Origin of the sequence: Formosa sp. S-31 (genome assembly GCF_051172795.1) — a bacterium.
In the GTDB taxonomy this organism is placed as follows: domain Bacteria; phylum Bacteroidota; class Bacteroidia; order Flavobacteriales; family Flavobacteriaceae; genus Formosa.
Map to the genome: position 1 here is coordinate 57,672 of NZ_JAENDK010000009.1, position 55,133 is coordinate 112,804.

Sequence of the window (55,133 nt, forward strand, 5' to 3'; positions counted from 1 at the left end):
CAGCGGAGCTTCCAGACTAGCCTCATAAATCCAATTCGGATTCCCGAAAGTATTCATGTATTTTACATGGGGACTTCTCAGCCAGACTCCTGAAGGTGGCCCTTCCAGTTCCATGATATCCGGCCAGATATCTTCATCTCCAAAATTATTCCACATTTGTCCAATTTGCCAGTGTTCAGTTTCAACATAAGCTTTTCTCAACCTGAACTTACCGTCTCCTCCCCAGAAATCAGATTCTACAACCGCCTTGATTTTTTTACCATTTTTTGTAACTATAAAAGTGCTCCACCTAATCTGAGTCTGATACAAATCGGCATTAAGACTTTTATCGTCATCCGTCCCGAAGACATTAATTAATCCTACATTAAAAGTTTCGTTATCGTTTAACCCTCCAAAAAGATCTAAATAACCATTTAATTTCATATTAACCCCCAGGCTTGATTTTAAGCGGGGTTGGTCATCAATAGAATCTTGAGATGTGATGGTTAAGAAGGGATCCTGGGCAAAAATCTGTACACTGACGAGCACAAAAAGTGCAGTAAAATAATGTTTCATAAAGGCCGGATTAGAGCATATTAAATTACTTATATTTAACAAGATAACAAAACAATCATATTAAAACACAACCTGTTATCATTCGTAATTTATAATTATACTAACGCCTTACCATATGATTTTTAGATGTATTAATCTCTAATTGTCAAATGAGAGCGCTTTATAATTAAAAAAACACTAATCTTAAAACACCAGAAACTCCTTTCCTAGGGATAAACTTAAATGAATATCCTCTTAAAATAAAAAAAGCGACCATTATAGGGTCGCTTTTTCTTATGCTTCTAGATAAATTAAACATTGATCTAATTCCGGGTTCTGCTGTACAAGAGATTCTATAAAAACCTTTAGCTCTTCTATTTCATACGGCAGTAATCTTTGAAGGGCCTTTTGTACTTCTTTGCAAAACAACGCAGTATCAAAACTAACTTTACTAAGTACAGTTTTGGTATACTCCAACATTGCTCTTGCCATAGTTAATTCGTTTAGTTTTAGTTAATAATTCCGATTTGGGTAAAATTATAAATAGGCAAAAATGGTTCCTTATATTCTCTAAAAATATTAAAAAATATCTAAATATTAACTTAAAACTAAAAATAATCTGTTAAAATCTATTATCACCATCAAGTAAATCTCCTAATCCTCCCAGAATACTACCTTCTCCTTTTTTATTGTTTCCTCGAGGTAAAGCTGCCAAAACACGACCAGCTAAACGGCTAAACGGTAGGGATTGTATATACACCGTTCCCGGCCCCTGTAATCTCGCAAAAAACAAACCTTCTCCGCCAAAAACAGTATTACGAATACCTCCTATAAATTCGATATCGTAATCTATATCCTGAGTAAACCCTACTATACATCCGGTATCTACTCTTAAAGTTTCGCCGGCACGAAGTTCTTTTTTTGCCAGAGTACCTCCGGCATGAACAAAGGCCATACCGTCACCTTCCAGCTTTTGCATTATAAATCCTTCTCCGCCAAATAAACCTCGCCCTAAACGTTTAGAAAACTCTATACCTACACTAACCCCTTTTGCTGCACATAAAAAGGCATCTTTCTGGCATATTACCTTTCCTCCAAATCGAGATAGATCTACAGCTAAAATCTTTCCAGGATACGGCGACGCAAAAGACACTTTTCGTTTCTCCAGATGTGTATTATAGAACGCAGTCATAAACAAACTTTCTCCTGTTAAAATGCGTTTACCTGCTCCTAAAATAGATCCTAAAAAGCCCTGATCTTTCTGGGATCCATCTCCAAACAAGGTCTCCATCTTAATGTCATTTTCCATCATCATAAAGCTACCCGCCTCTGCGATTACTCCCTCATTCTGGTCTAGTTCAATTTCAACATACTGCATTTCTTCACCGTAAATCTGATAATCTATTTCATGTGCTCTCATTGTATTTATTTTAAGGTTATATACATTGGTTGAAAAATTTTAGTTTTTGTTACAACATTCAGGATTTCAATTTAAGTGTCCATTGAAATCTGAAAGTAGACACGACAACACCTTCCCGATTTGTACCTACTGAAGTCATCCACACTGTTTGTCCTTCTCCTGTATCAATCGCCTTTTCAATCGTTGCGTTTAAAAGATTACCATCATCGCAAACAAAAGTTATCAGTCCGGTTGCTTTTTTAGAAAAATGAGCTTCGTTACTTAAAATGAGCATAGAAATTGACTTTCCGGTTGCTGCTATTTTTGACATTACCAAAGCCCCTGTAGTAAATTCAGCAGCCATACCCTGAACAGCCCAGAACATAGAACGAAACGGATTTTGGTTAATCCAACGATGCCTAACCGTTACCACACAATGTTGTTCCGAGATGGCTTTAGTACGAATCCCACAGAGATAAGCGGCAGGTAACTTAAACATAGTAAACCTGTTAAGTTTGGAAGGAGAAAGGGTCATTACTTTTATGTTTTTATAATCGAAAAATCGAAATGCACAGTTTTTTAAAACGAAATGCACATCATTTTCCTTTTTAAATTAATCTAAATGTACAAATAAATACCCTTTTAAAAAGGTATTAAAAGGGTATTAAAAACTACTTAAATAACATTATATCCGTATAGCTACTACTATAATTTACACTTGTATTTACTTCCTGTTTGGTTGCATGAGCAAACGGATTCGATGCTAGAGTTCTATTTCCAACCCACTCACAAAGCTCTATTATAGATGATTTATTAGATGTAAAGTAGAAGTATCTTTGCCCTTCCAACACACTCAAAACATCTAAATAGTCCGTTAAATTCCAATAATTTTTATAAGTCATCGATGTTGTTTGTAGATATGGCGGATCTATTAAGAACACTACATTAGGTGTATCTTTATACTGCTCAAACAATACTTTATAATCTAAGTTCACAATGTCTAAACCAGATAAATATCCTTCTGCATTATAATCACTCATCCTAACGCAATTATATAGCGTACTTTTCTCTAAATCGGTATAATTAAGCACATACTTCATACTAAATAACAGCGACGACGATATTGTAATATAATCTACATACCCGTTTTCATTTTCATGCTGTTTTATCGTTTTTAAGACACTTTCCCTAACCTCACCCGTGATACGCTTATCTTTAGGCCAATCGTTTACTAACGTCCTTATTTTTGCCAACAACACGTTAGTTTGTGGTATAGCGTTAATTCGTTCACGATAATTATCGTAATCGTTATACACTACTTTAGCATTCGGATAATGATGTTTTGCCGTATGAGCTAATAAACCACTGCCTCCAAATAAGTCTACATACACACCGTTGGAAGGATAATTATGCAATGCATCTTTAAAGGATTTAATAAATTTCCGTTTCTGACCCATAAACGGCAAAGGTGCAGTGTTGTACTGTTTTTTCTTCATTTCTGTTCGTTTTTTGATTGATGATTAATTGATGATTGATTGATAAACTCTATATTTGCGCCTCCTACACCTTATCACATAAAAAAAGCCAACGACACTAGAAGACTTATGTCCTCCAGTAGCCGTTGGCTCTGTGATTAAAAAGGTGTAGGAAGCTTTTTTTAATGCTGGGGGACTCTTATTTATCCCCCAATAATCGTTGATTAGTCGATTATCGTGTAATTTTTTTCGAGGGTTTTCCTCGTTCTGTCCATGTCGCGTTGGGCTTGGCCTTTGGTTTTTATAGCACCTTTTACCTCTGCTTTTGGTGTGTTAGAATTATCCAATATGGCCAGATAAAACACATACTCACTACCTACTTCTAAATTTTTAGCGGAGACATTGTAACTGTCATACTTACCTGCGCTTAATATAGCTCGGTCGCTAATAATATCGGTTACGGTAGCAACTTTCTTGTGTAAGGTTGATTTTTGAGCAAAACTGGCAACACTCACCAATAATGCCATAACTACTAATAGTTTCTTCATAATTTATAGGGGTTTTAAAATATTTAGATTATCAAATTGATGTGCTTTAGTTCTGGCCGCTAAAACCCCGTTATACATCGCATTATAACAATGGTTATTATCCAGCTTATCTAATAGCTTTACTAATAGCTTACCGTAATTATTTAAGCTGTTAAGCTCTGCATTCCAACCAAGGACTTCGCTTATGGTGTCGTCTTTATTTCCGAAAGCGTAACGGATATCCGTATCCTGCAAAAACAACCAGTTAAAAAAGCCGCCAAACACGGCGTTGCCTAGTTGATCGTAACTTGCAGCGATCTCTATAAAGAAACTGGATGTCCCTGCCATAATATCGCGCGCTTTGCGGTTTTCGTTAGTAACACTTACCACGACTTTCCAAATAAACGCTAGTGGCGTTACTAAAGCAAAAAGCACTAGGCTAATTGCTATTAATACAAGTCCTAAAAAGACTTTTCCTATATTGATTAAGGTTTCTTTCATAATTTTTTAAACTTCAAAAGGGTAATCGTGTTCGTCGTATAGTTCTATAATACCTGCGCGTAATTTTGCTTCTAATTGGTTGTACAAATCTGCACCTACATTTTCAGCTCCCAACTTTACCAACATCATGTAACACTTTGTCCATTTACCTTGGTTTATTGTGTCTCCAAGTGGCTCTAGCAACACTTCTATAGCATTGTATTGATCTAGAGCTAAACCAGAACCAACCTGAGCACGAAGCGCAGCCGTCATTAAACGAAACTCATCCTTACCTCGTTCTTCACGTAAAATCTGCAAATCTACCTGCTCCTGTATTAAACGTTGTTGCTCTTTTGCAGCATTAGCATCAAGTTCTTCCTGGGTTAACTCTATCAATTTATAAGTAAATTCATTGCTCCCTTCAACCTTATCTAATTCTCCTAATTTGTGGGTAGATTTATCATATGTTGGTGTTACAACAGGGTAAAGCCCCTCTACTTCGTGTAAATCAGACCTAAGGTTAAAACCTCCTAACCAACCATTGAATCTACTAGGTATCACTCTAAATAGATGTATTGGTTCGGTGAATGTTATATGTGGATTATTATCTATAATCTCTTGTGTTACTTGTATTGCTTTCATTATGATATATTGATTATTGATGGGTATTTTTGTTTAAAGAATTGGAATAGGGAATTCCTTTCTTTTTGAGTTAATATGCTATTAAAACTCATAAATTGATATATATACGCACTGCATCCCCATTGTCTATCCTGAGTAGCACCTCCTCTCGACCCCAAGAAAAGTGTCCCTCCGTTAATTGCTGACGAAGCATCCGAAACCTGAACAGATACTGCAAATATCTCATTCGTCGTACTACCTCCAGTTAACTCTAAACTAACACCCCCCGCGCTCGAAGATAATAGTCCAAAATCATTGTTAGCGTTTTTGCTTATTAAACTATTTGTCACAGTTGAACCTCCCGCTATGTAATCATAGGTAGATTGACTCCGCATTTGAGCAACTATAAAAAATTCTTTAGTATAACTAGTTAAATTCGCTACTGGCGAAACACTCCCTAACGAATTGTTATAACCTGAACCAACATTAACAAAATATCCCGCCTTATTGCCTAATGAATCGACACTATACCTCGGAGTACCTATACCAATGGCATATCTTAATCCCCAAAATTCATCAGACCTTCTATCCGTTAAACCTAATATATAGTCTTCGTATCCCGAATCTGTGGATAATGTTACCGTATCTTCATCAGAAAAGTCTAACCAATGTTGAACTACTTCTCGCCATGCCATTCCTGAGTTATTTCCCTGTCTCCTTTGCATATATGTGTATTATTAATTAGGTTGAGAAATTGTAATATCGATATTTAAAACGCCTGCGTATTTCGCGATTTTTAGAGAAACAGAATTACGTGCTCCACCAGTTTCAAAATCAGACCCATAAAAGTTCCATCCTGCCCCTCCATCACTAATGACTTCTGTTGTTGTTGCATATATTATTGCACTAATAACAACACTACTATCATCGGGTAATGCTGTTGTATCTACTGCTAAAGCGGTATCTCCGGTTAATGTCAATCTATAGTCTACAGCTGCACCTACAACAAATGTATAGGTGCCAGTTACAGCTGCATTCACTATTGCTGTACCTACAATTTCCTCCTCATTTGGAGCTTCAGTCAAATACCCCGCATCGGCATGGTTCCCCCAACCGTATGCGGTAACGCCCTGGTTAATTTTAGCTAATAAAGCTGCTGCTAGTTTAGACTCTGTAATGGCATTTGCTGCGATGGTCCAGATAAGCCCGGAACTGGTAACTACGATGTCTCCAAAAGTGCCGTCTACTACTCCGGTTCCTCCACCACCTGCAACCCAAACCGCATCGTCATCGTCCCACAGGTAACGCACCACATTACTGCCTACGCCGGCATCGACATTGGCATAGTTTCCAGGTGAAGCTGCGGGATGCGCAGCCTCTAAAGCATCTAACGATAAATAAGACCCTAAATACTTAGACGCGCCGGAAACATAGTCAGATATATTAACTTCTTTAATAATACCATTTGCGTCTACACCCAATACATAAGGCACTGTGTTATCTATAAAGTTTCCAACACCAAAACTGTACAATACTATCGCGTAGTTTGCCCCGCCAGACATATCGCCTAAAATAATCGCGTCGGTTACATCTATATAGCATTCACCCCCTCTTATACGTGTCATCCATTCCGGAGTTATCTGTATTTCGCCCTGAGATCCTATAGAAAACACACTTCCGTTACTACTCATATACAATGATGATAATGAGCTACTACCATTACCTAATCTAATAAATGTTGGGGCTCCATATCCACCAGATGACCCATTCATTCCTATATCTAAACTCCCCAAAGTAGAATGAATTTCCCATTCTGTTTTATCACCCTCTATATAAGGGGTAGGTACTTTAAATCTCAAAAACCGATTACTTTGAATATCAGCCGCACTAATAACTATACCACCTGCAATAGTATCAGTTCCTACTTTTAAATCGTGTCGCGATCCTGGAGTCTCATCAAATACCAAAGTTGATAAACCTTTTAAACCGCCTGCATCGTCTATAATAGGGATTTGTGTTTCATCGCCATCAATAGCAATAGAATCCCCCAACCCCTCAAGCTTTTGCTTTTCTTCGGTTGTAAAGTTGTTTTCGGTTAAACCGTAACCATCAACCTTATCTACTTTTTGACTTAGATAAGTTTCTAAATTTTCAACTGAGGCCGTTGGTATCTTTTCGTCTTTATGCCAAAAGCTATCCCATGTTGCCCAGAACTGCGCTTGTGTTGGGTAGAGATTAGTTTTAAACCAGTTTTTTATTGTGCTTAATGGAGTTGTTGCCATATTAGTTTCCTGTATAAATGATGTATGCTAATGTGTAGTATGGTGGTCTGTTTTCGTGTGCTTCGCCCTCTCCTTGGGATGCTATAGTATGACGGTGATCACCGCTCTGACTTGTCGTTGCTGTACCTCTTGCAACCTCTCCGGCATTACTATCAAAAGGTTTATCTGTACCCGATGTCACCGGTACATTAGGCACTGTATGACTGTGAGCTCCAGAATAGCCTGATAAACCACCATGATCGTGAGCAGGCATTTCAGCAATGCTTAGCGTATGTTTCTTTTCTCCTCCTGTTTTACCTATGGCATTATAATCGTCATCGTCTGGATTATAACCTACAATAAACTGACCTCTTAAATCTGGCGTATTATTGGTACCATCGCACAATTGCCAGCCTGTTGGTATATCTGCAATTACACCGCTGTATAGTTGTGGATTGGTGCCTGGAGGGAGTATGCGTCCGGCTAATGCCAGCAAACTGCCTGCTTTTTTAAAATCGCTCCAGTTCATGGCTCCGGTTCCAGAGGCAAACGTTACGTAACGCTTATATAAAACGGCTTTAGACTCTCCGTTTTCAAACAGCTTATTCGTGGTTTCCTCTATAATTCTAACCGTAGACTGAGCGACACCGCCTTTAAATTCAAAAACTTCACCGTTTACATATACCACACCATCAGTCACCGTGCCACCAACAACATCGCAACCTTTTATAATAGCCTTATCGCCTGCAATAGCGCCCAAAGCATTAAACAAACCGTAAGCCGTTTGCATGGCATCCAGTGTGTCGGTTTCTAACGGAAATCCTCCTGTTTGTAAAAAATTCTGTTTATTCATTTAGTTCTATAATTAAATAGCGTTTGCCGCCTAATCTGTAATAATCTATTAAAGCTCGAAGCTCATAACTTTGGTTTTGTGCGATACTTTGGGGCACATATACCAGAAAATCGGCTCCGGTATCCGCAAATTCCAAGGACTGAAACAAGGTTAAAGTTCCCAGGTATTTTGTTTGGTTTTCTACAGGTGTATAGATATATGTTTTTGCCGCTTCGCCCCCTGTACCATCTATATATATGCGTCTTAAATCGGGGTCGAAATAATCGTTCAGCACCTTCCTTAAATGGCACACCTGCCCGTTATGGTTTAGCTTATACATATTACGCTCCCGGTACTGCTTCCAATTGGTATGCGTTGTTACCAGAGGGGTAATAAAGGCGTAAATCCAAGCTATAAACTTTTGCTTTCGCAAGCCTATAAGCTGAAAGTTTAACGCCAGTTTATAAAAGTCTACACTATACCACATACGTTATACTATCATAGTTATCTACCTTAAAGTAACCGCTCTCAGGTATCTGTTTTACTGCTATTCCTACTGGTTGCCCGTAGTCGTTTACAAACGGATCTATCCAGGAGCTTTCCATGCTATTTACTACCGGAATTAAAACACCATCCACCTGCTGCAGCTTATCCACAAAGTGAGCCAGAACAAAAGCCCCGTCGAAAGGCAGCTCTCGCATATATTCTTCTATAGCATCTTTTACTGGATAAGTTCCCGGATATAAAATACTTCCCCCATTAGCGTCAAGCACTAAAGGATCTCTGTAAATGGTTAGGTTAGGAAATAACAGATCTGGCAAATAGTTAATAATGGTAAGCTTTACCCCGGCATAACGTATTTCATTAAAGTACGCTCCAAAAGATTCGCGCTGCTGGTCTGTTATCGGCGCCAATTCCTCATCGGTTTCTCCTGCTATCTTTATAATTACACGGCTTTCATCATCACTTTCGTTAACAGCTGCGTACTTAATTATTTTAGAAGTTTCAATTTGTTCATCTGTTGCCCCGTCATTATCAAACTCATCACTATCGGTCAATAAGTCAAACCCGTATTGAAACGCCAAGGCTTTAGATCTGTACCAGGGCAAACGTCCGGACTTTTGGTTGTAAAGGGCATTGTCTACTTCCTTCTTATGATTATCAAAGATTAACTCATGCAGAAAAACGGCATACGCCACGATTTCAAACAAGATGTTTTCTACACTTACTAAAGAAAACTCATCGTTAAAATTCGCCCCTAAAGCAAAACCATAAGCATTGGCTAAAGATGCATTCCCCATAAAACTGGAGGTCATTTCTGTTTTTATTTCTGTTCGTGTTCTGCCCATAATTAACTCACTACAAAATCTATTTCTATACCCATATAACCTATACCTCCCTGTGCCGGAGGTGCAACTGCTGCTTCTGCTCCAGCCGTTGCCGGAACCTGATAAGAAAACAGGCTTACTATACTTTTACGCGCTACGGTATGCGCCTCGAAATGCTCACCAATAACCACATCGTCCGTAACACTACGGCCATTATTAGCCAGAGCCATGGCGAAGGCTTCATCTATGCTGCCTGTTCCCTGGATTACCAGGTCGAAAAAAGACTGTCCTTGTTTAGCTATCATAATCGGCTATAATTTCAAAGGGTTTATTTTCATACAAAGACACCTTACTCACTCGTAAACCATCCTTGGCAAAGTGTTCTCTTATTTTATGTCTGTACTCCAGATAATCTTCATTCAATACCAAATCTTCAATCCCTACACCTAAATCCGGTCGCCATTTAATTTCTCCCTGGGTAGCCAAAAGCATTATTCCTTTATTTTGCTGAAGCGTGTGCCCTACCACAACACCACTAACTATTTTGTTTTGGGAGTCTCTAACCACATTTATCATTAGATCTAATACTTCCCCTGCAGAAGGATCGCCTATTAATTGTATGCCTGTGCCTTTTCCCATTATTCTAAATTGCCTTGAAAGCTTCCTGTTACTGCCCCGTTAGGTGCTGTTAATCCTGTGGTATATACTATTGTTGCTGTTTTTACATAAGTATCGACCGCTGTACTTAATCGCTCTGCAAACTCTTCAATCGAGTTTTCTTCCCGTTCCATCATATCCGTCATAATCTGGATGATGTTTGCCTTTAAACTGTCTTTATCCAATGCCATTTAAATCTATTTTAAAAGCGCTTTAAACTTGGTTTCAAAAGCTTCAATTGCCGTTATCGTATCCGGTAAAGGCAAACCACTTGGTCCTACTGGTGTATATACTTTTAATTGCTTTAACAGGGTTGCCAGATCCTGGAACACTTCATTTAATGAACAGGTTTCATTTTTAACCCCTACTTTACTATCTGTGCTATCCACTTCCACTTCCAGAGCGCCTTGGACCAGTACTATCTTTTCAAACTCATCAACCTTAATAATCGTTAGGTTATCCAGTTTCCCGGTATGGCTTAACATCACCACATTACTCCCTACTTTTGGGGTTAACAGCACATAATTAGTATCTCCGTTACTGGTAGCTTTTAGTTTTACATCGGTTAACTTTAAGCCACCTTTAACTTCTACTGTGCAAACATCTCCAGAGACACTTAACACCTTCGCCGGAATAGGTAAATTGGGAGTCGCTCCAACAATTTCCCGCAGTAAACGCTTTACTTCTTTTATATCCGACATTAGCTTAGTTTTATTCCTGGTGTAATAGTTCGCCTTCCTCCGGCTTCACTTAAACTGGTTGTTACCCCGGTAACAAAATACCACGCTGTTTTTTCTGGGTAATCTTCATCCTTTATCCTTGCGGAAAAGGTTGGTTTGCACATGGGGATTAACCAGGTATCGAAACTTCCTTCGTACCCCGCTGCACTTTGTCTTATCACTTCATTATTAGCTATGCGCTTCATGGAAGCTTCATCCATAGCACCTACTTTAAGCGTTACCCGGTTTCCTCCGGTTGTTCCTGCAGATACTTGCTTAACATTTCCTTTTACATCGGTGCTTTCCACGATAACTTCAACTTTAGCATCTAACTTGTTATTAAATTCTAAGCTTGAATTTTCAATGTTTTTTTGCATCGAATAAAAGACCTCTCCTCCCTTTTCTACATAAGGCGGGTGTATGTGCAGCACTTTATTTTCTGTATCAAAATAGATATCTGCCTTAGTCTCTTCCTGAAGCTTTTTAAGCACATCGTAACCCGTTGCCTGGTGTATGGTAAACTTCTCGTAGTTTACCTCGTAATTACAGTTTACTTTAAAGCTGCTATCAATGTTATCAACTATATATTGAGCTACCTTTGTTACTGTAGTAGGCTTCAACTCTACATCCGGAACACCTACACGAAACAAAAACAAGGCATCCTCGCACAGTATTTTTAAAGAACTATCGTTGTTTGTAATGTCCTGTATAAATCCGGTAAACTCCGTTTCCAGTTTATTATCGTAACCCATTTTAATTACTACCTCGGTACCTCGCGCTATTTTGTTTTCAAAGTTTAATGGGGCGTTCATTACCGCTTCAGGCAATACTATAGTGGCCGTATCTGCAAGATTATCCACACTGGAGATAATCTCGCACTCTGCCATAAGTGCCAGCTGAAAGCTTTTGCCTGCTTTATTTTTAAATTGTATGTACCAGTCTATGTTTAGCACGCGGTTGTCTTCTTTTTTTTTGATCGAGTGTTATATACTTTAGGAGCTTCTATATTAAAATACCGAAGACCTAAAATCGGGTCGTAATAAAAATTAATCACCTAATTCTAATAATAGTTTATAATCAAAATCGCTGTACGCCTTAATCTCATAAGCCTGTACATTTTCACCTTTGGTAAATGGAAAATTAAAGTCTTCTACGACTATCCTATCAATACCTAATAGGTGCAATGGCTCACATTTTACTTCTATACTTTGAGCCGCTATCAATACATCTCGTAATGCTGTAAAATCCTCTATAGGATAACAATCGGACACATCACCGGTAAGAATGGATCCCATTAAAACACCTGTAATGGTTATTTCGTAATCCCTCTGTGTCCAGCGTTCTTTTATGCTTCCCCCTAAAACCTGCCCTTTACTGGTTATTGCCTTAGCTACATTACGCCTAATTATACTATTGCCTCCTTTAATATTTAGCATTGGTTCATAAGGCAACAAATACCATGTATTTCTATTATCTAAGGAAAAGGACAATGGAAAAAACTGCTCAGAGGCTTCTACCGGCACATCGGATTTCCATAAATCTGCCTCTAAACCAAAAGCCTGTTCCTTTACAACACTTTGCCCTGTAGCCCCTAAAAATGGCACTGGAGGTAACACATGTTTACTCAACTCGTTTTGCACGATTTGAAACCTGTTTGTTTGCCCTGCCCCTATAAGGGATGAGAATATCAATCCTTTTTTATCAAATTCCATTAGCTTCCTGCTGTTGTGGCTAAAGCCAAAGTTCGTAACAGTGCATCTGTGGTATTATCCTGCATTTGCTTTGCACTGTCTTTAAAATCGTCTCCTTTTATGTTTAAAACACCTACAAGGCTTTCCAGACTTATAGTAATGTAATTGTGTTTACTGCCTCCTGTGGCAATAGCTTTGTTGGTTTTGCTTCCTGTTCCGGTTCCTCCAGACGGGGTTACACTGTTAAACGATGGCCCTGCACTTGATGTCATGGCTCCTGGAACTCCCGGCTTGGTAATTCCCGAAGTCGTGTAAGCATCAGAAGCCAGATCACCGCGTTTCATGGCGTCTGCCCAACCATCTTTAAATCTTCCTGCAGCCCTCTTTCCTGCAGCTACTCCAAGAAATTCAGAGGTTGCCTGTTTCCCGGTTTCCCATGCTTTTTTATAATCCCTGTTAAAAAAATGCGTTAGGGCTTTACCTATTCCGGTAATACCGGTTAGCAAACCTTTAATCCGGTCAATAACAAATTCCTTCATTACGGTACCGAAGAGCTTCATAGCTTCCCAACCTTTAAAAATCACCTGTCTAAAACCTTCAAACTTATTCCAAGCCCAAACCACACCAACGCCCAAAGCCACAACACCGGCAATAATTAACCCGATTGGGTTAGCGTTCATTGCTGCGTTTAAACCCCATTGAATACCTGTCCAGACTGCAGTAGCTCCACTGGTAATACTGGTCCAAAAGGCCTGCATTTTTGTTGCACTGGTAACAAAGCTTAAAGCCTTTCCTGCTCCGGTAAATAATGGAATAAGGTTACTTACATCAAAAGCCATACGACCAGCTTCCGAGGCAAAAGCTAATGCGCCTCCGGTAGCATTAAACAGGCTAATTTTTAAATCGTCATACCTAGCCTTTAATCTTGCTGCTTTTTCGGCTGGAGCTTCCATAACAACAGCCGCCTGCTCGTACGCGGTATTGGTATCGGTAATCTTGCCTTTTAATTCGTCCTGAGCTTCAATACCACTTATTAAAGCTAAAGCCGCATTATTGTTTTCTCTTCCAAATATTTTGGTCATTAAGGCCTGATCGCCCATTATTTTTCGTAATGGTTTTAAGCGCTCTGTAAAATCTTTAGAATTATCGGAAAGCGTAGTAATATCTACACCTGCAGCCTGAAGCTCCTTTTGTATGTCTTTAGGTAAAAACCGCCCGGTTGATAATATGGATAAGGTATTACGCAAAGCCACACCGCCTTCACTTCCTCGTTTACCTGCCTTATCTAATATCTGAATGGCTGCCGCATGCTCTTCAAAACGAAGCGATGCCGCCTTTGCAGCCATACCAGACTGTTCTAAAGCTGCTTTTTGTTGTGGGAGTTCCGCACTGCCTTCTTTGGCTGCAGCCGCCATGATGTTCATCATGCGGTTCATTTCTGCAGTCGCTTTCATGGGGTCGTTTAAAGATACCTGGTACTGGTTCATGGCTGTTGTCAATACCTCGGTTGCTGCGTTGGTATCGTTGCTCATGGTTTTACTCAAGGTACTTACTGCGGTTCCCATGCCTTGTAAAGCTTTAGGTGCCTTTCCAAGTTCCGGAGATAATTGAGATAATATAAGTTTATAAGACTCTACACTGGCTGCAGCGTCACCGCCAAAAGCTCTGGCATTACTACGGGCATAGCCTTCAATTTCTTTAAGCTTGTTCCCGGTTACATCGGTAATGGCCGATAAATCTGCTAAAGACGTACTTAATTTTAATCCTGGTGCAGCCATAGCATCTAAACCCTGAGAAGCTGCTCCAACATTCTGGATAAACGCATTTAACTGCATGCCCGAAAGCTTGCTGTTAATCTTATCCATAGTCTGGGAAAACTTATTCCCTAAACCCTGAACGCGCTTATCTACATTATTTAAACCCTTATCTAAACGCTCAACGGATGCAGCGACTTTGTCGGCATCCGATTTGAATTTTAGTATGTAGTTTAAAGTATTGTCCATGTTGGTTTGTTAGTCCTAGACTTGGGGGTTTTCCAGTTTTCTTATATACTCCAGTTCCTTAATACGTCGTGCCCATATTGTTAGCGGGAGGCTTGATGGGTCTTGAATGCCGAAGTAGTACCTGAGTTGCGCATCTCCAATGCGCATAAAATCGTTAGGATCTACTTCGGCAGCCTCTAGAGCTTTTCCACTTCTACTTCGTCAAAAGTGAGCAGCGCCATGATTTCTTCACCAATACCCATAAAAATATCGTCCTTGGTTTCAATCTCCTTATCACCATCCAGATAGCAGGCTTTTAATAAGGCGGCATTAAACTTTAAGCCGCTGGTTTGATTGCCAGAGCTTAAATACTCCATTTCGGTTCTGGTAGGCTTACGGTAATAAGCCGACTTGTCGTACTTCTTAGACTTTATCCGGATAACGTCTCCAAACTTGTCTTTCCACTCGGTAATCTGGTCTGTTGTTGCTGTAAACATGATTATGCTTGGTTTTTAAGTTTTACAAAAATGAATGGCAACTTAATCTCCTGGAACTTGTCGCCTTGTTTAATGTCTTTAGGGGCTTCTAAAAAGCGAATCCCCATAGCGCGATCGGTGGTCATCACATCGCCTAAACTTGGGTTTCCGTAAGCAAATAAGCCGTCTAAAGACAAGCTTAATACACTGCCTTTTCCTGCTCTTACCAAAGCTTCGTAGTCACTTTGCAATAATGCTATTTCACCTTCGTAGGCAATGTTCCCGCTTTGAATACCCTGCGGGTAACGCCCTTTAGCATATAAATGCTCACGCTCTATTTTTTCGGTGTACTTCACCGCTCTAATTCCGGTGATGTCCTGACCACCTAAAATCAGTGTTAGGTCGGCCCACTCGTATTGTCTTGAATCAAACATATTTCCTGTTAATTAAGTTCTACATCGTACCCCAACGCTATTTCTATCCAGCGCGCAATACCTTTCGGTCTTACTTTAAGCACCATTAGGATTTTGTTGGTTTGTGATACATTGGTTTCTAAATCAAACCCGGCCTGAACACCTAAATCGTTAGGGTTGGTTTTGTCTCTGGATAACTCCCCGGCATTGGTCATCTGGTTGAAAATGGCGCTTTCAATACGCCCTTCCACGTCCTTCGCATAAATAGGATCCACGGTACCTTCGTTGGTTAAATCGAAATCGTTTAAAACTTCGTTACTCGCAATATTATGCGCCACTTTAAAGGCTTTGTCTATGGTTCTGCGACGGCTTATGTAATGGTAATCGTCGGCTTCATCGGTAGCCAGACGCCCGTCTGTAATGTAGTACCCTGCTTTACCAACGTGAGTTCTAAACGTGATATAGCCTTTATCGTGCAGACTTTCCACATCGTAAGTCTCAACCGGCTCATCTACTATAAAAGCGGTTAGATTAGCCAGAGCACCTACTTTAACTTTACCAGGGCTTTCCTGTACCTGGGTTCTTGCTAAACGTCCAGCCAATAAACTGGTAGACGCGCCTTTGGTTGCAGTTGCACCGGTTCTGGTTTCTGTAGCACCTACAAACACCCCAACACGGTTATTGCTTTCGGTTAACAAACTTTCCAAATCGGTATGCGTACCGTTAAAGGCATAAGCCTCTAAAATGGTAAAGAATGGGGCAAAATAAGTGTTGGTGTAATTATCTGCCAAGGTTTGTGCTGCGGTTCTGGCTAAAGCAACATCAGCATCCAAGCCGTTTTCTATGGTTGGTACATAGGCCGCCTCCGGTGAGAATGCCGTAAATAAAGCGGTTAGTTTTCCGTTAGCTGCATCCAGTAACGCTTCTGCCGGAGCTTTCCCGGTTACACCGTCTGGAGTAAACCAGTCGCTTACTATATCGCCTTTATCAAAGCCCATCAACCAAAGCTCTGTGCCTTCTCCTGCTTCGGCGTAAAACTCAGACAACCATGTGTACAATACATAATTATCTACATCGGCAACAATGCCAAGGTTGGCCACATCGGTCATGCCTTTTAATACATATGGTGTGTTTAGGGCAAATTTATCTGCAATAGCTACTGCCGAGGCCAACAAACCAAAAACACCGTCGGCAGATGGTACCACTGTACCAATATTGCCATTGCTAAATTTTATACTTATTCCTGGTAACATATCTTATGCGTTTAAGATTACTCTTCCTCTTCGTTAGTAGTTGTATTCAAGGACGCGTCTACATCCTGAATTGCCTTAATTCTAAGTTCTCCGGCTTCAATAACTGTCTTGGCAGTTTCTCCTTCCAGAGCTGCTTTTACGGCCTCTACTGTATCAAGCTTTTTAATAGCTCTTATACGAAGCTTTGCCTTTTGCATCGGGGTTAGATCTTCTAAATTAGCTTCTGTTTTCTCTGAAGCTTTTTTAGAATCAGCTTCAACCTTGGCTACTGGTTTAACCACCTCTTCAACAGACTTATCTTTTAAGCCTCTGGCATGCGTTTTGGCATGTTCCTTTTTGTAGAATGGTGTACCGTCAGACGTTTTGAAATAGCGTCCTAAATTTGGGTTTCTCTTAAATACTTTGTCTGTGCTCATGATCTGTGAATTTTATGGTTTGTTGGATTTACCGTTGAATAATCGTTTAAAAAATCCCGTCTTTGGTTCAGGTTCCGGGATGCTGTCCTGTATACTGTTTTTAACCTCGATAGCACTATTGCTGTCTGGTTTAATAATGATGTTTATCGGATCGGCCTTATTAGACTTTATCTTACTAAACTCATTGGTCACGGTGTTATTAATAGCCGTGGTGTTCTTCTGGATCGCCTGCTCTATTAAAGCCTTCTGGTTGTCCAGCATTTTTTCGGCTGTAGTAACAGATACTTTGTAGCCTATTACTACTCCTATAAGAATCCCTAATAAGAGAATCAATACATTTTCGGCGGTGTTTTTCCAGTTCATTAAATCGGTTTTAAAAGCGTTTTAAACATGCATTTCAAAATGCGGAGTATCAATAAACCCGTCTTTGATATCGTTCTTATTCCAATCGCCTCCCCAACGGTTTGCCGGGTGTAGGGTTTCCCAAAAATCACCAAGGATTTTAATAGTGTTCCAGTCGTAGGTTAATTGGTTATTTACAAAAACATTAAAGTCTACTGCCAGTCGCTTTAAGTGATCGGAGTTCATGGTTTTACTCTTTCCAGACTGCACATAAATAAGCTGTTGCTCGTTGGTTCTGTATGCTTCCCCAAAGGTTAGCTCTAAACCGTTTTTATAAGCAAACTCAATAAGCTTTGCTATGTTACGCGTAAACAGGCGTTGGTATTCGCTTAACTTCATTACTCTTGTTTTTTAAAGGGTTTCCCTAACTTTTCTTTTATATAACCAAGGATGCCAGAGGCCTCTGGATAACCCAAGGCTTCTAAATTCTCTAACAGGCTAATAACTAACTGGATGATTACTCCAGACAGGAAAGCCCAATACAAAAGCACAAATGGATCCATTTCAAAGTCCATTATCTGAGGAAAATCCAAGCCAATCATAAAACTGTTCAGCATAAAGAGAACAACCATATAGACGCCTACCTTTAAAAACATACGTCCCATTTTACGAGACTCCACTTTTTCGCCTTTCTTTTGAGATGCCTTTATTCCTGTTTTGAACTCCATAACATTAAGAAGCGCAAAAGCAGAAAATACAATAAGTGGTATTCCAAAATAGCTTTTAAGCAACGTTTCGATAGCTCCTAAAAGAAAAGCTATACTTAAAGTCTTAGGACTATACAAGTGCCCAAAAGCACTATCTCGAAACTCATATAGACTATCAAATCCAAAGCCCTGTACAAAAAAGTTTAGTGTTTTCATGTGTTAAAAGAAAAGGCTACTACCTATGCAGTAGCCTTTTATTAATAGATTTGAGGTTTATCTTATGGCTCCGATTTTCTTAGCCTGGTAAGGCGTTGCGATGAAATAATGACGGTAGTTCAACTCGTTTGCCTGTGTTCTTGGATTACTCTTTGCAGGTGTAAAATACTGCTTGGTAATACCTGTTTTCTTGGCAATGGCATCTTCTGCAAACATCACAGAGGCTTCTGTATCTCCTGCCGCTGCCACCGCTCCAAAGGCTTTTTTAGCACCGGTATTGTCGTAAAGCGGATGCGTACCGTCCTCGAACTTGTAAATTTTAAAGCCTGCAATTACTGGTGCCGGTTGCCCCATTTTATAATCAACCAATAGGTTTCCAAAACGGTCACGATCTAAAAGTAAATCGTTCCAGTGATCGTTAGATAATACCAGTCTGGCGCCTTTGTACGGGAATGCTCTTTTGGCTTCCACCAAATCTTTATACACTAAACGTAAACGTCCGGTACCATCGTCTTCTCCTGAAGTTTGTATTACTGGAGTATCTGCAGTATGTCCTGCCGGCGCAATTGAGTGCAGAGCTTTATCATACTTATCACCGTTAATTGAACGGGTATGCGATTTAGTAACCGTATCAATCTTATCGTAAGATGCTCCAATGGTATCGTCATCAGATAAGGTAGTTACTTTAGTTTGATACTTATCTAAAGTAATCTCGATGGTACCATCATCGTAAACCTGTACATCAATCGGGTACGTAGTATTGTTAATCAATACATCTACGTCAAACTCGGTAGTAGGCACATATATTTTTTGTTTTTCGGAAAGCGTACCCTCATTTATGGTAATTGGATTTACTCCAATCTCCGCAATACCTTCCAACCAAGGAGCGACGTCACCTTTTCTAAGGTTGTCAATCACTCTACCTAGCCATATTTCTGGAAAATTTCCTGCCATGTCTTATTATTGTTTTGGGGTGAATAATTGTTTGTAAGCCTCGGTGTTTTCAGCTTTAAAAGCCAATTTCTGTTCAAGACTTAATTTCATGAAGTCCTCAACGGTCTTAACTTCGCCAGATCCGGCTTCGCCACCTTTAACCTGAGCTGCTAAACTTGCTTTTGCAGGAATAGCTGCAAGGGTTGTATCTAACAGGCTTTCGTTAGCAATACCAAGGTTTACAAACTCCTCGATTTTATCGGCGTTAATTTTGCCCGCCTTGTGTGCTAACTGCACTTTGTTTTTAATGCCCTCTAAAGCTTTTTGCTCTTCGGCTTCCTTTAAAGCATTGTACTTTAACTCAGCTGCTTGTTTTTCAGCCTGCAGCTTCACAACACGTTCGCTTACGGCGTCTGCATCGTGCTCTAATTGGGTTGCTGCATAGCCTAATGCTAAAGCCGCAGCAGATGTTAATGTAATTTTCATATTCTCGTTTTGTGGATTTTGAGTAGGGTTAAGTCCTGCCGGATCTGTCGGTGCCAAAGCCAGACATAAGTTTTGCACTTCCTGTTCTGTTAATGGTGTATTGCTGTCGTCTACATACAGCCTTATGGCATTGGCGTTACTTGGTACAGCAACAATAGACACTTCGTACAGTTCGCATTTTTCCAGTACTAATTCGCCGGCAACAAACTTTAAATCGTCACGGTTAAAGCGTACCCCCATAGAGCAGCTCTTTATAAAACCGCGATTAACTTTACCCTCAATTACAGCTGCGGATTCGTCGTCGCTATCAAATACCGGCAATCCTGATAAAATACCCTTATCGGCCTTAATATCTTCCCACGCTCCTATAACAGCTCTGGTGCTATTCACATGAGAATCCAGCATGATCGGGTTTTTGCTAAACCTCGTTAGGTCAACACCGTTTGTAGGGATAAAGAATCCGTAGCTGTTCTTTTGGGCTTCGTCATTAAAGACGAATCTTGTTTTTGGCATAAATGCGTAATTGTTATGACTAATTCAGGTGACAAATATTAGCCTTACACCATCCCTTTACAAATAGTTGCAAAGGCTCCGAACACTTGTGTTTACAAGGCTTACAAGGTTGAAAAGCTGCTTTACAGCTTTTTGATATGGGCAGTCAAAAAACCCACTTTTGTTACAAACAAAGGCAGATGGGATTAAAGAAAACAGAGGCGAAAGAGTACGCCAAAATGCTCTATATAGATACGTCTCAAAAACTTACTGTTAAGGAAATTGCAGAGCGTGTAAGTGTGCGCCCTGGTACCGTTAGCAAATGGATTAAAGAGGAAGAATGGGATAAACTAAGAAAGTCCTTAATGGTGACCAGGCAAAAAATGATTGCCGATCTGTACGATCAGTTGGAATGGCTTAACGATGATATTAAAAGCCGTGACATTAAAGTGGCTGAAGCCAAAGAAGCCAATACCATTGCTGTAATCACATCATCTATAAAACGTCTGGAAACCGAAACCTCCATTGCCGAGGTGTATGAGGTTGCTACATCTTTCCTTGACTTTGTAAAGCCTATGGACTTCGATTTATACAAAAAGCTTATCCCTGTTTTTGATGCCTTTATTAATGCCAAACTTAAATAATGAGTAAAGCCGAAGACAAAAAGTTTTTAAAGCTCTGGCAACAATACCGCGAGAATACCTCTAAGGCAACCCCTATTGACCTTACCGAAACCCCTGCGCAAAAAAAGAAGCGTATGGAGTATCTGGAGGCCAACCCTGAAGAGTGGAAAAAATACTACTTTCCTCACTATTGCACTTCGGAATCTGCCAAGTTCCACCGCGACTTTTTTAAACGTGTTTTAAAGAATGCTGAGTGGTACGAGGTCATTTCCTGGGCGCGGGAGTTAGCCAAATCCGTGAGTGTAATGTTAGCTGTGTTGTTCCTGGTCCTTACAGGTAAAAAACGCAACACCCTGTTAGTTTCCAACTCTTTTGAAAATGCTAAGCGTTTACTCCTGCCTTATAAGAGCGAGTTAGAATCTAACAACCGTATTATAAACGATTACGGCGATCAGGAAAGCCTTGGTAATTGGGAGGCACACGAGTTTATTACAAAAAAAGGCGCATCCTTTAGAGCGCTGGGAGCAGGACAAAGCCCCCGTGGAACCCGTAACGATGCTGTGCGTCCGGACGTAATATTGGTGGATGATATTGATACCGATGAAGAATGTAGAAATCCGCAGCGTATAAAAGATAAAATGAACTGGATTGAAGACGCACTCTATCCAACCCGTTCTACATCTAATCCGTTGCTTTGGATAGCTGCAGGTAACATCATTTCAAAATACTGTTGTATTACCGAAATGGCTAAAAAAGCCGATCACCATGATATTGTAAATATTCGTGATAAGGACGGTAAAAGTACATGGCCAGCCAAAAACACCGAAACCTTAATAGATCGTGTGTTATCTAAAATATCATGGCGCGCTTCACAAAAGGAATACTTTAACAACCCAATAAGTTTAGGAGACACCTTTAAAGAGATTACGTACGACAAGTGTCCGCCATTGAAATACTGCGATGAAGTTATTATTTACGCAGACCCTTCCACCTCCAACAAAGACCGAGGCACGAACAAACAGGCGTCTTATAAATCAGTCGGGGTTATTGGACGAAAAGGACGCAAATACTATTTATACAAAATATGGTTAAAGCAAACCAGTAATGCCAAGTTTGTAAACTGGCTTTATGAAGCCTACTTGTATTGTAAAGAAAAAGGCGTTGACACCCTTCGTGTCATGATCGAAAACAACAGCTTACAAAACCCGCATTACGAACAGGTATTACTGCCTTTAATTTATCAAAAGGCTGCTACTTATGGTTTCACTTTACCGGTACGTCCGGACACCAGAAAAAAGCCTGATAAATTCTTTAGGATAGAAGGAACTCTGGAACCGCTAAACGATCACGGCAACCTTATTTTCAATACTGCGGAAAAGAAAGATCCTAACATGCTTAAAATGGAGGACCAGATGTTAGGCGTAAGCGAAAAAGCCACTGTTATGGATGGTCCCGATATGCTCGAAGGCGGTGTATGGCAATTACAAAACAGACAATCTAAAAAACAAACATCCTACGCCTACGGGCAAAGGGAATCAAGACACTATTAATTATGTTTTTAACCGAAGCAGATTTAGAAAGCGGCATTTACGGCTACCAGATAGACCAGATTACAGAAGGAGACGATAACATTGTAAGCATGGCTATGGCTGCCGCCGAAGAGGAAGTACGCAGTTACCTAAGCGGTAATAACCGTATTGAAAACTTCGACGGACGTTTGCGCTACGATGTAGACGCCATTTTAAGCGCCCAGGACTCAGAACGCAACCCTTTAATCTTAAAGCACACGGTAACGATTGCCAAATGGTGGATTGTCGAGCTTTGTAATGCCGATGTTATTTACGAACAGGCCAAAGAACGTTACGACCGCAGTATAAAATGGCTTACTGATTTACGAGACGGCACCGTAAACCTTAGTACCCTGCCCCAATTAAGCCAGGAAGACTTAGACGCCGATACGCGTCAACCTTTCAGTTATGGATCACGCCCAAAATTTAACCACGAGTAATATGCACAACGCCCGTATAGGTAAAACCACACAAGTAGCTTTGGCCAATGTTAAAACCAATGCCAAAAAGCCAAATATAGCCACATCTATAGTTCCAAAAGCTGTGGCTCGTATCAGACAAGATATTAAGAGCTGGAACAAAGCCCTGCAACTTACCAAGCTTGAAGATAATCCTAAGTGGTTTTTATACCATCAACTATTGGATGAAATAGGACTGGACGCCTTATTAACCTCGCAGTATAAAAACCGTTTATTAAAAGCGCTTTCTGAAAACATCATTCTAAAGAAACCAAATGGCGACGTTGACCAGGAACAAACAGACCTGCTTAACAATGCCGTATTTACTAACGACATTAACGGGCATATACTGGACAGCATTTACAAAGGGCATTCCTTAATTGAGTTGTCGTTTAATGATGATGAAAGGCTTAAAGTTGATTTAATTCCGCGCGCGAATGTAGATCCAACCTTTGGGGCAGTGTACCCAGACTATACCGAAGACAAAAAGATACTGTATCGCGATACTGCCGAATATGGTACCTGGTTACTGGAATTTGGAAAACCCAAAGATTACGGCTTGTTTAACAATGCCGTACCTCATGTATTGTTTAAACGTTTTGCGCAAAGCTGTTGGTCTGAGCTGTGTGAGATTTACGGCATCCCTCCCCGCTTCATGAAAACCAACACGCAGGATCCAACTATGGTTAAACGTGCTGAAAACATGATGACTGATATGGGTGCTGCTGCCTGGTTTATTATTGATGAGTCTGAAAGCTTTGAATTTGCCAAAGGCGTGTCCACATCCGGAGACGTATACGGCAACTTAATTACGCTTTGTAATAACGAAATATCGATGCTTATAAGCGGGGCTGTAATTGGGCAAGACACCAAAAACGGCAACCGAAGCAAAGATGAAAGCTCACAGGAAATGCTCCAGACACTTATTGAAAGTGATTTATCGCTTTTAGAGGCCTACTGGAACACCAGTGTCATTCCTGCATTGGTTAACCTTGGCGTTTTAAAAGGGGAGCTTGTATATGCTTACGAGCAAACCGAAGATCTGGAACAACTGTGGAAAATGACCAGCGAAGCCCTGCCGTATTACGATGTGAATCCGGAATGGGTAAAGGAGAAATTTGGCATTGATGTTCTAGGCAAAAAAGAAGCGCCACAGCAAAACAACTTAAACTTAGGTTTCGATTTTTTCGACTAAGCCCCAAAGCGTATTTTGGGGCATTGCATCATAGATTAGATTTTCTGTACGATTGCCAGTGCGATACTTGTAAGCATGAGGCCGAAGTTTTAAACCTTGCTGCAGCCCCTTTTAAAAGACTTTTAAAAAGCGTTGAAAAGGCATATAAAGCCCTGCATAAAAAGGGCAGTTATCACCCAGACGATTTAAACACCGTTGAAGCTTACCAGGATCTTATTTTTGAAACAAACGGCGTACTCTCCAGAGCGTTTAAAGACAACGACATTTCTGCAGTTATGCTTAACCATCTGGAAAATGATGTATTTGTGTTTTCGGGGCTAAAAACCCATGCGCAACTGTTTGAAGCCTCCAGACTATTACTAACCGATGATAAAACCGTAAAAAGCTTTGCGGCCTTTAGTAAAGATGTAGCTGCAATAAAAAGTAATTACAACGAAAACTATCTGGAGGCTGAGTATGATTTTGCGGTTGGTTCTGTGCAAATGGCAGAGCGTTGGGAAGGGTTTAGTAAAGGCGATCGGTATGTGTTGCAGTATCGCACTGCAGCCGATGATAAAGTAAGAGCTACGCACCAGGTACTTCACAACATCACCTTACCAAAAGACGATCCGTTTTGGGATAAATATTTCCCGCCGAATGGTTGGCGGTGTCGTTGTACCACAGTTCAAGTCTTAAAAGCCTTAGCTGAGATATTCGACTCTGAAGAGGCTATAAAACGCGGGGAAAAAGCCACAACGCAAATTGGTAAAAACGGTAAAAACAAACTGGAGATTTTCAGGTTTAATGCAGGAAAACAAAAAATAGTATTCCCGCCAAAGCACCCATATAACAAAGTGGCTGGAGCTAAAAAAGCAAAAGCTGCAGTAGAACAATTAAATGTAAAGGAGCTAAAGACTACACAGGATGTAAGCGATCATTTTGAAGCCTTTTCTAAAGCACACCCGCATTACTTTGCCAAAGGCTTTAAGCATGTAAAAACAACCACTAAAAGAGGGGTTAACGGGTACACCTATATGGAAGGCGATGTGTATTTAACCAAGCCTATTCTAGACCGGGTTAGACAAGGTATAAACCATATTAAAAAGGGATTAAAAACCACCTTAGAGCAGGAAACAGCCTTATCTACCATGCACCACGAAATACTGCATAACAGTAACAAAGTAGGTAATGTTAGAATGACCAAACTTCAGGTAAGGTACATGGAACTGGCTAACGAGTTTATTAGTAGAAAACGCCTTCCGGACTTTTTAAAAAATCTAGGAGGAAACCTCGAAAATAAGGACCTAATGAATAATCGTAGTAATACTGGTTACAATACCATGGTTAGAAATTACGATGCTTTAATTGATTTTGTAAAGGGGGATAGAACACAAATTATTAATGCAGTTGAAAAGCACTTAATTAATGAGAACTACCAGATACAGGCCGAAGGATTAATAAATGCGATTGCAGACAATACGCCTTATAAGCTTAATAAAAACAATGTGAGGTCTTTAATTTCGTACGGATTAAGAAGCTCGGAAGAACATTATAAAACCTACTTAAATGCTAATAAAGAATTACTCAAAACCAAAGGCAGATAACTCTCCTTTGTATGCCTTCTGGATGGCGCTTTTAAGTTTAGTGTTTTCTGTTAGATCTGCGAAGTCTAGAAGATCTTTAATGCGGGTTTCGATACTGGCCATCTGGATGTATTCGGCTTTAGAAAATTCAATACCAAACTCATCACGAATGATTGAAACATCATCCGTAAGATCAAAAATAGTCGTGGTTCTTAAATCGCGTTGTAATACGTCCATAATCACAAATATACAAATTTTAAAACATGTTTAAGGATTTTGTAAATAATCTCACCGAGGACGTTCGTATACAGCTTTCTCAGGAGTTTGACCGCAACTTTGAGCGCAAGGGTTTCTTTAATAAAAAGTGGCCAGAAACCAAGCTTAAAAACTCGCGTGGTTCCTTAATGCTTCGTACCGGTCGCGGTCGGCGTAGTATTAAGAGTAAAGCTGCAAACGGGCAAATACACTGGAGTAGCAATTTACCCTATATGGGCATACATAACGAAGGCGGTGAAATAATGGTGACCGCTAAAATGAAACGCTTTTTCTGGGCCATGTATTACAAAGCCTCCGGGGGCGTATTATACAATGTAAAACGCAAAGCCCCTGCCCTAACCAAACGCAACGAAAAACTAAGCGATGAAGCCGCCAAGTGGAAAGCTCTGGCTTTAAAAAAAGTAGGCAGCACCATGACAATGCAACAACGCCAGTTTATTGGCTGGCATCCGCAAGTCGATGTGCATATACGCAAGGTTATAGATGTAAACCTGCAGGAACTAAACCAAAAGATAAACCAAAAACTTAAACCGTAATGGATACCGTAATTAAAAGCATACAAGATAAAATAACCAGTTTGCCAGAGGTTAAATATGTAGATGAGGATTGGGGACAATTAGACTATTACAGTCCAAACTTCCCGGTGCAATGGCCTTGTGTTTTAATAGATATTACAAACGCTCAATTTGAAAACATTGGTAAGGACCGCAGCGCAACCCCGGTTAACCGACAGACTGCAGATACTATTGTTAGCCTAACGATTGCGAATATGAAACTAACCAACAGTAGCGGACGTGCGCCACAACTGCAAAAAGACACCGCTTTTAATATCTGGGCGCTTCAGCAAAAAATACATGAAATTTTACAGGGTTGGAAACCTACAGAAAGCACCGGAGCATTAACCAGACGGGGCTTTACACGGGTAAAGCGCGACGATGGTGTCCAGGAATATACGGTAGTATACAGTTTAGGAATGACGAATGTATAACACCACTCACCCACGTTCAAGCATGACGTGTTGTTTAACAAACTATGAGAGGTGTTAAAACATACGCATCTGGCTATCTTCTATAGCCTGAATATCTTTAAGCTGTTTAACTACCGGAGTGCCTAATATTTCGTAAAGGGTTGTTCTGGAAATAGCAAAACGCGGATAAATGTAATTGCGCCAAATTACGGTTGTAGGAATGTCGGGGTTCTTAACCTCGTTGTAATAGTCAAGAACTTTCTGGTAACGTAGTAATTTGTTTTTCTGGATGCCGAGCTGTTGGGACTGACGCTTTGTCATATAACAAACATAACCAAAATATTAACATGAGGCAATAAAAAAAGGCTCTTAAAGAGCCTCTTAATGAATACACATTCTTGATGTTACTCGCGAACTTCGTCAAACAAATTTAACTAATTTATTACCAATAAAAAAACCACTCTGGATTTGAGTGGTTTTTTTCGCTGGTTATTCTTTAGGAAGTTCCTACACTATCTCTTTTAATTTTTCAATGAATTTAGGCACCTCAATTTTAAAATACCTTGGATTTGATAATTCACTCCATACAACAGACCTATCTAATCCTTTAGAGTCTACCCCTAAATATGAAATATAAGCTTCGCGATAAGTTTTAATCCACATTATAGCCAAATTCATACAACTTTGCACCTCTTGTGCTGCTTCAGCTTTACTTTTTTTATTACTAGCTTTTCTTAATTTGAGATCAGCCATTTGAAAGTCACTATATGTTCTTTCCAATTTATCTAGCAAATCCAACCAATCTTCATCTCTCATCATAGCGCTTAACCTTTACAAATTAAAAATTCGCCAAACCCCTCCTACCTTATCCAATCTTACATTTAAGTCTAAATTTCTGTTTTGAACTACCCTATACTTAAAACTGTCTTTTATTAGCTCTGGTGTAGCTGATGGTAAGAACTCTCTATTCCATGTTGGATATAAATCCAAAAACTTACCAACCACTTCCCGAAACACTAAACGTTGTTTTCCTTTTATTTCTAGATCCTTGTCTGCTCCATCGTAATACACATTAAAAATTACTCGCATACACTTATCGCAGCCCATTTGTTTTTGATCTAAAATCTCTTCTGGAGTAAGTTCAGAAGGAATGTAATAATAAACACTATTATTATCTATGGTTTTAACCGTAAGAAAGTCGTAATCTGTAGCTGCAGCTGAAGCAATACCATCCGCAAAAGCCCTTGCTGTAAGAGAGTCTAACTTGTTTACTTTATTTGAGACTTCCTTATACTTTAAGTCTGATAATTCGTAACCGTTTTGCGCAGAAATAAATAAACTGCTTAAAAATGCTATTGAGTAAAGTAGTTTTTTCATAAATTAAAATTTTATAACCTTGAGTTTTGAATCTTCATAAAACAAAGATATTGTTCTGTTTTCAATATCTACATTTGTCTTTATGGTGTATTCTTTATCAATTTTTTTAATCAGTTTTTTCCTTGATATATCTACAATATTAAATTGATAACTTCTACAAGTATCAAACACCGCAACTGTGCCGTTCTCATCAATTAAACAGGTATCTCCTATGTTTTGTCTTAAATCTTGTGCGAAAATCTCAGAACCACTTAAATCAAACACTCTAAAACTACTTTGTTCCTTTTCACAAGACATCCAATCATTACAGATCACAATTCCATTGTTAGAAACATTACATATATGTGGCCTATTTAATTTATTTACATAAAGCACTGTCTTTGTTTTTGTTTCTACCAAAGCTACGCTACCTTCCTTATTTTCATTATAACCGTCTATAAAAACGACACAATACGCTCCATTTTCCGAAAAGACTTTTACCCCATAAAAACCGATCACTTCTTGTTCACGAAAGTTAACCCGTTCACTCTTGTAAAAAAGCTGCCCATCTTCTCTAATAAAATCTATTTTTCGACTTCCCTCCCATATATTAAATTTTGGTTGAGAAACATCACTCAAATTTTCAGGTTGCAAATTCCTTCTCCTATTTTTAAGGGAGACTGATATCATAAAAACAAACAACACACCACTAATAACAAACAATATATTCATTAACAAAGTTTTATTAAAAATAACAAAGCCCACTATAAAATAGCAGGCTTTGTTAACATTTTAGTTGTAAGAAGTTTTTTTGATGGTGAACGACAGTTTTAACAGGGTTTTTATCAAGATTTAAAAAAGTGGATTTTGGTGGTTTTTGGTGTCCTTTTATGTAATACCCCTTTGTTTTACATTTAAAAATAACTTTAAAATTATTTTATCATGATCTACATTATTTTTATTCAAACAGACACAGAAAAAGAGCTATTTAGACGCCACCGTAACGCAGTCCCTAGATCTAAGGAATTTATAATTCATGAAGATTTACAATATATTGTGGATTTCGTATTTCATGGCCCTGGCAAAATGATAAGAGTACTTATAAGCCCTACTGAAACCTCATTTTTTAAAGAACAGCCCGCTAAAAATGACCCGCTTTCATATCCTCTTATTAGCATCTAAAACAACTTGAAATTTGGTTTTAAAGTGTATTATATTTTAGCAGAGAGGAAATACATTTAAACTAAGCATGGTAACGACAATAGGGGCGTTACCATGCTTTTAATAAATATATTTAATCATACCTACCTTTAATCGTTTAAAGTGAACATTTCATTGCTTATGCTGTAAATTATTAAGTCTATAAAAATTAGATTCATTAAATTGTCAGAATTATTAACATAAAACTAAACTAATTAACCTCTAATAAATGGAAAACAAATTAATAAATTTTCACATCTTCAGATACCACCTTCTACCTTTAAGTAAAAAAAACAAACAGTTTGAGATGTTTGAAAATTCAGACTTGTCATTTGAGGAAATTAAAGAACGAAAAAACGAATTCTTTAGAAACATCTTAGACGAACTAACAAGTATTGAAAACAAGCATCACCCTTTAAAGCTTGAACATAATGAAGACGATAAATACATCTTCAAAATGGCTAATAAAAAAACTACCAGAATTACCCAGAACTTTAAAAACCAAATAATAGCTAACGAGCCTTTTTGTTATATTGTTTTTGACAACGATCCGACCGTTCAAAAAATTGCAATAAGTGACAACCCCGAAGCTTTTTCATCTCCAATTGTAGTTAAAAACAACTTAAGAAGAATTTTCAGAAAAGGACTTGAAAAATATGGCTTAAATATTGAAATAGAACAACTATTTGATAAAAAAGGATTCTGGGAGTATGTTAAAGAACATAAAAAAGAAATCACTTATATCAATTTTCAGTTCATAAAGCCTAATTTAGCAAACATATCTAGAAGTCTTCCCGAAGCCTTTAAAGATTTTGCTAATGACACAAATAGCCATGATAGTCATATAATTATTAAGGCTCCTGAAAAAGGAACATTAGATAATATTAACAAAGATAATAAGGATATATCTGGTTTGGTTGATTACACTTCGAATGGAGCCGGTAGTATTAAACTAAAAGTAAAGGGTGTTAGAACACAATTAAACACCAAGGAAAACCCCAAAATAATTAAAATGGCGGAAATTGAAGAAGCTGAAATTGAAGGCTCTCCAGAAGAAGTAATTAAATTTTATAAAACATTGATGCAATTTGAAATTGATTAAGCACATATCTTTTTTTTTAGTAATTGGATTTCTAATTTGCACTTTAGGGAATATACTGGAATCCAAATCTCTATTCAAATACCTAGAAGATAACATTATAGGATTACTATTAACTCTACTTGCTATTAACACTGCCACTCTTGGTTTAATAGCATCTAAAATTCAAGACTTTCTAATACACTATCCAACATTTAATTTTACAAAAGTGCTTAAAGAGATGAAAACATCACTATTTGAGCAAATTATTCTGATTATCATTAGTGTTGTTACATTATTATTAAAAAACAGCTTAGTATTAGACTTCAAACTGAAAAATGATATTGGAGAAGTAATCTTAGTCACTGTACTAGCCTATTCCATAGATATCTTATGGGATACGGGAAAGGCTGTATTTATTATAATTGAGGAAATTCAAAATATGAACAAAAAAAAATAGGCCAGTAAATACTAGCCTATTTTTTTCTATGACAATAAACGCAGCATAAGTTTCCTGAACTTTTTTGCGTCCTCTATGGAATAATTTTCTAATCTACTAAGTGCACTCTTCAGATTAGGAAGGCTTGACTTTATACTAGCCGAAACCCCTTTAAAATCAGTCCTAGTTTGTATATCATATTCATCATTATTTTCATTATAATCTAAGGTTAACAATACTTGTTCGTCATTCTCTAATTCAATTAATTTTGCAAATTTTGTCATCTTTTAAATAGTGTTTAAAGTTTTTTTAAATTGGGTTACCGGTTCGTAATATCTGTTTCCTTATAGGTTTTTGGATAGTATGGCAAATAGGTTCTGGCTTCGGCTTCGGTGTTAAACACACAAGGCAGATCGTTATCGATACTATCGGCACGACACCAAAACACCCATAGCCATCTTAAATAAAAAATGTACTCGGTTTTCCCGGTTGCGTAATCGCGCTTTACTAGTCTTACTTTTTTCATTTTAAAGGTTTTGTGAAATGATTGCTAGCAATACTAGCATGATGATTATAAATGGTAGCGGGTTTGGTTCTGGGGTACCTCGCAAGTACGGATCGTCTAACCATTCGCTATTGTGCATGGTATTCCTTTTTTAAGTGGTGTATTGTAAAATGACAAAAGTCTACGCCTGTTAAAAGCCAGTCGTTCTTATCGATTTGCATCCATTTTGCCGCGATAGCCTTACTTCTTGGATTTTCGATGTTTAAAAACACAATGTTTGCTATAACATTGGTTTTAAATTCAGATAAGGCTTTGTTGTCCTGTATTAAAATCCTATCGATACCTTTTAAGTAGTGTTGTACAGCTTCCTGAAGCTTGTTTTTAGCTACCAATTGATGGCCGTTGTAAGTTGTGTATTTCATAGTATTAGTGTTTAAGGTTATATTTTGATTTATTAGCTATTCGGGTTATTTACTTATAATACCTCCTGGTGTTACTCCTTCCTTTTACAATCTCCTCGTTACTGCGTTCTATATGACGTATGGTGTTTTTAACCCGCTTATCCAGGTCTGCACTAAAATTGCCGTTTTTGTGGGTTTCGCTCTGGTTAATAGACTGGCTAATTACAGCCCGTTCCCTACGCTGTACATAATCTTTAACATGCTTTAAAATGCGTGCCGGGGTTAGGTTAATTATATCGGCTTCTTTAATCTCGTAGCAAATGGCCAGTATATCTTCCAGCTTTAACTGGCGATAGTCGTAGTTTGCCAAAAGCTCTTCGGCTATAACCTGGGCTTGGGGTTGTGGGAGTACTTTAGCAAAATACATACTGGTACCAATAAACATATTGCATACACAGCGTTTTACTAAGGTTTCTCCATTGGCGCGCTTGCTTAATATGCCTAGCGAATTGGTATTGGCATTTACTGCCCTAGTAAGGTTCATACCGGCGTAGTGTTTTACTACGGCGGTGTTGCTATAGTTGGACACTGCTGTTAGTTCCAGAAGCGAAGGTGTTATTTTGTTGCTTAATTGCATGGATAATGATGTTTAGTTTGGAGTTGATATACTTTAAGTCGGTGTTATTCTGATGAAATTCGGGGAGGGTGTTCCACTTAGAGAGGATAAGCTGCCAGAGATCCAGAGCTGCCGTATCGTTACCTCCGTTTAATTTCTGCAGGTAGCCTATAACCTGTTTTAAGGCTTTACCGTCTGCTCCGGTAAACTTGGGTTCTAACTGGGCGTATTCACTGTAAAAGTGCTGCCATTCGTCCAGAAACATGGTGTAAAGGCTTTTCTCTTGTGTAATTATGCTGTAGTTTACTTTATTCTGGTATGTCTTATTAAAGTTTCCAAAATCGTCCTCGTGTCGTGGTACAATGCGCCCGATCTGGCGCAGCATAGCATTATCCAGTTTCCCGCGCAGGTGTTCCAGTTTTCTAAACTTCTTATCGCGGTAGGTTACTTTTAAATGCGTGTTGGTTTCTATAATTTCTATGTTGTAGTGATGCGTCATAACAAATTTGTGTACTAATGTCTTGGAGTGGTATAGCGGTCTAAAACTGATGCTTTACTGTAAAGCCTTAGTAAGACAAAAACAATTACAGCCAGAACCAGGAATATAGCCGCTATGGTTAGAATTAAATTTAACATGCGTTTAAATGGGTTTTAAAAGGATTTGGAAACCATGTTTTCCAGAGCGGAAATCACTTTACTTGCTTCAATAGGCGTCATATCCTGCAATGGCTTTTTAACAGGAGATTGCCCGGTTTTAAATGTGCCGCGAAGCCATTTATCCAGAGCACCAAGATCGGCCACACGTCTGCCTGTTTTAGGATGCGCTTTTACCCAGCCGTACTGGATGCAAAGACTTAAAATGTATTTATGCTGGCTATTGTCTTTATCGTAAAAAGACCACAGCGTTCTTTTGGTTTGTTTTGTTACTGTCATGCTGTTTAAAATAGCGCGGTGCTTTGGTAGATTGGGTATGTGCTATTAATCTAGCACCGCGCGTTGTAATTAGGGTTTTACTAATACTAGAGTTTTACGGTCTATACGCTTATAAGTTGCGCCTTCTTTAAGTGCTTTAGCCTCCATATCTTTAACTTTGGCAAGGGCTTTTATGGCTTTTTCTCGCAGGAAAGCCGGGTTGTTTTCAATCTCCTGATGCATGTTTAATTACACCGAAAACCGGAAGCTTAATTTTTTACTTACACCATCTACATCTATAAACTTCCAGCCACTTACGTACATGCTGTTTTGGGTGCGGATTTGAGCATTGAAAATGATGTCCAGACCATCGTCGAAACGCTCATCGTTAAACTCATCTTTAAGTTTACTTAGTTCGATAATCTTAGCAGGGTTAAGCATCCCTGTTTTAGCATTTGGCTTCAAAAAAGTATCTACCGCCTTGGCTAGTTTAAGCGTGTTCTGGTCGTTATTACCATCGGATAAGGATTTAATAAACTCTTTGATTTTGGCAACGCCTGCCGCCTCGGTGCCGTCGAACTTAATAGTAACATTGTGGCCTATGGTGATGCTGGCAGAACCGTCTGGTAAGGTTGATGTGTGACTGTCCTGCGGATCGTTACCGTAAACCTGTTCTTTTAACCCCTTTATCGGCTCAAAATCTTTAAACAGCGTTTCAATTAAAATGGCTGTAATGTCGTTGTGGTGTATAAGCTTATCGATGTTACGAGTAACAAACTCGCTCGATAATTCTTTAAACGCTTTACGATCATTTTTTACTTTTTCTTTTTCGGCTTTAGCTTCGTTAGCTAATTGTTTCATAAGCGCCTCTTTGTCGGCTGCTGATAATTTTGTGATGTCTAATGTTGAAGTACTCATTTTAATATTCAGATGAAAGGGTTAATTGTTCTACTAATTTGCTGCGTTCGTTATACTTTGTGGTGTAATGCGGGTGGTCTCGATTATTATCCAACCAGAAATTAAGGGCATCGATCTTGTTTTCGATTTGTTTAGGCGTCATGGGCTAGTTTTATAAGTGGTTTAGAGAATAGCTGGTAAATACCGTCGACACTCTGGTTGTAGAAGCTTCGTGCCGTTTCTGGATCCAGTTGGAACTGATAGTCTTTAACCTGATCTACAAAGTCCTTTTCGAGTTCCGAAAGTTGTTTGTACCACCAGTTAAAAAGCGGTGTACAGGTAAGCACCTTTTGCAAGGATTTGCGGTTTTTAGCCTTGGTGCAGCACCAGTTAAAATACAGGTCTAAAACCAATTTGTAATACTGGTCTGCGTTAAGCTGTAAGCTTGTTAATACTTGTTTTTTCATGGTTTTGTTGATTAAAATTGTTATGATGCGCCACGAAGCTTATCGTAGCCTTCCTGATAAATAATGTACTGTCCGCCGTTTGGCCCTATTGTTCTCCCCTGGCAAACTGCCAGATACCCGGAAACAAAAATTTTCATTTTGGCATTGTACCGGATGGACTTTTCAAACTCGGTTCTTGGGTTTTTACCTTCCGCCTGCCCTACTATAATTAGAATGATATTCTTTTTAGTGATTTGCTTTTTCAAAGCCAGATACTCCTCCCAATTTGTGGTGATGTCTTTAATAGAATCTATAATAACCACTTTAGGCGGGTTGCGTTTTTTTAGGTAAGCCATAAGCTCACTATACGAATAGCTCTGGGTATGAAAATTATCCTCGACCTCGTTCATACTAAACAGTTCTGTTCTGTCTATATACTCGGCGTCGTCTGGTTCTTCCTCGCATAAATTATACAATACCTTCATGTTTAATAAAGCCAGTGCTTTTGCGAGTTGCATTAAAAAGCTGCTTTTTCCACTCCCGGAGTTACCCCAAACAAACCATATACCGCGGTCCTGTGGTCTGCCAAGGGCTTCCCTGAAAACACCGTCCCACTGGAGGCGGTTAACTTTTTGGTTTTGAATGTTTGCAACTGTAAGGACTTTTTTAAGGGATGGGGCAGCTAGCGTGTTGCTAGATTTTAATTGTGTCAATGCTATTAATCAATCTAAAGGTTACACAAACATGTTTACTCGCTTAATGTTTAGCACGCGCTCTACAAGTGGAAGAGACAACGGAACCGATAACCTATCAGCCTCGCGCATACATGGCACCAATACATCGTGAAGCTCGCCGTAGTTATCGCACTCTTCCTGCAGAAACTTTCTAAGTTGGCGATCTTCAACCTCATTTAAAAAGAGTTTAAATGTTCTGTCTATTGAAGGTAAATGGCGAATACCAAACTTAATACGGCGGTATAATTGCGGAATGCCCTTTGCATCCTTTTTGCGCAGCTTATCTATTTGTCCGGTTAACTGGCTGGTACCAATAAGCACGATACTACAATACTTGTCTAAGTAATCGTAAAACTCTTTAATGGAACACAGAGCAGATACTTTTAAATACTCGCTTTCGTCGAATATTAACTGTGGCTTTTTACCATAGTTGTATAGCATTTTAAGACTTAAAGCGATATCGCGAATCTTAGAGCTTTTATGTTTGGCAGGCGGTACTTTTAACACGGCACACACTTTTTCTAACAGGCCGTTAAGTGTGTCCTCGCTCCCTACTTTTACATGAAACACATCTGCCGGGTGCTTTTTTGCATACAGGCTAATGGCGTGAGATTTACCAGAACCGGTTTCCCCAACAATAAGGCGTGTGTAAGCGTGTTCGCGAGCCTCTTCCAAAACGGCAATCATTTGGGTAAGCTGCGGTGTTGCACGGTTAACCCAATACTGTTTTTCTGTAGTATAGTCTAACAACTCTGCAAGCTTCATAAAATGCTTATTTGGAATATCGCCTACATTGCCTTTTCCGGCATCGTAAGTAAACACACCTTTTAAAATACTTGTTATATACTCTTTACGAACACCTGTGCGGTCGCTTACAATAGTTTGACTAATAGCATGCAGGTTTATATACTCCTGTAGCTTGTGGGCTATATCTTGTTTTTGTTCTTGATTCATGGGTTAGTTATATGCAGGTTTCTAATTCTTTAATGGCTTCGTTTAGGGTTTCGGCTGTATTGGCTATTTGTGCTGTTTTCGCCTCGAAGGCCTTACCCTTTTCGCTCTGGTACCAGGCGTCTGTTCTTTTAAGGGCTGCTGCATCTCGTTTTTCTGTTTTTCTAATAAGTTCTTCACGTACTTTAATGAGTTTTTCTAATTGGGGTTTCATTTCGTTTAATCGAGGTAATCGTTAATATTTACTTTATCCTGGTAGTACTCCAGTTGTTCGTCCAGAAAGGACTTGTTTTGTTTTCGGGTTTCTTTTTTCTCTTGTTTTAAAGCCAGTTTCTGTGCTTTTTCCTTCGTGTTTAAACGAGCTGCAGACTTATGGTTTTTGTGTTGCCCCATGCTGTCTGACAGTAAGTGTTTAGCAAGGGTGTCGTTTAGTTCTGGGCGGGTTAAAAGCGGTTCTATTAGTCTGGAGTTCTCGGCGCGCTCTTCAACAATCATATTAACTACAGACTTATTGAATTGACGTACTCTGTTAAGTTCCTGCTCGTCGCCTTCTTTTCTATTGGCTAATGCCATAGGCTGCACATACTTTTGCTCCAGCATAAAGCGCTCTTTGCCATCTGCAGACACAGCCAATACTTTAGACAGATCGTTTACATCGTACTGGATGGACCAGTCCTTATCTGCATGGTGACGGAAATTGATATCGAAACTATCGTAGGCATATTTTTCACCGTGAATAGTAAGTATTAAACCGTCTCCTTTTAATTTATTGGTAAAACCTGTATTGTTACCAAAGGTTAACAGGTAACTCTCGTCTGTCATAATGGTTTTGTGCTCCGGCTGCGTGCTTAACCAGTTTTCTCCAAACTGTTTTCCTTTTTTGGAACGTTCTGCATTAATAATGGATTCTATTTGTTTTATACACCCAAGCTGATCGGGAAACTGCTTTTTAATCTTGTTTAAATACTCGCTATTTGGTTGGTTTTTTGAACCACTGTTTACGTTATGCCCAGACCAGTTATTTAAGAGTTTACAGTACTTTTTATTGATTTGATTGAAATACGGCTCAATAACTTTAGCTTTGGCATTACCTACAGATGCCGGAGATATATTGCGGGTAATCTCTTTATAAGTAGACTTTAAAGTTTTAAAGGCGTAGTTATCCATCTGCAACTCGAAAGGCATATAGAAGTCTCCAAACATCTCGCGTGCATGCTGCATGGCATTTTGTAAGGCTTCCTTAATAAGTTCCGGTGTCTCGTGAGTACCAATAGCAAAACCTATTGGATAATTATTAAAGGTGTCCAGAACCACGACCACCGTTAAGCGGTTGTGATAAGTTGTTACGCTATGCCCCTTTTCGTTTATTGTGGTTTTCTGGTACAGTAATTCTGCATCCCACCCGTCTAAAGTCCAATATAACATTGGCGTATCTGGACGATCTCGTTTTACTTGCATCAGCACATTATTCTTAAGCGACTTTACACCATTACGACCGGCATGCGATACTACTTTCTTACTGTTTTTACGGTTAGAAACCGTCATGGCTGTAATGGTTTTCCAGTCCATTTTTTCGGCAACGGTGTTGTAAATCGTACTTATTAACTCATTATCCAGATTAGTATGCTTTGAGATCAACTCATCTAAAAGAGCCATCTGGTCTTTTTCAGCTACCTTCTTAGCATTACTGTTTTGAAGTTTACCGGAGATAAGCGTTTTGTATGCGTTTTGTTTAGATTGCTCTAAAGCCTTGGCATAAGTTGTTGCTTTACGACGTAAACCGTCTTTACTCGCTGGCAAAGTGTGAGCCACTTCGCGAAAAGCGTTTACATCGTTACTTAGCGATTGCCAGATATCTAATTTGGTATACCCTAAAGCTTTGGCATAATCCTTACGGTTGTTTTTCATCTCGATAACTGTATTTAATACCGATGCATTATAGGTGTACTCTTCTACTAACTTTAAATCGAGTTTCTTCTCGTTATTGTCGCCGTAACGGTGAGCTACATAAAAATCGAAGGCATTTCTATCTGTTTGATAATGCTTAGAAAACCAAGACTTTTTAACCTCCTCTTTGGGATTTCCAAAATTGGTAGTAATGGCATCCTTCCAGTCTCTGGACAACGAAGAAAACAAGATTAAAGCACCACCGCCCCAGGATCCATTACGCAATTGGGTTTCTGTACAGTTATTACTGTCCATGCGATGCTTTAAAGCTCTGTATGTTATAAGCCCTAGAGTGTCCGGATGCGGTTTCTTATCGGTAGTAAGAAACTTGATCTTTACACCAAGCCTATTATCGTATGTTACAAATGGGGTTTCCTGGTTCATACCGCTTAGTTTTTCTTACTAAGGATTTGTAGAATAGCTTCGGCTCTGTGAGCAAATGGGTGGTTGTAGAATTGCTCTACATTATATTCTTTAATAATTTCTAATACATTAGGTAAATACCCTAAGGAGCAGTCTGTAATAAGATACTTCACCTTGTCTGCCTTTAAAATGTCTTTAATAAACAGGAAGGCTTCAGCATCCATGTCCTCTAAAGAATCGTAAACCGTATGATGATTTTTTTGATTAGTGATAAGCACTACCAACAATCTCCCAGACTTAGCTACAATAAGATCTAATACGGCGAAACCTTCCGGTAATCCGTTAATGGTTCTTACTAATTGTTTCGACTTGAAAGATTCAATAAGAGCTTCTCTGTTTTCTACAATCTCCTTCATTCCTGTAACAGCATCTTCCTTTTCTCTATTATATCTCATACGAGCTGCGTTACTATCAATTCCGCCTAACATCTTACCTAACACGATGTAATCCCCTTTTACTATCTTGCTATTTAATTGAGCTTTAACAGCAAGTATCTCTTGACGTTTCATACCTTTGTTTTTGTGTGGTTATTAGAACAAAGATATAAACAACTTGTGTACAAAAACAATAAAAAAGAAAACATTTTGTGTATTTAATTTTTAAGACATGGATAAAACATTGATAATTAATAAAATAATTGAACACTATAATTTTAAATCTGATGCTGATTTTGCCAGATTTTTGGGAATAAGGCCTCAAACATTATCAAATTGGAAGTCCAGAAACACCTATGATGCAGAGTTACTATACACAAAATGTGTAAACATAAATCCAGAATGGTTACTTACTGGAGAGGGGGAGCTTCTGAAAACGGAGGAAAATAGCTTAAACGAGCAGACAGTACCGTATACAAATAGTAATATGCCTAAGCTTATTACTGTGGACTCGCAGGGTGAAGAGAATATTGTACTGGTCCCTGTATCTGCCAGAGCCGGTTATTTAAAAGGTTACGGAGACCCATCCTTTATTGGTTCGTTGCCCACATATAGACTACCTAGATTAAGTAACGGTACTTTCAGAATGTTTGAAGTGAAAGGACAAAGTATGATCCCTACCCTGCACGATAGATCTATTGTTGTTGGGGAATGGGTTGAAAACTGGAACGATATTAAGGATAACCAGGTTTACATAGTAGTAACTGATGAAGGTGTAGTAGTAAAGCGTGTACTAAACCGCCTGGAGAAATACGGCAACCTTTACCTAAAAAGTGATAACAGATCTGAATACCCTTCTTATACTGTTACTCAAAATGAAATAAAGGAAGTCTGGAAGGTAAACCTAGCCATGATTTTCGAGCTTTTGGACCCGTCTACAATCTTCGATAGAGTAAATGATCTGGAGGCTGAAATCCTCAATATTAAAGGGGCTATTCAACAAAACACACCTAAAAAATCATAACAATCTGATTGTCAATATAAATACATTTTTACAGTATGCAATACGGGGGTAACTAACTTTAGATTACCCCTTTTTTTATGTATAAAATTTACATTTGCGGGGTTCGTAGTCTTTAATTTTTGCACTACTTATTACACCCTACATTACACCCTATACTTCACCCTATGCCTGTTTTAGGCAAAAATCAAAAGAACCAAAAACCAGTCTTATGAGGGACATAAAAGACCATAAAAAAACCCTCAACCCTCTTATTTTTCAAGGGATTGAGGGATATAGTCACAAAAAAATTTAAATCAGGGTTAAATACTATTTAAAAAGACGGTAAAAAGACGGCAAATACCAGTATGTGTGCAAATCGTAAAACACGGGTAAAATGCCAAAAAAGCCCCGAAACACCTTATTTCACAAGGCTTTCAAGCGTTTTTAGACTAAAATGTTTTTTGGGCAAAACGTTTTTTGGGGGGTATTTTTCATAAAATTATTGAAAATATTCCACAATACAATTTGTTAATATTTTGTTAATTTACACTACTATGTTTTGCATAATACCTTCTTTTGGATATATATTTGTATAAGAAACTATTATACACTTTTAATCATGCTGGATAATCACCAAAAAAATATAGCCACTTTTATTCATCTTTCTACCTTTTCAAGATTCATTATTCCTTTAGGAAATTTTATTGCTCCACTGGTATTATGGATTGCCAATAAAGATAAATCTCAATTTATAGATAGACACGGTAAGGAAATTCTAAACTTTCAAATTAGCATTTTACTTTACACTATAGTATTGGGCATAATAACTATACCTTTTTTTATTTTCAATATATTAAGCGGAATTGATTTTATAGACATAAATCTATTTAACAACATTCAAATAAATATTGGTAAACCCTCTCCTCTTTTATATTTAGGAGGCGCCTTGGGCGGATTGGCTGTTATTGCCTTTATTGTAGAATTAGCGTTAATTGTACGTGCCAGTTTAAAAGCCAAAGAAGGTGAAGATTACCACTACCCCTTTACAATACATTTCATCAAATAACACAATCATCAAATCAATCAAAAAATGAACAGTTTAAAATTAAAACGTATTAAAACATGATTCGAGTATTTTTAAATCCAATGAGTTACACCAAGTGTCTGGCGCAGACCTTTAAATACGATAACAGATGAAAATAGAAAACACAAAAGCCCAAATGCGTAAAGGTGTTTTAGAATATTGCATCTTATCCATTTTAAAAGATGAAGATGCCTATGTGGCAGAAATTCTAGACACTTTAAAAGACGCAAAAATGCTGGTAGTAGAAGGTACGATTTACCCTTTACTTACCCGCCTTAAGAATGCCGGTCTCCTTAATTACCGCTGGGAAGAATCCACTTCGGGTCCTCCAAGAAAATATTACGGATTAACCGAAACAGGAAAATTATTTTTAAGCGAATTAAACACTACCTGGAGCGAATTACAACACGCAGTAAACCTAGTAACACGTCAAAAAAACAACAGCAATGAATAAAACAGTCAACATAAATTTAGCAGGTATATTCTTTCACATCGACGAAGATGCATACCAAAAATTGCAACGCTATCTTGAGGCTATTAAACGTTCATTTACAGACTCTCAAGGACGATCTGAAATTATTTCGGATATCGAAGCCAGAATTGCCGAACTTTTCAGCGAACGCATTACGCACGACAGACAAGTTATTAGTTCTAAAGAGGTAGACGAGGTTATTTCTATCATGGGACAACCTGAAGATTATCTTGTAGACGACGAAATTTTTGAAGACGAACCTGTATATAAATCGACTGGAAAATCGTCTAAAAAATTATACAGAGATACTAGTAATTCTTACATAGGTGGTGTTGCTGCGGGCCTTGGCCATTATTTAGGAATAGATGCCATTTGGGTACGTTTAATCTGGATTCTTTTAACCCTTGGGTCTGGCGGGACTTTCATCCTTATTTACATCTTATTCTGGATTTTGGTTCCCGAAGCCCTGACCACAGCCGAAAAGCTTACTATGACAGGAGAGCCGGTGAATATAAGCAACATTGAAAAAAAAATTAAAAAAGGGTTTGAAGACGTATCAGACACCGTAAAAAATGTAGATTACGAAAAGTATGGTAACAAAGTAAAATCCACTTCCAAATCGTTCTTTGACACTATAGGAGAAATCATCATGTTTTTCCTAAAATTGTTTGCCAAATTCATAGGTGTTATTCTTATAATTTTTGGAGCAGTATCTATTTTCGCTTTGGTTGTTAGCTTATTATCTTTTGGTAGTTCTTCTTTTTTTAATCCCTGGTGGATGAACTATCCTAATGCTTTTACAACTACGGGACTGCCTATCTGGCTGGCCTCTCTCCTGGTATTCTTTAGTGTAGGTATTCCATGTTTCTTTATTTTGTATTTAGGCTTAAAAATTCTGATTAACAATTTAAAATCTATAGGCCGGGTTGCTAAATTCACTTTATTAGGATTGTGGTTAATTTCCCTTATCGGATTAATAACCGCGGGAATAAAACAGGCCGCAGAATTCTCTACAGAATCTGTTGTTACGAAAAAGGAAAACCTAATATTCGATAGCTCTGATACTTTACAAATTAAAATGATTACCAAATCAAAGTTTAATCGCAATATACACCGCGGAGGCGATTTTAGAATAGTATATAACGACAACAATGAAAAAGTAATCTTTTCTAAAGATATCAGGTTAACTGTGCGGTCTACAAAAGACAGTATTGCTTCCATACAGATAGAAAAAGAATCTAAAGGCCAGAATTTTCTTGAAGCTCAGGAGCGTGCCGAAGCCATTGTTTACAATTACAGTTTAAGCAATAACGAACTTTTATTAGACTGCTATTTATTAACCGATTTCCAAAATAAATTTAGAGATCAGGAAGTTGAAATTATATTATATCTGCCAGAAGGCACTTATGTTCACTTTAATAAAAACACGAGATCGTTCTTAAATTATTACAATTCGTCAGACAATATTGTATCATCCAGTGAAGCTGGAAATACCATACAAATTTTAAACGATGCCTTTAATTGTGTGAATTGCCCTGAAGAATTTGAACTAGAAGATGATGACGATGGTTATATAGATTTAAACATAAATGACGAAAACGGCTCTGTAAAAATTAATAGTAATGGTGTAAAAATTAAAAGTGACGAAGTCGATATTCAAATCGGAAATCACGGAATGCGAGCTGACAGCTCAGACATAAATGTAAATATAGACGAAGATGGTATAAGTATTCAGTCCAAAGATTAACATCAATTTCATCAATCAAAAATCAATCAACACTATGGAAACTTTAGTCAAATTTATTGCTGCATTAATTATAGATATTCTATGTTAACAAAACGCAATCACTAACACAAACCAATTACTAATTAAAAAGCCGAAGCAATTGTATTTGCTTCGGCTTTTTTTATTTAATCTTTTAAAGGTTCTTTCATTGCAAAATCCGGATGCCCCGACTGCCAGTAAAAGAATGAAAATATATTAGAAAAATCGTTTAAGCGCTGCGTTAGTGTAGTACGTCCTCCATGACCGCCTTCAAAATTAGTGTAAAACAAAATTGGTGAATCTCCGGCATGATCATGCTGCATCTTGGCCGCAAATTTGGCAGGCTGCCAGGCAATTACCCTAGGGTCATTCATTCCGGCTGTTATTAACATAGCAGGATAATCTGTACCGTCTTTTAAATGTAAATACGAGTCCATTTCCAGTAAGCCTTTAAATTCTTCTGGGTCCTTAACAGTTCCGAACTCAGGTGTATTTACGGGACCATTTGGTGTTTCTTCCATACGTACGGGATTCATACATCCCACCATTGGCGCTGCCGCTGCAAATAAATCCGGCCGTTCTGTTACCGCTCTGCCAACAAAAATGCCTCCAGCGCTTCCTCCAAAAATTGAAAGCTTATCCGCTGAAGTATACCCCTCATGTATTAGGTATTCTGCCGTGGCAATACCATCTTTCCATGTGTTTGGTTTGTTTAATTTTTGACCCGCTTTATGCCAGGCATCTCCAAGCTCTCCTCCTCCACGAACATGCGGCACCACCAGAATACCATCGTACAGCGTATAAGCCAGAGTTATGGGACTAAAAAATGGCTCGGTAGATATGCCATAAGAGCCATAACTGTAAATGACCGCCGGATTTGTTCCATCCAGTTTTAAATCCTTTTTATGCACAATAGAAACCGGTACCATAACACCATCATGCGATTTTATCATAACTTCCTTAGCAACCAAATCTTCAAGTTCCGGATATTCTACAGGAGTAGACATTGGCTGATACGTAAAGGTATCGGATTTCGCGGTATACAAATAGCGCTTATCCGGAGAAGTCCAACCGGATATGTTAATCCAGATTTCCCCGAATTCGGGACCTCTGGATCCAATATCGGCACGCCCTGCTGTAAAAGGCAAATTCAATTGTTTGGCAGTTGTAGTCCCCTTTTCTAAAAAATAAACATTAGCCTCAACGCCGTTTTTAACCGTAGCGTAATATAAACCGTCTTTGGTTAATTCAAAACCTGTAATGATTTCATCCGGCGATTCCTTGATTACAAGTTTTGCTTTGGAAAACTGAGGAGAACTTAAAGACGATTTAACTATTTTATAGTTCGGCGCATCATTGTAGGTTAAGTAATATACCTCTCCGTCCTTTATTTTCATATTTACTACATTATCATTTCGCGATATTATAGGGTCCCAGTCCTTTTGTGAGTTTTCTATAAAAATTCTCCCATTTTTATCTACAGATTCCACCATCAAAAACTTTTTCTGAGCCTCTTTGGAATACATGATATAAGGATACTCTGAAGCCATCATTCCTAACGGAGCAAAATTCGCTTTAGAAAAATACGCTTTGTCCTCAGACTGCTTAGTCCCTACGCTATGAATATAATTTGATAAATACAATTGTCGATTTACATCCTTTAGATCGGCGGAATTAAGTTTTATATAGCAAAATTCATTTCCTGAAGGTAACCAGGAAACCGCTTCCGCCAGTTCCAGAACTTCCCCATATTGTTCTCCGTTGGCTTTAAAAATTAAAACATCCGGATTCTCCGATCCATTGGCGGCAACACTTACAGCTATTTTATCCCCTTTTATATTTGGAGTTATAGAAGAAATAACATAGGTCTGTCCTTCAGTTTTATTGTATTGAGTGGGGTCGAAGAACAAGACTTCCTTTCCCGCGTAGCCTTTGCGTTTATACATTTTACTTATTTCTTCGCCAGGAATCCGTTTTAAATAATAATACGTATTGTCGTCTGCAATTTCTAAGTACGAAATTGAAACAGATCGTCGCTCCAGCAGTTCTTTCATTTTGTTAAACAAATCCTGTTTCCCAGAAATATTATTTAAAACCGCTTCGGAGTAATTCGTATTGGCTTTCATCCAGGTAATAACCTTATCATCATTTAAATCTTCTAAGTACTGATAGGGATCATTTAAGGTAACATCAAAATAGGTGTTGGTAACATTTTTTTGAGGAAGGAGTTCCGGTTTAACCGTTTGCTGAGCTGCAACAATTGTGGCAACCAAAAAAAGCATAGCACAAATCATTTTTTTCATAATGCATCAATTTATGAGTTAGTAATATGCTATTAACCAATACAATTTCTCAAGGAAAGCTCAAGATACAAAAAAACCGAAACAAATGCTTCGGTTTCAATGTTTTAGAATAAATATTTTAAAAAGCTTAGGCTTCTACCTCTACTTCTTTAGCTGCTAAATAACGTTCTGCATCAAGCGCTGCCATACAACCTGTACCTGCCGCTGTAATAGCTTGTCTGTACACATGATCTGCTGCATCACCAGACACAAATACACCTTCTATATTCGTTTTAGAAGTTCCTGGCTGATTGATAATGTATCCCGTTTCATCCAGTTCTAAAAAGTCCTTAAAGACGTCTGTATTTGGTTTATGTCCGATAGCTACAAAAAATCCTGTTGCAGGAATTTCTGAAACTTCATTACTTATATTATTCTTCACCTTTATACTGGTAACTACTTGTCCGTCACCAATAACTTCTTCTGTCTCGGTATTGAATAAAATTTCAATGTTTTCAGTTTTCTTTACACGATCAGCCATAATTTTAGACGCTCTAAATTCATCTCGTCTTACTAACATGGTTACTTTTTTACAAAGTTTAGACAGGTAATGTGCTTCTTCGCATGCAGAATCTCCTGCTCCAACGATAACGACTTCCTGATTTCTGTAGAAGAATCCATCGCAAACCGCGCAAGCAGAAACACCGCCACCTAATTGTAAATATTTTTGTTCAGAAGGTAATCCTAAATATTTTGCTGATGCACCTGTTGAAATTATTACTGTATCACAGTTGATTTCCTGTGTTTCGTTAATCCATACTTTATGTACATCTCCTGAAAAGTCTACTTTTGTAACCCAACCATCACGAATATCTGCTCCAAAACGTTTCGCCTGTTCCTGTAATTGAATCATCATTTCAGGTCCTGTAATTCCTTCTGGATAACCCGGGAAATTCTCAACTTCATTAGTTGTTGTTAATTGCCCACCTGGTTGCATTCCCTGATATAATACCGGAAACATATTGGCACGAGCTGCGTAAATTGCAGCAGTATATCCTGCTGGACCAGATCCTATAATTAAGCACTTTACTTTTTCAATTGTATCAGACATAACTTTATATTAATTTAAATCTCTGCAAAAGTAGAATTTTTAGGCTAATCCTTACAGTTTAATTTATTAAAAGTTATTATCATTATATAAAATTAAATGATATAATATCTAAATTAAGAATTCAATAAAAATAGTTTTTGACTAATTGAGATTTCAGTTTATTATAGATTATTATATGATGTGTATTGAGGTAAATCTGAAATACATTAAAATTGATAAAATGTGAAATTGATTTTCACATGATGCTAGCTTGAAAATATTTTTTAATTCAGACTTGTCATTCCGTATTGATTAATGCTTTGTTTTTCATTTTCGGCAAGCGAAAACTTCAATTCTGTCCAAGCTGTACCTTCAATCCCTTTTAATTCAATTCCGGTGTCGGTTTTAATAATGGTTATTAGAAAATCAGTAAGATTCTTATCTTTAATTGAGGAAACTTTATCTAATTCAACCATACCGTATTCATCAACAGCCTGAGGTTGATAGTTATTAAGGTTAAATGATAAATCTACCCAAGAACCTCCTTTAACATTCTTCATTTTTATCCCATTTTCAGTTTTCTCGATTATAACATTAAAATCCTTTAAACTGCTAGACTTTATTTCTTGAGCCACTGCCTTAAAACTTGCTGTTAAAAGAAATAATACGAGAAATACATTACATACCTTTTTGTTAAAATTCAATTTTGATTTCATATACAATTTAGTTTAGTTGGTTAGTCTTTATTTGAAGAAATACTTTAGTAAATTAACTGGAGCCTCAAAACAATCTTTTAAACAAAGCAAACGCACCATATTTAATTCCTACATTTAAAAGCGCCTGAATCCAGTTTAGCGGTTGAATATCTTCTTTAAAATCGCCTTTTAAGCCTTTCATTTCTTCCCAGGCTATCTGGCGTTCCAAATCCAGACGTTTTAATTCGTAATCAATCTCCTCGAATGTTCTAAAATCTTTTTTCATAGTTTAATCGAAAAAATTATGAGACATTTTCTGAATAAACCTATGGTCTATGCGATGTCTTAATAAATAAATAACCAGCGCCACAAGAAAAAATGCACCGCCTACAATCAGAGCTCCAAGGGCCAGGCTATCTAAAGCTTTGCCTATAGCCAGAGCAGCCGACAATGCAAAAAATAAAAACGCGATAAATACAACACCTCCAATAACAAAGATTTTCCCCAGTAAACTCATAGCAACGGTAAATTGCTGAAAAACCTTTAAGCGAACATACTGGTGAGAAGATTTTACATACCGCTCACCAATATCTTTAGCTTTACCGGAAGTCTCATTTAAAGATTCAAAAACACTCATATATTATGATTTTTGAAATTTCTTGTTTTGAGCTTTTAAATCGGCTAATTTTTTTTCTAAACTGGAAATAAGATCATCAGCTTTATGACTGGCACCTTTAACTAATGAATCTAATTGCTCGTCCAAGGTTACTTTTTTAGACTGCATGCTACTTGCCATTTTATCTTTAAGATCGCTGGCATTTACATTAATTTTATCGCGTGCCGCCATGGCTTCATCTGTCAGTTTTTGTCTGGTAACACTCCCTTTTTCCGGAGCAAAAAGAATACCCGCCAAAGCACCTATAGCTGTACCTGCAATAAGTCCTAATAATGCACTACTACTGTTACTCATGATGTTAGGTTTTTAATGGATTAAATGTATTGATTAATATAACGTTCCTTAAAATTACAATTTTAAGTTTAACAAATCTAATTATTTACAAAAAAGAGAATGGCTACAAATCAGTTTTTAATGAACGCTAAAGCAATCTGTTTTTTTAATAATCCTGTACTGGAAAGCTCCGATTTATTATAAAAGTATATCACACCTTTATCTTATTAGTAATACCTTAAAATATCTTACTTAAAATTATTATATCTCAAAATGATATCCCGAATTCACCAACTTCCTGTAATTATCGGCATTAAACTGATATAAGAATGCTCCTCGTCTGGAATTTGACTTATCTTTCTCTTCCAGTTTTTCCAAAACCTTTAAAGAAAGCACCTTTTTTCTGAAATTCCCCGAATCAAATTCACATTGGTATATGGCTTCATACAAACTCTGCAATTGCGGAATTGTAAACTTTTCCGGCAGCAGCTCAAACCCAATCGGTTGATATTTAGCTTTACGTCTTAATTCCTCTAAAGCATCTATTACCATCTGATTATGATCTAAAGTTAATTGAGGCACTTCATTTAAATTACACCAATAAGCACCGTGTTTTTCAACCAGTGCTTTATCGTAGTCATCGATTCGTATCAAAGCGTACTGCGCAATGGAAATACAGCGCGCGCCCTTGTCTCTATCCACTCTGGTGTAGGTTTTTAATTGTTCTAAAAACACATGGTCGAGACCTGTAATTTGCTTTAAAACGCGTTTAGCTGAAGTGTTATCATCTTCATCCAGTTCTACAAAACTCCCAATTAAAGACCAATCTCCTTTGTCGGGTTCTACTCGTCTTTTAAAGATTAACAATTTAAGTTCTCCCTGGTCAAACCCAAAAACAATACAATCGGATGCAACATACATTTTGTCATTGGAAGCGTAATAGTCTATTTGTTGTTTGATCATAAGTACTAAAATAAAAGTTAAAATTAATAAAAGTATAATTTACATTTATTAATTTTAACTAATTTTTAAAACCGGCTGGTTTTAGTATTAAAAAACCTAAAAACTAATGAAAGACACTTTACTAAAAAACATACAAAATTCCTTTAAAAGTCAGTTTAAAGGAGAGCCGCTTATGGTATTTTCTCCCGGTCGCATCAATGTTATTGGTGAACATACCGATTATAATGATGGATTTGTTTTTCCGGCAGCTATTGACAAAGGCATTGCTGCTGCAGTCCAACAATCAGACAACGACTTTTGTATCGCACATGCTTACGATTTAGATGAGTATTACGAATTTACTTTAGACCAGATTTCACCTTTAAATCAAGGTGGCTGGCGCAATTATATTATAGGTGTTGTTGCCGAGATTCAGAAAAAAGGAATTTCTCTGTCCCCTTTTAACATTGTATTTGGAGGCAACATTCCCGAAGGCGCCGGATTATCATCATCTGCTGCATTAGAAAACAGTGTGGTTTTTAGCCTTAATGAATTATTCAATCTTGGTTTAAGCAAATCGGAAATGATTTTAATTTCTCAACAGGCAGAACACAATTATGCTGGAGTAAAATGTGGTATTATGGACCAGTACGCCAGCATGTTCGGACAAAAAGATCAGGCTTTATTATTGGACTGCCGTACACAGGAAGCGACACCTTTTAAAATTGATTTTCACGATTATCAATTACTATTAATAAATACAAATGTAAAACACGACCTGTCTGAGGCCGCTTATAACGACCGCAGACAAGTGTGCGAAAATGTAAGCAAGCTTCTTAACATAAAAGCCTTAAGAGATGCTACAGCCTCAGACTTGGTGGCTATAAAACCTCAACTTTTAGAAGAAGATTATCAGAAAGCACTTTTTGTAATTCAGGAAAACAACCGAGCACTGGAAGCCGTTGAAGCTATGAAAGCTAACGAACTGGAGCATTTAGGTTCTTTGCTTTTTGGCTCGCATGATGGCCTTCAGCATCAGTATCAGGTAAGTTGTAAAGAGTTAGATTTTTTAGTTGATTTCGCAAAAAACAGTCCGCATATTATCGGTGCACGAATGATGGGTGGCGGATTTGGCGGCTGTACCATTAATATCGTAAAAAAGTCCGAACTGGAAACCCTTCAGGACACTATTGCAAATGTTTATAAAGCAGCCTTCGATAAAGACTGTTCGTTCTATAATGTAAACCTGTCCGAAGGTACTCATCTTGTTTCAATGTAATCCCTATAATTAAAAGTATTATGACTAATAATATTCACGAATATTCACATAAACGATTAAATGTATTAACCGGAGAATGGGTTTTGGTTTCTCCACATCGCGCCAAACGTCCATGGCAAGGTCAGAATGAAGACGTTGCTAATGAGGTACGGCCAAGCCATGACGAAACTTGCTATTTATGTTCAGGAAATGTAAGAGCTAATGGTGAAAAAAACCCGGATTACACCGATGTTTTTGTATTTACCAACGATTTTGCAGCTCTTCAAAAAGATTCTGAAACCTTTTCTGTAAAAGACGGGCTGTTACAAGCCGAAAGCGAACAAGGCATCTGTAAAGTTATTTGTTTTAGTCCCGACCATTCTAAAAGTCTGGCTAATATGTCGGTACCGGCAATAAACAAAGTTGTAAAAACCTGGCAACACGAATACAAGACTCTTGGTGAGCTACCATTGATTAACTATGTCCAAATTTTTGAAAACAAAGGTGCAATTATGGGGTGTAGTAATCCTCATCCACACGGACAAATCTGGAGCCAGTCTACCTTACCTAACGAAGTCATTAAAAAAGATACACAACAAAAACAATATTACGACACCAATAAATCGACGATATTGTCTGATTACTTAACACAGGAGTTTGAGGCTAAAGAGCGTATTATTTACGAAAATAAAGACTTCGTTGTATTAGTGCCATTCTGGGCTACCTGGCCTTTCGAAACTATGATTGTACCTAAAGAAGCTCAAAAACATATTCTGGAAATGAACGATAACCAGACAGAAGCTTTCGCAGATGCCATTTCCGTAATTACGAAAGCCTACGACAAATTATTTAATATTTCTTTCCCGTATTCCAGCGGAATTCATCAGGCTCCTACTAATAACGAAGACAACACTCATTGGCACTGGCATATGAGTTTTTATCCGCCATTACTTCGTAGTGCTACGGTTAAAAAATTTATGGTCGGATACGAAATGTTTGGCTCTCCTCAACGAGACATTACCCCGGAGTGGGCGGCAAACACTTTAAAAGCACTGGTTTAATCACCATGGGAATAGCTTCCCTTTTTCAATATAATACCATGATAACATTAAAATTATCAAAATCTGTTTTAAACCCATTAAAATACACACTAAGTATTTTAATGGGTTTAATTTTTATGTCAGCAGCCTGTCAAAATAACTCCAGAGCTGTTTATGTAGACCCTAAGGGAGTTATGCGCTGGGATGACACTCAAAAAGAAGTTAAAGGTTTTGGTGTAAACTACACCGTACCTTTCGCTCACGGATACCGTTCTGCCATCCGTATGGGATTAGATCCTAAAACGGAAATGGATAAGGATATTTACCATTTATCACGTCTTGGCTTTGACTTATTTAGAATACATGTCTGGGATACTGAAATTAGTGATACCAAAGGAAACCTTTTACAGAACGAACATTTAGATGCGTTCGATTACTTAATTTATAAACTAAAAGAAAAGGGGTTCAATTTCGTTATAACTCCTATAGCATTTTGGGGAAATGGCTGGCCCGAACCAGATACTCCATCCCCTGGCTTTGCCTACAAATATGGAAAAGCCGATTGCCTTACTAATCCTGACGCCATAAAAGCTCAGGAAAATTATTTGGCTCAGTTTTTAAACCATATTAATCCGTATACCCAAACTGCCTATAAAAACGACCCAAATGTTATTGCTTTCGAAATCAGCAACGAACCACACCATTCCGGAAGCGGCACTGAAGTCACCAAATTTGTATCTGGCATGGTAAAAGCCTTAAAAAGCACAGGAACTAAAAAACCGATATTTTACAATATAAGTCATGGCGTTCATTTTGTTGACGATTATTTTAAAGGCGGAATTCAAGGCGGAACGTTTCAGTGGTATCCGACAGGTTTAGGTTACCAAAAAGAACTTTCTGGCAATCTGCTGCCTAATGTAAACGATTATACCATACCTTTTGAAGCTGCAATAAAAAAACACCACGGTGCAAAACTGGTTTACGAATTTGACACCGCCGATGTTGGAAAGTCTTACCTCTACCCTGCCATGGCCAGAAGCTTCAGAACTGCAGGCATCCAGATCGCCACACAATTTGCTTACGACCCTATGTTTACGGCATATTCAAATACAGAATATAACACACATTATATGAATCTGGTGTATACGCCACAAAAAGCACTTAGTTTAATGATTTGCTCCAAGATCTTTCATGAAATTCCCATGTATGAAAATTTCGGTGGCTACCCTAAAAACTCATCATTTCAAAATATAGCCATAGACTACGAACGGGATTTAGCTGTGTATAATTCCGAAGACACTTTTATCTACACAAATTCTACCAATGCTATTCCTAAAAATGAAACCGAACTCAAACAGATATCTGGGTATGGCAATTCATCTTTGGTACAATACGACGGGACTGGAGCCTATTTTTTAGATCAAATAGAAGAAGGTATCTGGCGCTTAGAACTTTTACCCGATGCTGTTTGGGTAGATAATCCTTTTGGAAAAAACAGTCCCAAAAAAACTGTGGCTGTAATCAACTGGCAAACACATAATTTTACACTCAACCTTAAAGATTTAAAATCTGATTTTTCAGTTAAAGCAATAAACTCAGGAAACACATTTACATCGCACACTAAAAATCAGACATTTAAAATACGTCCCGGAACCTATATTTTAACCCGTAAAGGACTCAATAAAACCGTATCTCCGACAACACCTTTTAAACAAAATCTTTTAAATGATTTCTATGCTCCGGAAGCTACTGTAAACAAAACCTGGCTAACACACACACCTATAAAAGAAGCGACAGCGAATACCTCATTTAAAATTAAAGCCACTTGCATCGTTACCGAGCAACCAAAAACCCTAAAAATTGTTGGATACAGCGGACATGCTCAAATTAATCTGGAAATGAGCAAAACAGCGCCTTATCAATACGAAGTCAAAATCCCAAAAGAACAACTGCAAACAGGGTATTTTAAATATCATATTATTATAGATTACGAAGATGGAAAAACCCTAAGCTACCCTTCCGGGCATGAAGGACAACTTTCAGACTGGGACTACTATCATCAAAACATGTATAGTACGACACTGGTCCCTGCAACCAACCCTATACTATTGTTCAATGCTTTAGAAGATTTCGATAATTTAGTCATTCCATGGCGAGACGGTTTACAGTTACAACCGACGACAATTCCTGATGAAGCTGAAGTGCAAATACCTTTAAAAACCATCTACCAACCCGATAATGAAAATTTAAATGCCGAGCCTATTTACGATTACTCCTTTAAACATTTTATTCTGGACAGAATTGCAGGACGAGAATCAGATTTAGCAAGTAAAACACAAATTATAATAAAAGGACATTCTTTAAATAATAAACCCTGTACCATTCAATTAGCTCTGGTAACACATACAGGGGCATCCTTCGGAAAAACAATCACTTTACAGCCCGAAACAGACACTTACACTATAAACACATCCGATTTAAAACCTGTAAAAACCGTTACACTTCCACGACCGTATCCCAGCTTTTTACCCTATTACTTCGAACATCAAAACACAGAATCGTTTGATATAAACACGGTTGAAAGTATACAATTCTCTATTGGTCCGGGTATTTCTAAAACAGAACTTACAAAACCTCAAGGCATTGGACTTATTAATGTGACTTTAGAATAACAGAAACACGATTTCATAAAAACAAAACAGCACTTGGATATCCAAGTGCTGTTTATAAAATCTTGAGGCAAAAAAGACTTGCGAATCACGCAATAACTATGCTATTTGCGTAATGTTATCGATTTTAATGGTTAAATTATTTAAGCGGTTTAATTCGGTTTTTAACCCGCTGTAAATTGAAGTTTTAGAACTTTCAAAATACCCTTTGGTATTTTCAAATAAATCCTGATAATACTGCACGCCTCCTTTTAAATTATCTACAAAAGAGGTAAAATAGCGTTTATCTTTATTGTTTGATATTGTTCCTACTTCATTTAATTTTTCAGTAATATAATCTACATATATCGTTAATTCCTTTACGAACATATTTGGACGTTCTGGCGATACAATATTTTTTAATTCCCCGTAAATATAAGAGGTCATATCTTTTAAAGACATAATTTTAGAAAAGTATGCCATATTAGGCCCAGGACAAACAGAAACACCTTTACCTTCGGTCTTGGTATCTAAATTATATTTTAACAAGGCCGATGTTCCCAGCCCTACACAAGTACAGGACTTCTCTGTAATTTTATTAAAAGCCTTATCATATGCTTCTTTATCCAAATTCTGAGCGTCGAGTTCCTTTAGTTTTAAATGCTGATACTGTCTGGATGCCGTACATAAACCTTCTTCCAGAAATTCCTTATTTAAAGCCACAAACTTTTTAGGAC

Annotated in this window: 74 protein-coding genes (2 of these 74 cut by a window edge); 17 read left to right on the forward strand and 57 right to left on the reverse strand. The window is 38.0% G+C overall.

Translation table 11 applies throughout. The features are described from left to right. The 29 genes from I3217_RS13810 to I3217_RS13950 all read right to left on the reverse strand — a co-directional run. Positions 1-555 carry the beginning of a hypothetical protein gene (locus I3217_RS13810; protein ID WP_435050359.1) on the reverse strand. Its footprint begins 675 nt before the window's first position, so the window shows 555 of its 1,230 coding nt (coding positions 1-555); the start codon lies at positions 553-555; its stop codon lies off the left edge, out of view. Positions 556-828: 273 nt separating this feature from the next. Beyond that, a complete protein-coding gene (locus tag I3217_RS13815) occupies positions 829-1,026 on the reverse strand; it encodes a hypothetical protein (protein WP_435050360.1) in 198 nt (65 codons plus the stop codon). Between the two features lie 130 nt (positions 1,027-1,156). Further along, the gene (locus tag I3217_RS13820; RefSeq protein WP_435050361.1) at positions 1,157-1,954 is read right to left on the reverse strand and encodes a TIGR00266 family protein; all 798 of its coding nucleotides are present in this window, start codon (positions 1,952-1,954) and stop codon (positions 1,157-1,159) included. A 58-nt stretch (positions 1,955-2,012) separates the two neighbouring features. Further along, on the reverse strand, positions 2,013-2,468 hold the full coding sequence (locus tag I3217_RS13825) for a DUF4442 domain-containing protein (protein WP_435050362.1): 456 nt from the start codon (positions 2,466-2,468) through the stop codon (positions 2,013-2,015). A gap of 136 nt (positions 2,469-2,604) precedes the next feature. Then, positions 2,605-3,429: a DNA adenine methylase gene (locus tag I3217_RS13830; protein WP_435050363.1), complete on the reverse strand. Its 825-nt coding sequence runs from the start codon at positions 3,427-3,429 to the stop codon at positions 2,605-2,607. 203 nt (positions 3,430-3,632) lie between these two features. Then, entirely contained in the window at positions 3,633-3,956 is a 324-nt protein-coding gene (locus I3217_RS13835; RefSeq protein WP_435050364.1) for a hypothetical protein, read from the reverse strand. 3 nt (positions 3,957-3,959) lie between these two features. Then, positions 3,960-4,436, reverse strand: coding sequence for a hypothetical protein (locus I3217_RS13840; RefSeq protein ID WP_435050365.1), 477 nt, complete (start codon positions 4,434-4,436; stop codon positions 3,960-3,962). A 6-nt stretch (positions 4,437-4,442) separates the two neighbouring features. Then, positions 4,443-5,057 (reverse strand): hypothetical protein, encoded by a 615-nt coding sequence (locus I3217_RS13845; RefSeq protein WP_435050366.1) that lies wholly within the window; start codon positions 5,055-5,057, stop codon positions 4,443-4,445. Next, on the reverse strand, positions 5,057-5,761 hold the full coding sequence (locus I3217_RS13850) for a hypothetical protein (protein ID WP_435050367.1): 705 nt from the start codon (positions 5,759-5,761) through the stop codon (positions 5,057-5,059). Before I3217_RS13850 ends, I3217_RS13845 begins: the two co-directional genes overlap by 1 nt. A 12-nt stretch (positions 5,762-5,773) precedes the next feature. After that, on the reverse strand, positions 5,774-7,318 hold the full coding sequence (locus I3217_RS13855; protein ID WP_435050368.1) for a hypothetical protein: 1,545 nt from the start codon (positions 7,316-7,318) through the stop codon (positions 5,774-5,776). A gap of 1 nt (position 7,319) precedes the next feature. After that, on the reverse strand, positions 7,320-8,150 hold the full coding sequence (locus I3217_RS13860; protein ID WP_435050369.1) for a phage baseplate protein: 831 nt from the start codon (positions 8,148-8,150) through the stop codon (positions 7,320-7,322). Further along, positions 8,143-8,616, reverse strand: coding sequence for a hypothetical protein (locus I3217_RS13865; RefSeq protein WP_435050370.1), 474 nt, complete (start codon positions 8,614-8,616; stop codon positions 8,143-8,145). Before I3217_RS13865 ends, I3217_RS13860 begins: the two co-directional genes overlap by 8 nt. Next, complete coding sequence (locus tag I3217_RS13870) at positions 8,606-9,478, reverse strand: nucleotidyltransferase (RefSeq protein WP_435050371.1); 873 nt, start codon at positions 9,476-9,478, stop codon at positions 8,606-8,608. Before I3217_RS13870 ends, I3217_RS13865 begins: the two co-directional genes overlap by 11 nt. A gap of 2 nt (positions 9,479-9,480) precedes the next feature. Beyond that, positions 9,481-9,762 carry a hypothetical protein gene (locus I3217_RS13875; RefSeq protein ID WP_435050372.1) on the reverse strand — a complete coding sequence of 94 codons (282 nt, stop codon included), beginning with the start codon at positions 9,760-9,762 and terminating at the stop codon, positions 9,481-9,483. Continuing rightward, a complete protein-coding gene (locus tag I3217_RS13880; RefSeq protein WP_435050373.1) occupies positions 9,752-10,096 on the reverse strand; it encodes a hypothetical protein in 345 nt (114 codons plus the stop codon). Before I3217_RS13880 ends, I3217_RS13875 begins: the two co-directional genes overlap by 11 nt. Next, the gene (locus tag I3217_RS13885; protein WP_435050374.1) at positions 10,096-10,305 is read right to left on the reverse strand and encodes a hypothetical protein; all 210 of its coding nucleotides are present in this window, start codon (positions 10,303-10,305) and stop codon (positions 10,096-10,098) included. Before I3217_RS13885 ends, I3217_RS13880 begins: the two co-directional genes overlap by 1 nt. A gap of 6 nt (positions 10,306-10,311) precedes the next feature. Then, positions 10,312-10,815 (reverse strand): hypothetical protein, encoded by a 504-nt coding sequence (locus I3217_RS13890; RefSeq protein ID WP_435050375.1) that lies wholly within the window; start codon positions 10,813-10,815, stop codon positions 10,312-10,314. Next, positions 10,815-11,786: a hypothetical protein gene (locus tag I3217_RS13895; RefSeq protein WP_435050376.1), complete on the reverse strand. Its 972-nt coding sequence runs from the start codon at positions 11,784-11,786 to the stop codon at positions 10,815-10,817. Before I3217_RS13895 ends, I3217_RS13890 begins: the two co-directional genes overlap by 1 nt. Before the next feature lie 93 nt (positions 11,787-11,879). Continuing rightward, on the reverse strand, positions 11,880-12,545 hold the full coding sequence (locus I3217_RS13900; protein WP_435050377.1) for a DUF6046 domain-containing protein: 666 nt from the start codon (positions 12,543-12,545) through the stop codon (positions 11,880-11,882). Continuing rightward, a complete protein-coding gene (locus I3217_RS13905; protein ID WP_435050378.1) occupies positions 12,545-14,527 on the reverse strand; it encodes a phage tail tape measure protein in 1,983 nt (660 codons plus the stop codon). Before I3217_RS13905 ends, I3217_RS13900 begins: the two co-directional genes overlap by 1 nt. Positions 14,528-14,703: 176 nt before the next feature. After that, entirely contained in the window at positions 14,704-15,003 is a 300-nt protein-coding gene (locus I3217_RS13910; RefSeq protein WP_435050379.1) for a hypothetical protein, read from the reverse strand. A gap of 2 nt (positions 15,004-15,005) precedes the next feature. Beyond that, entirely contained in the window at positions 15,006-15,416 is a 411-nt protein-coding gene (locus I3217_RS13915; RefSeq protein WP_435050380.1) for a hypothetical protein, read from the reverse strand. A gap of 8 nt (positions 15,417-15,424) precedes the next feature. Next, a complete protein-coding gene (locus I3217_RS13920; protein WP_435050381.1) occupies positions 15,425-16,648 on the reverse strand; it encodes a DUF2586 family protein in 1,224 nt (407 codons plus the stop codon). Between the two features lie 17 nt (positions 16,649-16,665). Beyond that, positions 16,666-17,064 carry a hypothetical protein gene (locus I3217_RS13925; RefSeq protein ID WP_435050382.1) on the reverse strand — a complete coding sequence of 133 codons (399 nt, stop codon included), beginning with the start codon at positions 17,062-17,064 and terminating at the stop codon, positions 16,666-16,668. 12 nt (positions 17,065-17,076) lie between these two features. Next, on the reverse strand, positions 17,077-17,427 hold the full coding sequence (locus I3217_RS13930) for a hypothetical protein (protein ID WP_435050383.1): 351 nt from the start codon (positions 17,425-17,427) through the stop codon (positions 17,077-17,079). A gap of 21 nt (positions 17,428-17,448) precedes the next feature. Next, positions 17,449-17,805 (reverse strand): M15 family metallopeptidase, encoded by a 357-nt coding sequence (locus I3217_RS13935; protein ID WP_435050384.1) that lies wholly within the window; start codon positions 17,803-17,805, stop codon positions 17,449-17,451. Beyond that, the gene (locus tag I3217_RS13940) at positions 17,805-18,329 is read right to left on the reverse strand and encodes a phage holin family protein (protein WP_435050385.1); all 525 of its coding nucleotides are present in this window, start codon (positions 18,327-18,329) and stop codon (positions 17,805-17,807) included. Before I3217_RS13940 ends, I3217_RS13935 begins: the two co-directional genes overlap by 1 nt. A 57-nt stretch (positions 18,330-18,386) precedes the next feature. Beyond that, positions 18,387-19,283 carry a hypothetical protein gene (locus I3217_RS13945; protein WP_435050386.1) on the reverse strand — a complete coding sequence of 299 codons (897 nt, stop codon included), beginning with the start codon at positions 19,281-19,283 and terminating at the stop codon, positions 18,387-18,389. 6 nt (positions 19,284-19,289) lie between these two features. Continuing rightward, complete coding sequence (locus I3217_RS13950; protein WP_435050387.1) at positions 19,290-20,261, reverse strand: HK97 family phage prohead protease; 972 nt, start codon at positions 20,259-20,261, stop codon at positions 19,290-19,292. Positions 20,262-20,440: 179 nt separating this feature from the next. On the opposite strand from I3217_RS13950, the gene I3217_RS13955 reads away from it, so the two are divergent. Genes I3217_RS13955 through I3217_RS13975 form a run of 5 tightly spaced genes read left to right on the forward strand, consistent with a single transcriptional unit; the run spans position 20,441 to position 25,667 of the window. After that, entirely contained in the window at positions 20,441-20,884 is a 444-nt protein-coding gene (locus I3217_RS13955) for a phage terminase small subunit-related protein (RefSeq protein ID WP_435050388.1), read from the forward strand. Beyond that, positions 20,884-22,413 carry a hypothetical protein gene (locus I3217_RS13960; protein ID WP_435050389.1) on the forward strand — a complete coding sequence of 510 codons (1,530 nt, stop codon included), beginning with the start codon at positions 20,884-20,886 and terminating at the stop codon, positions 22,411-22,413. The genes I3217_RS13955 and I3217_RS13960 overlap by 1 nt, the downstream gene beginning before the upstream one ends. A 2-nt stretch (positions 22,414-22,415) precedes the next feature. Then, positions 22,416-22,871, forward strand: coding sequence for a phage protein Gp36 family protein (locus I3217_RS13965; protein WP_435050390.1), 456 nt, complete (start codon positions 22,416-22,418; stop codon positions 22,869-22,871). Further along, positions 22,840-24,084, forward strand: a complete 1,245-nt coding sequence (locus tag I3217_RS13970) for a phage portal protein family protein (RefSeq protein ID WP_435050391.1) — start codon at positions 22,840-22,842, stop codon at positions 24,082-24,084. The genes I3217_RS13965 and I3217_RS13970 overlap by 32 nt, the downstream gene beginning before the upstream one ends. Positions 24,085-24,107: 23 nt before the next feature. After that, positions 24,108-25,667, forward strand: coding sequence for a phage head morphogenesis protein (locus tag I3217_RS13975; RefSeq protein WP_435050392.1), 1,560 nt, complete (start codon positions 24,108-24,110; stop codon positions 25,665-25,667). Here I3217_RS13975 and I3217_RS13980 read toward each other — a convergent pair. Then, positions 25,644-25,883, reverse strand: a complete 240-nt coding sequence (locus I3217_RS13980; protein WP_435050393.1) for a hypothetical protein — start codon at positions 25,881-25,883, stop codon at positions 25,644-25,646. The genes I3217_RS13975 and I3217_RS13980 overlap by 24 nt on opposite strands. Before the next feature lie 26 nt (positions 25,884-25,909). Between I3217_RS13980 and I3217_RS13985 the strand changes: the two genes are divergently transcribed. Together I3217_RS13985 and I3217_RS13990 are read left to right on the forward strand one after the other, a co-directional pair. Continuing rightward, on the forward strand, positions 25,910-26,458 hold the full coding sequence (locus I3217_RS13985; RefSeq protein WP_435050394.1) for a hypothetical protein: 549 nt from the start codon (positions 25,910-25,912) through the stop codon (positions 26,456-26,458). Continuing rightward, positions 26,458-26,910: a hypothetical protein gene (locus I3217_RS13990; protein ID WP_435050395.1), complete on the forward strand. Its 453-nt coding sequence runs from the start codon at positions 26,458-26,460 to the stop codon at positions 26,908-26,910. Before I3217_RS13985 ends, I3217_RS13990 begins: the two co-directional genes overlap by 1 nt. 54 nt (positions 26,911-26,964) lie before the next feature. Here I3217_RS13990 and I3217_RS13995 read toward each other — a convergent pair whose 3' ends face one another. The 4 genes from I3217_RS13995 to I3217_RS14010 all read right to left on the reverse strand — a co-directional run bounded on the left by I3217_RS13995 (position 26,965) and on the right by I3217_RS14010 (position 28,977). Next, positions 26,965-27,210, reverse strand: coding sequence for a hypothetical protein (locus I3217_RS13995; RefSeq protein WP_435050396.1), 246 nt, complete (start codon positions 27,208-27,210; stop codon positions 26,965-26,967). Positions 27,211-27,396: 186 nt separating this feature from the next. Continuing rightward, positions 27,397-27,708, reverse strand: coding sequence for a hypothetical protein (locus tag I3217_RS14000; RefSeq protein WP_435050397.1), 312 nt, complete (start codon positions 27,706-27,708; stop codon positions 27,397-27,399). Between the two features lie 12 nt (positions 27,709-27,720). After that, complete coding sequence (locus I3217_RS14005; protein ID WP_435050398.1) at positions 27,721-28,266, reverse strand: hypothetical protein; 546 nt, start codon at positions 28,264-28,266, stop codon at positions 27,721-27,723. Between the two features lie 3 nt (positions 28,267-28,269). Beyond that, entirely contained in the window at positions 28,270-28,977 is a 708-nt protein-coding gene (locus tag I3217_RS14010) for a hypothetical protein (RefSeq protein WP_435050399.1), read from the reverse strand. A gap of 210 nt (positions 28,978-29,187) precedes the next feature. Between I3217_RS14010 and I3217_RS14015 the strand changes: the two genes are divergently transcribed. The 3 genes from I3217_RS14015 (at position 29,188) to I3217_RS14025 (ending at position 30,983) form a co-directional block, all read left to right on the forward strand. Continuing rightward, the gene (locus I3217_RS14015; RefSeq protein ID WP_435050400.1) at positions 29,188-29,427 is read left to right on the forward strand and encodes a hypothetical protein; all 240 of its coding nucleotides are present in this window, start codon (positions 29,188-29,190) and stop codon (positions 29,425-29,427) included. A 247-nt stretch (positions 29,428-29,674) separates the two neighbouring features. Further along, complete coding sequence (locus I3217_RS14020) at positions 29,675-30,547, forward strand: hypothetical protein (protein WP_435050401.1); 873 nt, start codon at positions 29,675-29,677, stop codon at positions 30,545-30,547. Positions 30,548-30,764: 217 nt separating this feature from the next. After that, positions 30,765-30,983, forward strand: a complete 219-nt coding sequence (locus I3217_RS14025; RefSeq protein WP_435050402.1) for a hypothetical protein — start codon at positions 30,765-30,767, stop codon at positions 30,981-30,983. 298 nt (positions 30,984-31,281) lie between these two features. Here I3217_RS14025 and I3217_RS14030 read toward each other — a convergent pair whose 3' ends face one another. The 15 genes from I3217_RS14030 to I3217_RS14100 form a co-directional block, all read right to left on the reverse strand. Further along, on the reverse strand, positions 31,282-31,488 hold the full coding sequence (locus I3217_RS14030) for a hypothetical protein (protein WP_435050403.1): 207 nt from the start codon (positions 31,486-31,488) through the stop codon (positions 31,282-31,284). A gap of 107 nt (positions 31,489-31,595) precedes the next feature. Then, positions 31,596-31,889, reverse strand: a complete 294-nt coding sequence (locus I3217_RS14035; RefSeq protein ID WP_435050404.1) for a hypothetical protein — start codon at positions 31,887-31,889, stop codon at positions 31,596-31,598. 49 nt (positions 31,890-31,938) lie between these two features. Continuing rightward, a complete protein-coding gene (locus I3217_RS14040; protein WP_435050405.1) occupies positions 31,939-32,505 on the reverse strand; it encodes a hypothetical protein in 567 nt (188 codons plus the stop codon). After that, positions 32,444-32,983: a hypothetical protein gene (locus tag I3217_RS14045; protein WP_435050406.1), complete on the reverse strand. Its 540-nt coding sequence runs from the start codon at positions 32,981-32,983 to the stop codon at positions 32,444-32,446. The genes I3217_RS14040 and I3217_RS14045 overlap by 62 nt, the downstream gene beginning before the upstream one ends. A 14-nt stretch (positions 32,984-32,997) precedes the next feature. Further along, positions 32,998-33,120, reverse strand: coding sequence for a hypothetical protein (locus I3217_RS14050; RefSeq protein ID WP_435050407.1), 123 nt, complete (start codon positions 33,118-33,120; stop codon positions 32,998-33,000). Between the two features lie 15 nt (positions 33,121-33,135). Continuing rightward, entirely contained in the window at positions 33,136-33,417 is a 282-nt protein-coding gene (locus I3217_RS14055; RefSeq protein WP_435050408.1) for a hypothetical protein, read from the reverse strand. Positions 33,418-33,486: 69 nt separating this feature from the next. Beyond that, on the reverse strand, positions 33,487-33,639 hold the full coding sequence (locus I3217_RS14060; RefSeq protein ID WP_435050409.1) for a hypothetical protein: 153 nt from the start codon (positions 33,637-33,639) through the stop codon (positions 33,487-33,489). A gap of 6 nt (positions 33,640-33,645) precedes the next feature. Further along, positions 33,646-34,314 carry a hypothetical protein gene (locus tag I3217_RS14065; protein ID WP_435050410.1) on the reverse strand — a complete coding sequence of 223 codons (669 nt, stop codon included), beginning with the start codon at positions 34,312-34,314 and terminating at the stop codon, positions 33,646-33,648. A 1-nt stretch (position 34,315) separates the two neighbouring features. Then, the gene (locus I3217_RS14070) at positions 34,316-34,456 is read right to left on the reverse strand and encodes a hypothetical protein (RefSeq protein WP_435050411.1); all 141 of its coding nucleotides are present in this window, start codon (positions 34,454-34,456) and stop codon (positions 34,316-34,318) included. Continuing rightward, positions 34,446-34,760: a hypothetical protein gene (locus I3217_RS14075; RefSeq protein WP_435050412.1), complete on the reverse strand. Its 315-nt coding sequence runs from the start codon at positions 34,758-34,760 to the stop codon at positions 34,446-34,448. The genes I3217_RS14070 and I3217_RS14075 overlap by 11 nt, the downstream gene beginning before the upstream one ends. Before the next feature lie 20 nt (positions 34,761-34,780). After that, positions 34,781-35,452 carry an AAA family ATPase gene (locus tag I3217_RS14080; RefSeq protein WP_435050413.1) on the reverse strand — a complete coding sequence of 224 codons (672 nt, stop codon included), beginning with the start codon at positions 35,450-35,452 and terminating at the stop codon, positions 34,781-34,783. Positions 35,453-35,473: 21 nt separating this feature from the next. Further along, complete coding sequence (locus I3217_RS14085) at positions 35,474-36,427, reverse strand: AAA family ATPase (RefSeq protein ID WP_435050414.1); 954 nt, start codon at positions 36,425-36,427, stop codon at positions 35,474-35,476. Positions 36,428-36,434: 7 nt separating this feature from the next. Continuing rightward, positions 36,435-36,638, reverse strand: a complete 204-nt coding sequence (locus I3217_RS14090) for a hypothetical protein (RefSeq protein WP_435050415.1) — start codon at positions 36,636-36,638, stop codon at positions 36,435-36,437. A 5-nt stretch (positions 36,639-36,643) separates the two neighbouring features. Continuing rightward, positions 36,644-38,755 (reverse strand): hypothetical protein, encoded by a 2,112-nt coding sequence (locus tag I3217_RS14095; protein WP_435050416.1) that lies wholly within the window; start codon positions 38,753-38,755, stop codon positions 36,644-36,646. A 5-nt stretch (positions 38,756-38,760) separates the two neighbouring features. Next, positions 38,761-39,303 carry a hypothetical protein gene (locus I3217_RS14100; RefSeq protein ID WP_435050417.1) on the reverse strand — a complete coding sequence of 181 codons (543 nt, stop codon included), beginning with the start codon at positions 39,301-39,303 and terminating at the stop codon, positions 38,761-38,763. A gap of 97 nt (positions 39,304-39,400) precedes the next feature. Here I3217_RS14100 and I3217_RS14105 point away from each other — a divergent pair, with 97 nt between their 5' ends. The 4 genes from I3217_RS14105 to I3217_RS14120 all read left to right on the forward strand — a co-directional run bounded on the left by I3217_RS14105 (position 39,401) and on the right by I3217_RS14120 (position 43,474). Next, the gene (locus tag I3217_RS14105; RefSeq protein WP_435050418.1) at positions 39,401-40,192 is read left to right on the forward strand and encodes a LexA family transcriptional regulator; all 792 of its coding nucleotides are present in this window, start codon (positions 39,401-39,403) and stop codon (positions 40,190-40,192) included. Positions 40,193-40,790: 598 nt separating this feature from the next. Continuing rightward, entirely contained in the window at positions 40,791-41,237 is a 447-nt protein-coding gene (locus I3217_RS14110; RefSeq protein ID WP_435050419.1) for a DUF4870 domain-containing protein, read from the forward strand. Between the two features lie 127 nt (positions 41,238-41,364). Further along, positions 41,365-41,709, forward strand: coding sequence for a PadR family transcriptional regulator (locus tag I3217_RS14115; protein WP_435050420.1), 345 nt, complete (start codon positions 41,365-41,367; stop codon positions 41,707-41,709). After that, positions 41,702-43,474, forward strand: a complete 1,773-nt coding sequence (locus I3217_RS14120) for a PspC domain-containing protein (protein WP_435050421.1) — start codon at positions 41,702-41,704, stop codon at positions 43,472-43,474. Before I3217_RS14115 ends, I3217_RS14120 begins: the two co-directional genes overlap by 8 nt. A gap of 164 nt (positions 43,475-43,638) precedes the next feature. Here the strand turns inward: I3217_RS14120 and I3217_RS14125 are convergent, their stop codons facing one another. The 7 genes from I3217_RS14125 to I3217_RS14155 all read right to left on the reverse strand — a co-directional run bounded on the left by I3217_RS14125 (position 43,639) and on the right by I3217_RS14155 (position 49,471). Beyond that, positions 43,639-45,795 (reverse strand): prolyl oligopeptidase family serine peptidase, encoded by a 2,157-nt coding sequence (locus I3217_RS14125; protein ID WP_435050422.1) that lies wholly within the window; start codon positions 45,793-45,795, stop codon positions 43,639-43,641. Between the two features lie 127 nt (positions 45,796-45,922). Beyond that, positions 45,923-46,885, reverse strand: coding sequence for a thioredoxin-disulfide reductase (gene trxB / locus I3217_RS14130; RefSeq protein ID WP_435050423.1), 963 nt, complete (start codon positions 46,883-46,885; stop codon positions 45,923-45,925). A 263-nt stretch (positions 46,886-47,148) separates the two neighbouring features. Then, positions 47,149-47,580, reverse strand: coding sequence for a hypothetical protein (locus tag I3217_RS14135; protein ID WP_435050424.1), 432 nt, complete (start codon positions 47,578-47,580; stop codon positions 47,149-47,151). A 64-nt stretch (positions 47,581-47,644) separates the two neighbouring features. Continuing rightward, the gene (locus I3217_RS14140; protein WP_435050425.1) at positions 47,645-47,845 is read right to left on the reverse strand and encodes a hypothetical protein; all 201 of its coding nucleotides are present in this window, start codon (positions 47,843-47,845) and stop codon (positions 47,645-47,647) included. A 3-nt stretch (positions 47,846-47,848) separates the two neighbouring features. Then, a complete protein-coding gene (locus tag I3217_RS14145; protein ID WP_435050426.1) occupies positions 47,849-48,196 on the reverse strand; it encodes a hypothetical protein in 348 nt (115 codons plus the stop codon). A 3-nt stretch (positions 48,197-48,199) separates the two neighbouring features. Continuing rightward, positions 48,200-48,529 (reverse strand): YtxH domain-containing protein, encoded by a 330-nt coding sequence (locus tag I3217_RS14150; protein ID WP_435050427.1) that lies wholly within the window; start codon positions 48,527-48,529, stop codon positions 48,200-48,202. Positions 48,530-48,769: 240 nt separating this feature from the next. Further along, complete coding sequence (locus I3217_RS14155; RefSeq protein WP_435050428.1) at positions 48,770-49,471, reverse strand: NUDIX hydrolase; 702 nt, start codon at positions 49,469-49,471, stop codon at positions 48,770-48,772. Positions 49,472-49,577: 106 nt separating this feature from the next. Here I3217_RS14155 and galK point away from each other — a divergent pair, with 106 nt between their 5' ends. Genes galK through I3217_RS14170 form a run of 3 tightly spaced genes read left to right on the forward strand, consistent with a single transcriptional unit; the run spans position 49,578 to position 54,420 of the window. Then, positions 49,578-50,729, forward strand: a complete 1,152-nt coding sequence (gene galK, locus I3217_RS14160; RefSeq protein ID WP_435050429.1) for a galactokinase — start codon at positions 49,578-49,580, stop codon at positions 50,727-50,729. Positions 50,730-50,749: 20 nt separating this feature from the next. Next, positions 50,750-51,769, forward strand: coding sequence for a UDP-glucose--hexose-1-phosphate uridylyltransferase (locus I3217_RS14165; RefSeq protein ID WP_435050430.1), 1,020 nt, complete (start codon positions 50,750-50,752; stop codon positions 51,767-51,769). Positions 51,770-51,807: 38 nt separating this feature from the next. Continuing rightward, positions 51,808-54,420: a cellulase family glycosylhydrolase gene (locus I3217_RS14170; RefSeq protein ID WP_435050431.1), complete on the forward strand. Its 2,613-nt coding sequence runs from the start codon at positions 51,808-51,810 to the stop codon at positions 54,418-54,420. 96 nt (positions 54,421-54,516) lie between these two features. Here I3217_RS14170 and I3217_RS14175 read toward each other — a convergent pair whose 3' ends face one another. Beyond that, positions 54,517-55,133, reverse strand: partial view of a hypothetical protein gene (locus I3217_RS14175; protein WP_435050432.1) — the end only. 1,192 nt of this gene lie beyond the right edge of the window; only the last 617 of its 1,809 coding nucleotides appear in the window; its start codon lies off the right edge, out of view — the gene reads right to left on this strand; it ends in the stop codon at positions 54,517-54,519.

Bases quoted from the DNA above. Each gene is read 5' to 3' on its own strand.
- I3217_RS13815 (WP_435050360.1), bottom strand. From the start codon at position 1,026: ATGGCAAGAGCAATGTTGGAGTATACCAAAACTGTACTTAGTAAAGTT.
- I3217_RS13820 (WP_435050361.1), bottom strand. From the start codon at position 1,954: ATGAGAGCACATGAAATAGATTATCAGATTTACGGTGAAGAAATGCAG.
- I3217_RS13825 (WP_435050362.1), bottom strand. From the start codon at position 2,468: ATGACCCTTTCTCCTTCCAAACTTAACAGGTTTACTATGTTTAAGTTA.
- I3217_RS13830 (WP_435050363.1), bottom strand. From the start codon at position 3,429: ATGAAGAAAAAACAGTACAACACTGCACCTTTGCCGTTTATGGGTCAG.
- I3217_RS13835 (WP_435050364.1), bottom strand. From the start codon at position 3,956: ATGAAGAAACTATTAGTAGTTATGGCATTATTGGTGAGTGTTGCCAGT.
- I3217_RS13840 (WP_435050365.1), bottom strand. From the start codon at position 4,436: ATGAAAGAAACCTTAATCAATATAGGAAAAGTCTTTTTAGGACTTGTA.
- I3217_RS13845 (WP_435050366.1), bottom strand. From the start codon at position 5,057: ATGAAAGCAATACAAGTAACACAAGAGATTATAGATAATAATCCACAT.
- I3217_RS13850 (WP_435050367.1), bottom strand. From the start codon at position 5,761: ATGCAAAGGAGACAGGGAAATAACTCAGGAATGGCATGGCGAGAAGTA.
- I3217_RS13855 (WP_435050368.1), bottom strand. From the start codon at position 7,318: ATGGCAACAACTCCATTAAGCACAATAAAAAACTGGTTTAAAACTAAT.
- I3217_RS13860 (WP_435050369.1), bottom strand. From the start codon at position 8,150: ATGAATAAACAGAATTTTTTACAAACAGGAGGATTTCCGTTAGAAACC.
- I3217_RS13865 (WP_435050370.1), bottom strand. From the start codon at position 8,616: ATGTGGTATAGTGTAGACTTTTATAAACTGGCGTTAAACTTTCAGCTT.
- I3217_RS13870 (WP_435050371.1), bottom strand. From the start codon at position 9,478: ATGGGCAGAACACGAACAGAAATAAAAACAGAAATGACCTCCAGTTTT.
- I3217_RS13875 (WP_435050372.1), bottom strand. From the start codon at position 9,762: ATGATAGCTAAACAAGGACAGTCTTTTTTCGACCTGGTAATCCAGGGA.
- I3217_RS13880 (WP_435050373.1), bottom strand. From the start codon at position 10,096: ATGGGAAAAGGCACAGGCATACAATTAATAGGCGATCCTTCTGCAGGG.
- I3217_RS13885 (WP_435050374.1), bottom strand. From the start codon at position 10,305: ATGGCATTGGATAAAGACAGTTTAAAGGCAAACATCATCCAGATTATG.
- I3217_RS13890 (WP_435050375.1), bottom strand. From the start codon at position 10,815: ATGTCGGATATAAAAGAAGTAAAGCGTTTACTGCGGGAAATTGTTGGA.
- I3217_RS13900 (WP_435050377.1), bottom strand. From the start codon at position 12,545: ATGGAATTTGATAAAAAAGGATTGATATTCTCATCCCTTATAGGGGCA.
- I3217_RS13905 (WP_435050378.1), bottom strand. From the start codon at position 14,527: ATGGACAATACTTTAAACTACATACTAAAATTCAAATCGGATGCCGAC.
- I3217_RS13910 (WP_435050379.1), bottom strand. From the start codon at position 15,003: ATGTTTACAGCAACAACAGACCAGATTACCGAGTGGAAAGACAAGTTT.
- I3217_RS13915 (WP_435050380.1), bottom strand. From the start codon at position 15,416: ATGTTTGATTCAAGACAATACGAGTGGGCCGACCTAACACTGATTTTA.
- I3217_RS13920 (WP_435050381.1), bottom strand. From the start codon at position 16,648: ATGTTACCAGGAATAAGTATAAAATTTAGCAATGGCAATATTGGTACA.
- I3217_RS13925 (WP_435050382.1), bottom strand. From the start codon at position 17,064: ATGAGCACAGACAAAGTATTTAAGAGAAACCCAAATTTAGGACGCTAT.
- I3217_RS13930 (WP_435050383.1), bottom strand. From the start codon at position 17,427: ATGAACTGGAAAAACACCGCCGAAAATGTATTGATTCTCTTATTAGGG.
- I3217_RS13935 (WP_435050384.1), bottom strand. From the start codon at position 17,805: ATGAAGTTAAGCGAATACCAACGCCTGTTTACGCGTAACATAGCAAAG.
- I3217_RS13940 (WP_435050385.1), bottom strand. From the start codon at position 18,329: ATGAAAACACTAAACTTTTTTGTACAGGGCTTTGGATTTGATAGTCTA.
- I3217_RS13945 (WP_435050386.1), bottom strand. From the start codon at position 19,283: ATGGCAGGAAATTTTCCAGAAATATGGCTAGGTAGAGTGATTGACAAC.
- I3217_RS13950 (WP_435050387.1), bottom strand. From the start codon at position 20,261: ATGCCAAAAACAAGATTCGTCTTTAATGACGAAGCCCAAAAGAACAGC.
- I3217_RS13955 (WP_435050388.1), top strand. From the start codon at position 20,441: ATGGGATTAAAGAAAACAGAGGCGAAAGAGTACGCCAAAATGCTCTAT.
- I3217_RS13960 (WP_435050389.1), top strand. From the start codon at position 20,884: ATGAGTAAAGCCGAAGACAAAAAGTTTTTAAAGCTCTGGCAACAATAC.
- I3217_RS13965 (WP_435050390.1), top strand. From the start codon at position 22,416: ATGTTTTTAACCGAAGCAGATTTAGAAAGCGGCATTTACGGCTACCAG.
- I3217_RS13970 (WP_435050391.1), top strand. From the start codon at position 22,840: ATGGATCACGCCCAAAATTTAACCACGAGTAATATGCACAACGCCCGT.
- I3217_RS13980 (WP_435050393.1), bottom strand. From the start codon at position 25,883: ATGGACGTATTACAACGCGATTTAAGAACCACGACTATTTTTGATCTT.
- I3217_RS13985 (WP_435050394.1), top strand. From the start codon at position 25,910: ATGTTTAAGGATTTTGTAAATAATCTCACCGAGGACGTTCGTATACAG.
- I3217_RS13990 (WP_435050395.1), top strand. From the start codon at position 26,458: ATGGATACCGTAATTAAAAGCATACAAGATAAAATAACCAGTTTGCCA.
- I3217_RS13995 (WP_435050396.1), bottom strand. From the start codon at position 27,210: ATGACAAAGCGTCAGTCCCAACAGCTCGGCATCCAGAAAAACAAATTA.
- I3217_RS14000 (WP_435050397.1), bottom strand. From the start codon at position 27,708: ATGATGAGAGATGAAGATTGGTTGGATTTGCTAGATAAATTGGAAAGA.
- I3217_RS14005 (WP_435050398.1), bottom strand. From the start codon at position 28,266: ATGAAAAAACTACTTTACTCAATAGCATTTTTAAGCAGTTTATTTATT.
- I3217_RS14010 (WP_435050399.1), bottom strand. From the start codon at position 28,977: ATGAATATATTGTTTGTTATTAGTGGTGTGTTGTTTGTTTTTATGATA.
- I3217_RS14015 (WP_435050400.1), top strand. From the start codon at position 29,188: ATGATCTACATTATTTTTATTCAAACAGACACAGAAAAAGAGCTATTT.
- I3217_RS14020 (WP_435050401.1), top strand. From the start codon at position 29,675: ATGGAAAACAAATTAATAAATTTTCACATCTTCAGATACCACCTTCTA.
- I3217_RS14025 (WP_435050402.1), top strand. From the start codon at position 30,765: ATGAAAACATCACTATTTGAGCAAATTATTCTGATTATCATTAGTGTT.
- I3217_RS14030 (WP_435050403.1), bottom strand. From the start codon at position 31,488: ATGAAAAAAGTAAGACTAGTAAAGCGCGATTACGCAACCGGGAAAACC.
- I3217_RS14035 (WP_435050404.1), bottom strand. From the start codon at position 31,889: ATGAAATACACAACTTACAACGGCCATCAATTGGTAGCTAAAAACAAG.
- I3217_RS14040 (WP_435050405.1), bottom strand. From the start codon at position 32,505: ATGCAATTAAGCAACAAAATAACACCTTCGCTTCTGGAACTAACAGCA.
- I3217_RS14045 (WP_435050406.1), bottom strand. From the start codon at position 32,983: ATGACGCATCACTACAACATAGAAATTATAGAAACCAACACGCATTTA.
- I3217_RS14050 (WP_435050407.1), bottom strand. From the start codon at position 33,120: ATGTTAAATTTAATTCTAACCATAGCGGCTATATTCCTGGTTCTGGCT.
- I3217_RS14055 (WP_435050408.1), bottom strand. From the start codon at position 33,417: ATGACAGTAACAAAACAAACCAAAAGAACGCTGTGGTCTTTTTACGAT.
- I3217_RS14060 (WP_435050409.1), bottom strand. From the start codon at position 33,639: ATGCATCAGGAGATTGAAAACAACCCGGCTTTCCTGCGAGAAAAAGCC.
- I3217_RS14065 (WP_435050410.1), bottom strand. From the start codon at position 34,314: ATGAGTACTTCAACATTAGACATCACAAAATTATCAGCAGCCGACAAA.
- I3217_RS14070 (WP_435050411.1), bottom strand. From the start codon at position 34,456: ATGACGCCTAAACAAATCGAAAACAAGATCGATGCCCTTAATTTCTGG.
- I3217_RS14075 (WP_435050412.1), bottom strand. From the start codon at position 34,760: ATGAAAAAACAAGTATTAACAAGCTTACAGCTTAACGCAGACCAGTAT.
- I3217_RS14085 (WP_435050414.1), bottom strand. From the start codon at position 36,427: ATGAATCAAGAACAAAAACAAGATATAGCCCACAAGCTACAGGAGTAT.
- I3217_RS14090 (WP_435050415.1), bottom strand. From the start codon at position 36,638: ATGAAACCCCAATTAGAAAAACTCATTAAAGTACGTGAAGAACTTATT.
- I3217_RS14095 (WP_435050416.1), bottom strand. From the start codon at position 38,755: ATGAACCAGGAAACCCCATTTGTAACATACGATAATAGGCTTGGTGTA.
- I3217_RS14100 (WP_435050417.1), bottom strand. From the start codon at position 39,303: ATGAAACGTCAAGAGATACTTGCTGTTAAAGCTCAATTAAATAGCAAG.
- I3217_RS14105 (WP_435050418.1), top strand. From the start codon at position 39,401: ATGGATAAAACATTGATAATTAATAAAATAATTGAACACTATAATTTT.
- I3217_RS14110 (WP_435050419.1), top strand. From the start codon at position 40,791: ATGCTGGATAATCACCAAAAAAATATAGCCACTTTTATTCATCTTTCT.
- I3217_RS14115 (WP_435050420.1), top strand. From the start codon at position 41,365: ATGAAAATAGAAAACACAAAAGCCCAAATGCGTAAAGGTGTTTTAGAA.
- I3217_RS14120 (WP_435050421.1), top strand. From the start codon at position 41,702: ATGAATAAAACAGTCAACATAAATTTAGCAGGTATATTCTTTCACATC.
- I3217_RS14125 (WP_435050422.1), bottom strand. From the start codon at position 45,795: ATGAAAAAAATGATTTGTGCTATGCTTTTTTTGGTTGCCACAATTGTT.
- trxB (WP_435050423.1), bottom strand. From the start codon at position 46,885: ATGTCTGATACAATTGAAAAAGTAAAGTGCTTAATTATAGGATCTGGT.
- I3217_RS14135 (WP_435050424.1), bottom strand. From the start codon at position 47,580: ATGAAATCAAAATTGAATTTTAACAAAAAGGTATGTAATGTATTTCTC.
- I3217_RS14140 (WP_435050425.1), bottom strand. From the start codon at position 47,845: ATGAAAAAAGATTTTAGAACATTCGAGGAGATTGATTACGAATTAAAA.
- I3217_RS14145 (WP_435050426.1), bottom strand. From the start codon at position 48,196: ATGAGTGTTTTTGAATCTTTAAATGAGACTTCCGGTAAAGCTAAAGAT.
- I3217_RS14150 (WP_435050427.1), bottom strand. From the start codon at position 48,529: ATGAGTAACAGTAGTAGTGCATTATTAGGACTTATTGCAGGTACAGCT.
- I3217_RS14155 (WP_435050428.1), bottom strand. From the start codon at position 49,471: ATGATCAAACAACAAATAGACTATTACGCTTCCAATGACAAAATGTAT.
- galK (WP_435050429.1), top strand. From the start codon at position 49,578: ATGAAAGACACTTTACTAAAAAACATACAAAATTCCTTTAAAAGTCAG.
- I3217_RS14165 (WP_435050430.1), top strand. From the start codon at position 50,750: ATGACTAATAATATTCACGAATATTCACATAAACGATTAAATGTATTA.
- I3217_RS14170 (WP_435050431.1), top strand. From the start codon at position 51,808: ATGATAACATTAAAATTATCAAAATCTGTTTTAAACCCATTAAAATAC.